Origin of the sequence: Nonomuraea sp. JJY05, assembly GCF_043496855.1 — a bacterium.
In the GTDB taxonomy this organism is placed as follows: domain Bacteria; phylum Actinomycetota; class Actinomycetes; order Streptosporangiales; family Streptosporangiaceae; genus Nonomuraea.
Map to the genome: position 1 here is coordinate 114,514 of NZ_JBIEIS010000011.1, position 55,409 is coordinate 169,922.

56 protein-coding genes and 2 riboswitches (2 of these 58 only partly in view) are annotated in these 55,409 nt (G+C 72.6%); of the genes, 22 read left to right on the forward strand and 34 right to left on the reverse strand.

Going from position 1 to position 55,409, the window contains the following annotated elements; genetic code table 11:
- A protein-coding gene (locus tag ACFKCF_RS19130; RefSeq protein WP_394495263.1) for a transposase family protein crosses the window boundary here: on the reverse strand, positions 1 to 18 show its beginning. 363 nt of this gene lie to the left of the window's left edge; 18 of the gene's 381 nt are visible here — the first part of the coding sequence; it begins with the start codon at positions 16 to 18; the stop codon falls past the left edge of the window.
- Positions 1 to 799: the 5' portion of a CPBP family intramembrane glutamic endopeptidase gene (locus tag ACFKCF_RS19135; RefSeq protein WP_394495265.1), read on the reverse strand. 68 nt of this gene lie to the left of the window's left edge; only the first 799 of its 867 coding nucleotides appear in the window; its start codon is at positions 797 to 799; its stop codon lies off the left edge, out of view. Before ACFKCF_RS19135 ends, ACFKCF_RS19130 begins: the two co-directional genes overlap by 86 nt.
- A 365-nt stretch (positions 800 to 1,164) precedes the next feature.
- Between ACFKCF_RS19135 and ACFKCF_RS19140 the strand changes: the two genes are divergently transcribed.
- Complete coding sequence (locus ACFKCF_RS19140) at positions 1,165 to 1,710, forward strand: transposase (RefSeq protein ID WP_394495267.1); 546 nt, start codon at positions 1,165 to 1,167, stop codon at positions 1,708 to 1,710.
- A 136-nt stretch (positions 1,711 to 1,846) separates the two neighbouring features.
- On the forward strand, positions 1,847 to 2,239 hold the full coding sequence (locus ACFKCF_RS19145) for a transposase (RefSeq protein ID WP_394495269.1): 393 nt from the start codon (positions 1,847 to 1,849) through the stop codon (positions 2,237 to 2,239).
- A gap of 210 nt (positions 2,240 to 2,449) precedes the next feature.
- Here ACFKCF_RS19145 and ACFKCF_RS19150 read toward each other — a convergent pair whose 3' ends face one another.
- Positions 2,450 to 2,875, reverse strand: coding sequence for a spore-associated protein A (locus ACFKCF_RS19150; RefSeq protein WP_394495271.1), 426 nt, complete (start codon positions 2,873 to 2,875; stop codon positions 2,450 to 2,452).
- 527 nt (positions 2,876 to 3,402) lie between these two features.
- Here ACFKCF_RS19150 and ACFKCF_RS19155 point away from each other — a divergent pair.
- Positions 3,403 to 3,972, forward strand: coding sequence for a dihydrofolate reductase family protein (locus ACFKCF_RS19155; protein ID WP_394495273.1), 570 nt, complete (start codon positions 3,403 to 3,405; stop codon positions 3,970 to 3,972).
- Positions 3,973 to 4,405: 433 nt separating this feature from the next.
- Positions 4,406 to 4,567, forward strand: a complete 162-nt coding sequence (locus tag ACFKCF_RS19160; protein ID WP_394495274.1) for a hypothetical protein — start codon at positions 4,406 to 4,408, stop codon at positions 4,565 to 4,567.
- Between the two features lie 121 nt (positions 4,568 to 4,688).
- On the opposite strand, the gene ACFKCF_RS19165 is transcribed toward ACFKCF_RS19160, so the two are convergent.
- The 8 genes from ACFKCF_RS19165 to ACFKCF_RS19200 all read right to left on the reverse strand — a co-directional run bounded on the left by ACFKCF_RS19165 (position 4,689) and on the right by ACFKCF_RS19200 (position 13,008).
- Positions 4,689 to 4,928: a hypothetical protein gene (locus tag ACFKCF_RS19165; protein ID WP_394495276.1), complete on the reverse strand. Its 240-nt coding sequence runs from the start codon at positions 4,926 to 4,928 to the stop codon at positions 4,689 to 4,691.
- Complete coding sequence (locus ACFKCF_RS19170; RefSeq protein ID WP_394495278.1) at positions 4,925 to 5,209, reverse strand: YrhB domain-containing protein; 285 nt, start codon at positions 5,207 to 5,209, stop codon at positions 4,925 to 4,927. The genes ACFKCF_RS19165 and ACFKCF_RS19170 overlap by 4 nt, the downstream gene beginning before the upstream one ends.
- A 19-nt stretch (positions 5,210 to 5,228) precedes the next feature.
- Positions 5,229 to 9,158, reverse strand: a complete 3,930-nt coding sequence (locus tag ACFKCF_RS19175) for a toxin glutamine deamidase domain-containing protein (protein ID WP_394495280.1) — start codon at positions 9,156 to 9,158, stop codon at positions 5,229 to 5,231.
- On the reverse strand, positions 9,155 to 9,472 hold the full coding sequence (locus tag ACFKCF_RS19180) for a hypothetical protein (RefSeq protein ID WP_394495282.1): 318 nt from the start codon (positions 9,470 to 9,472) through the stop codon (positions 9,155 to 9,157). The genes ACFKCF_RS19175 and ACFKCF_RS19180 overlap by 4 nt, the downstream gene beginning before the upstream one ends.
- Before the next feature lie 3 nt (positions 9,473 to 9,475).
- Positions 9,476 to 9,862: a YbaB/EbfC family nucleoid-associated protein gene (locus tag ACFKCF_RS19185; RefSeq protein ID WP_394495284.1), complete on the reverse strand. Its 387-nt coding sequence runs from the start codon at positions 9,860 to 9,862 to the stop codon at positions 9,476 to 9,478.
- Between the two features lie 361 nt (positions 9,863 to 10,223).
- Entirely contained in the window at positions 10,224 to 10,385 is a 162-nt protein-coding gene (locus ACFKCF_RS19190; RefSeq protein ID WP_394495285.1) for a hypothetical protein, read from the reverse strand.
- A 459-nt stretch (positions 10,386 to 10,844) separates the two neighbouring features.
- Positions 10,845 to 11,885, reverse strand: a complete 1,041-nt coding sequence (locus tag ACFKCF_RS19195) for a hypothetical protein (RefSeq protein ID WP_394495287.1) — start codon at positions 11,883 to 11,885, stop codon at positions 10,845 to 10,847.
- 22 nt (positions 11,886 to 11,907) lie between these two features.
- Complete coding sequence (locus tag ACFKCF_RS19200) at positions 11,908 to 13,008, reverse strand: YeiH family protein (protein ID WP_394495289.1); 1,101 nt, start codon at positions 13,006 to 13,008, stop codon at positions 11,908 to 11,910.
- Between the two features lie 70 nt (positions 13,009 to 13,078).
- On the opposite strand from ACFKCF_RS19200, the gene ACFKCF_RS19205 reads away from it, so the two are divergent.
- The 3 genes from ACFKCF_RS19205 to ACFKCF_RS19215 all read left to right on the forward strand — a co-directional run bounded on the left by ACFKCF_RS19205 (position 13,079) and on the right by ACFKCF_RS19215 (position 15,800).
- Positions 13,079 to 13,975, forward strand: coding sequence for a LysR family transcriptional regulator (locus tag ACFKCF_RS19205; RefSeq protein WP_394495290.1), 897 nt, complete (start codon positions 13,079 to 13,081; stop codon positions 13,973 to 13,975).
- Between the two features lie 102 nt (positions 13,976 to 14,077).
- A complete protein-coding gene (locus tag ACFKCF_RS19210) occupies positions 14,078 to 14,545 on the forward strand; it encodes a hypothetical protein (protein WP_394495292.1) in 468 nt (155 codons plus the stop codon).
- Between the two features lie 142 nt (positions 14,546 to 14,687).
- Positions 14,688 to 15,800: a hypothetical protein gene (locus ACFKCF_RS19215; protein ID WP_394495299.1), complete on the forward strand. Its 1,113-nt coding sequence runs from the start codon at positions 14,688 to 14,690 to the stop codon at positions 15,798 to 15,800.
- Between the two features lie 50 nt (positions 15,801 to 15,850).
- Here ACFKCF_RS19215 and ACFKCF_RS19220 read toward each other — a convergent pair whose 3' ends face one another.
- Positions 15,851 to 18,754, reverse strand: a complete 2,904-nt coding sequence (locus tag ACFKCF_RS19220) for a DUF6493 family protein (protein ID WP_394495301.1) — start codon at positions 18,752 to 18,754, stop codon at positions 15,851 to 15,853.
- A gap of 180 nt (positions 18,755 to 18,934) precedes the next feature.
- Between ACFKCF_RS19220 and ACFKCF_RS19225 the strand changes: the two genes are divergently transcribed.
- The 4 genes from ACFKCF_RS19225 (at position 18,935) to ACFKCF_RS19240 (ending at position 20,639) form a co-directional block, all read left to right on the forward strand.
- Positions 18,935 to 19,501 carry a GNAT family N-acetyltransferase gene (locus ACFKCF_RS19225; protein WP_394495303.1) on the forward strand — a complete coding sequence of 189 codons (567 nt, stop codon included), beginning with the start codon at positions 18,935 to 18,937 and terminating at the stop codon, positions 19,499 to 19,501.
- Positions 19,498 to 19,695: a hypothetical protein gene (locus tag ACFKCF_RS19230; protein ID WP_394495305.1), complete on the forward strand. Its 198-nt coding sequence runs from the start codon at positions 19,498 to 19,500 to the stop codon at positions 19,693 to 19,695. The genes ACFKCF_RS19225 and ACFKCF_RS19230 overlap by 4 nt, the downstream gene beginning before the upstream one ends.
- An 81-nt stretch (positions 19,696 to 19,776) precedes the next feature.
- The gene (locus ACFKCF_RS19235) at positions 19,777 to 19,989 is read left to right on the forward strand and encodes a hypothetical protein (protein WP_394495307.1); all 213 of its coding nucleotides are present in this window, start codon (positions 19,777 to 19,779) and stop codon (positions 19,987 to 19,989) included.
- 347 nt (positions 19,990 to 20,336) lie between these two features.
- Positions 20,337 to 20,639 (forward strand): single-stranded DNA-binding protein, encoded by a 303-nt coding sequence (locus ACFKCF_RS19240; RefSeq protein ID WP_394495308.1) that lies wholly within the window; start codon positions 20,337 to 20,339, stop codon positions 20,637 to 20,639.
- Positions 20,640 to 21,555: 916 nt separating this feature from the next.
- Here the strand turns inward: ACFKCF_RS19240 and ACFKCF_RS19245 are convergent.
- The gene (locus ACFKCF_RS19245) at positions 21,556 to 22,914 is read right to left on the reverse strand and encodes a hypothetical protein (protein ID WP_394495309.1); all 1,359 of its coding nucleotides are present in this window, start codon (positions 22,912 to 22,914) and stop codon (positions 21,556 to 21,558) included.
- A gap of 530 nt (positions 22,915 to 23,444) precedes the next feature.
- Here ACFKCF_RS19245 and ACFKCF_RS19250 point away from each other — a divergent pair.
- Complete coding sequence (locus tag ACFKCF_RS19250; protein ID WP_394495311.1) at positions 23,445 to 24,398, forward strand: helix-turn-helix transcriptional regulator; 954 nt, start codon at positions 23,445 to 23,447, stop codon at positions 24,396 to 24,398.
- A 174-nt stretch (positions 24,399 to 24,572) separates the two neighbouring features.
- On the opposite strand, the gene ACFKCF_RS19255 is transcribed toward ACFKCF_RS19250, so the two are convergent.
- The 3 genes from ACFKCF_RS19255 to cobF all read right to left on the reverse strand — a co-directional run bounded on the left by ACFKCF_RS19255 (position 24,573) and on the right by cobF (position 26,678).
- Positions 24,573 to 25,175: a superoxide dismutase gene (locus ACFKCF_RS19255; RefSeq protein ID WP_394495313.1), complete on the reverse strand. Its 603-nt coding sequence runs from the start codon at positions 25,173 to 25,175 to the stop codon at positions 24,573 to 24,575.
- Between the two features lie 52 nt (positions 25,176 to 25,227).
- Positions 25,228 to 25,656: a Fur family transcriptional regulator gene (locus tag ACFKCF_RS19260; RefSeq protein WP_394495314.1), complete on the reverse strand. Its 429-nt coding sequence runs from the start codon at positions 25,654 to 25,656 to the stop codon at positions 25,228 to 25,230.
- Between the two features lie 272 nt (positions 25,657 to 25,928).
- On the reverse strand, positions 25,929 to 26,678 hold the full coding sequence (gene cobF / locus ACFKCF_RS19265) for a precorrin-6A synthase (deacetylating) (protein WP_394495316.1): 750 nt from the start codon (positions 26,676 to 26,678) through the stop codon (positions 25,929 to 25,931).
- Between the two features lie 62 nt (positions 26,679 to 26,740).
- Between cobF and ACFKCF_RS19270 the strand changes: the two genes are divergently transcribed.
- Genes ACFKCF_RS19270 through ACFKCF_RS19285 form a run of 4 tightly spaced genes read left to right on the forward strand, consistent with a single transcriptional unit; the run spans position 26,741 to position 29,872 of the window.
- A complete protein-coding gene (locus tag ACFKCF_RS19270) occupies positions 26,741 to 27,127 on the forward strand; it encodes a TIGR03618 family F420-dependent PPOX class oxidoreductase (protein WP_394495317.1) in 387 nt (128 codons plus the stop codon).
- The gene (gene cbiE / locus ACFKCF_RS19275) at positions 27,124 to 28,338 is read left to right on the forward strand and encodes a precorrin-6y C5,15-methyltransferase (decarboxylating) subunit CbiE (protein WP_394495318.1); all 1,215 of its coding nucleotides are present in this window, start codon (positions 27,124 to 27,126) and stop codon (positions 28,336 to 28,338) included. The genes ACFKCF_RS19270 and cbiE overlap by 4 nt, the downstream gene beginning before the upstream one ends.
- The gene (cobM, locus tag ACFKCF_RS19280; protein ID WP_394495320.1) at positions 28,335 to 29,090 is read left to right on the forward strand and encodes a precorrin-4 C(11)-methyltransferase; all 756 of its coding nucleotides are present in this window, start codon (positions 28,335 to 28,337) and stop codon (positions 29,088 to 29,090) included. The genes cbiE and cobM overlap by 4 nt, the downstream gene beginning before the upstream one ends.
- Positions 29,075 to 29,872 carry a cobalt-precorrin-6A reductase gene (locus ACFKCF_RS19285; protein WP_394495321.1) on the forward strand — a complete coding sequence of 266 codons (798 nt, stop codon included), beginning with the start codon at positions 29,075 to 29,077 and terminating at the stop codon, positions 29,870 to 29,872. Before cobM ends, ACFKCF_RS19285 begins: the two co-directional genes overlap by 16 nt.
- Here ACFKCF_RS19285 and cobJ read toward each other — a convergent pair.
- The 3 genes from cobJ to ACFKCF_RS19300 are packed head-to-tail and all read right to left on the reverse strand — an operon-like array spanning position 29,863 to position 33,358.
- Entirely contained in the window at positions 29,863 to 31,353 is a 1,491-nt protein-coding gene (cobJ, locus tag ACFKCF_RS19290; protein WP_394495323.1) for a precorrin-3B C(17)-methyltransferase, read from the reverse strand. The two genes, ACFKCF_RS19285 and cobJ, sit on opposite strands and share 10 nt — an antisense overlap.
- 5 nt (positions 31,354 to 31,358) lie before the next feature.
- Positions 31,359 to 31,979, reverse strand: coding sequence for a precorrin-8X methylmutase (locus ACFKCF_RS19295; protein WP_394495325.1), 621 nt, complete (start codon positions 31,977 to 31,979; stop codon positions 31,359 to 31,361).
- Entirely contained in the window at positions 31,976 to 33,358 is a 1,383-nt protein-coding gene (locus ACFKCF_RS19300; protein WP_394495327.1) for a precorrin-3B synthase, read from the reverse strand. The genes ACFKCF_RS19295 and ACFKCF_RS19300 overlap by 4 nt, the downstream gene beginning before the upstream one ends.
- 70 nt (positions 33,359 to 33,428) lie before the next feature.
- Positions 33,429 to 33,554: riboswitch (cobalamin riboswitch) on the forward strand.
- 53 nt (positions 33,555 to 33,607) lie between these two features.
- Here ACFKCF_RS19300 and cobN point away from each other — a divergent pair.
- Positions 33,608 to 37,195: a cobaltochelatase subunit CobN gene (cobN, locus tag ACFKCF_RS19305; RefSeq protein WP_394495328.1), complete on the forward strand. Its 3,588-nt coding sequence runs from the start codon at positions 33,608 to 33,610 to the stop codon at positions 37,193 to 37,195.
- On the opposite strand, the gene ACFKCF_RS19310 is transcribed toward cobN, so the two are convergent.
- Genes ACFKCF_RS19310 through ACFKCF_RS19335 form a run of 6 tightly spaced genes read right to left on the reverse strand, consistent with a single transcriptional unit; the run spans position 37,150 to position 42,680 of the window.
- Positions 37,150 to 38,478: a cobyrinate a,c-diamide synthase gene (locus ACFKCF_RS19310; RefSeq protein WP_394495330.1), complete on the reverse strand. Its 1,329-nt coding sequence runs from the start codon at positions 38,476 to 38,478 to the stop codon at positions 37,150 to 37,152. The genes cobN and ACFKCF_RS19310 overlap by 46 nt on opposite strands.
- Positions 38,472 to 39,074 carry a cob(I)yrinic acid a,c-diamide adenosyltransferase gene (gene cobO, locus ACFKCF_RS19315; protein WP_394495332.1) on the reverse strand — a complete coding sequence of 201 codons (603 nt, stop codon included), beginning with the start codon at positions 39,072 to 39,074 and terminating at the stop codon, positions 38,472 to 38,474. The genes ACFKCF_RS19310 and cobO overlap by 7 nt, the downstream gene beginning before the upstream one ends.
- Before the next feature lie 2 nt (positions 39,075 to 39,076).
- Complete coding sequence (locus ACFKCF_RS19320) at positions 39,077 to 41,194, reverse strand: magnesium chelatase subunit D family protein (protein WP_394495333.1); 2,118 nt, start codon at positions 41,192 to 41,194, stop codon at positions 39,077 to 39,079.
- The gene (locus ACFKCF_RS19325; protein WP_394495335.1) at positions 41,191 to 41,805 is read right to left on the reverse strand and encodes a histidine phosphatase family protein; all 615 of its coding nucleotides are present in this window, start codon (positions 41,803 to 41,805) and stop codon (positions 41,191 to 41,193) included. The genes ACFKCF_RS19320 and ACFKCF_RS19325 overlap by 4 nt, the downstream gene beginning before the upstream one ends.
- The gene (locus ACFKCF_RS19330; RefSeq protein WP_394495337.1) at positions 41,751 to 42,482 is read right to left on the reverse strand and encodes a CbtA family protein; all 732 of its coding nucleotides are present in this window, start codon (positions 42,480 to 42,482) and stop codon (positions 41,751 to 41,753) included. Before ACFKCF_RS19330 ends, ACFKCF_RS19325 begins: the two co-directional genes overlap by 55 nt.
- Before the next feature lie 9 nt (positions 42,483 to 42,491).
- Entirely contained in the window at positions 42,492 to 42,680 is a 189-nt protein-coding gene (locus ACFKCF_RS19335; protein ID WP_192784851.1) for a CbtB-domain containing protein, read from the reverse strand.
- A 34-nt stretch (positions 42,681 to 42,714) separates the two neighbouring features.
- Positions 42,715 to 42,844: riboswitch (cobalamin riboswitch) on the reverse strand.
- A 103-nt stretch (positions 42,845 to 42,947) separates the two neighbouring features.
- Here ACFKCF_RS19335 and ACFKCF_RS19340 point away from each other — a divergent pair.
- Positions 42,948 to 43,688 (forward strand): dienelactone hydrolase family protein, encoded by a 741-nt coding sequence (locus ACFKCF_RS19340; protein ID WP_394495338.1) that lies wholly within the window; start codon positions 42,948 to 42,950, stop codon positions 43,686 to 43,688.
- A 4-nt stretch (positions 43,689 to 43,692) separates the two neighbouring features.
- Here the strand turns inward: ACFKCF_RS19340 and ACFKCF_RS19345 are convergent, their stop codons facing one another.
- Together ACFKCF_RS19345 and ACFKCF_RS19350 are read right to left on the reverse strand one after the other, a co-directional pair.
- Positions 43,693 to 44,886, reverse strand: coding sequence for a cytochrome P450 (locus ACFKCF_RS19345; RefSeq protein ID WP_394495339.1), 1,194 nt, complete (start codon positions 44,884 to 44,886; stop codon positions 43,693 to 43,695).
- 121 nt (positions 44,887 to 45,007) lie between these two features.
- Positions 45,008 to 45,529, reverse strand: coding sequence for a GbsR/MarR family transcriptional regulator (locus ACFKCF_RS19350; RefSeq protein ID WP_394495341.1), 522 nt, complete (start codon positions 45,527 to 45,529; stop codon positions 45,008 to 45,010).
- A gap of 102 nt (positions 45,530 to 45,631) precedes the next feature.
- On the opposite strand from ACFKCF_RS19350, the gene ACFKCF_RS19355 reads away from it, so the two are divergent.
- Positions 45,632 to 46,807 carry a cytochrome P450 gene (locus ACFKCF_RS19355; protein ID WP_394495343.1) on the forward strand — a complete coding sequence of 392 codons (1,176 nt, stop codon included), beginning with the start codon at positions 45,632 to 45,634 and terminating at the stop codon, positions 46,805 to 46,807.
- 21 nt (positions 46,808 to 46,828) lie between these two features.
- Here the strand turns inward: ACFKCF_RS19355 and ACFKCF_RS19360 are convergent, their stop codons facing one another.
- Both ACFKCF_RS19360 and ACFKCF_RS19365 read right to left on the reverse strand, forming a co-directional pair.
- Positions 46,829 to 47,467, reverse strand: a complete 639-nt coding sequence (locus tag ACFKCF_RS19360; RefSeq protein ID WP_394495344.1) for an NAD(P)-dependent oxidoreductase — start codon at positions 47,465 to 47,467, stop codon at positions 46,829 to 46,831.
- 1 nt (position 47,468) lies between these two features.
- The gene (locus ACFKCF_RS19365; RefSeq protein WP_394495346.1) at positions 47,469 to 48,368 is read right to left on the reverse strand and encodes an EamA family transporter; all 900 of its coding nucleotides are present in this window, start codon (positions 48,366 to 48,368) and stop codon (positions 47,469 to 47,471) included.
- Between the two features lie 77 nt (positions 48,369 to 48,445).
- Here ACFKCF_RS19365 and ACFKCF_RS19370 point away from each other — a divergent pair, with 77 nt between their 5' ends.
- Positions 48,446 to 48,949 (forward strand): MarR family winged helix-turn-helix transcriptional regulator, encoded by a 504-nt coding sequence (locus ACFKCF_RS19370; RefSeq protein ID WP_394495348.1) that lies wholly within the window; start codon positions 48,446 to 48,448, stop codon positions 48,947 to 48,949.
- 194 nt (positions 48,950 to 49,143) lie between these two features.
- Here the strand turns inward: ACFKCF_RS19370 and ACFKCF_RS19375 are convergent, their stop codons facing one another.
- The 4 genes from ACFKCF_RS19375 to ACFKCF_RS19390 are packed head-to-tail and all read right to left on the reverse strand — an operon-like array spanning position 49,144 to position 52,682.
- Positions 49,144 to 50,067 (reverse strand): pentapeptide repeat-containing protein, encoded by a 924-nt coding sequence (locus ACFKCF_RS19375; protein ID WP_394495350.1) that lies wholly within the window; start codon positions 50,065 to 50,067, stop codon positions 49,144 to 49,146.
- A 45-nt stretch (positions 50,068 to 50,112) separates the two neighbouring features.
- Entirely contained in the window at positions 50,113 to 50,865 is a 753-nt protein-coding gene (locus ACFKCF_RS19380) for a GNAT family N-acetyltransferase (RefSeq protein WP_394495352.1), read from the reverse strand.
- Position 50,866: 1 nt separating this feature from the next.
- Positions 50,867 to 51,643 (reverse strand): polyprenyl diphosphate synthase, encoded by a 777-nt coding sequence (gene uppS / locus ACFKCF_RS19385; protein WP_394495354.1) that lies wholly within the window; start codon positions 51,641 to 51,643, stop codon positions 50,867 to 50,869.
- Positions 51,630 to 52,682 (reverse strand): small ribosomal subunit Rsm22 family protein, encoded by a 1,053-nt coding sequence (locus ACFKCF_RS19390; protein WP_394495356.1) that lies wholly within the window; start codon positions 52,680 to 52,682, stop codon positions 51,630 to 51,632. The genes uppS and ACFKCF_RS19390 overlap by 14 nt, the downstream gene beginning before the upstream one ends.
- A 148-nt stretch (positions 52,683 to 52,830) precedes the next feature.
- Between ACFKCF_RS19390 and ACFKCF_RS19395 the strand changes: the two genes are divergently transcribed.
- Positions 52,831 to 53,694, forward strand: coding sequence for an alpha/beta fold hydrolase (locus tag ACFKCF_RS19395; RefSeq protein WP_394495357.1), 864 nt, complete (start codon positions 52,831 to 52,833; stop codon positions 53,692 to 53,694).
- Positions 53,695 to 53,930: 236 nt separating this feature from the next.
- Positions 53,931 to 54,521, forward strand: coding sequence for a cyanamide hydratase (locus ACFKCF_RS19400; protein ID WP_394495359.1), 591 nt, complete (start codon positions 53,931 to 53,933; stop codon positions 54,519 to 54,521).
- A 128-nt stretch (positions 54,522 to 54,649) separates the two neighbouring features.
- Here ACFKCF_RS19400 and ACFKCF_RS19405 read toward each other — a convergent pair whose 3' ends face one another.
- Positions 54,650 to 55,258, reverse strand: a complete 609-nt coding sequence (locus ACFKCF_RS19405; RefSeq protein ID WP_394495361.1) for a TetR/AcrR family transcriptional regulator — start codon at positions 55,256 to 55,258, stop codon at positions 54,650 to 54,652.
- Positions 55,259 to 55,409 lie beyond the last annotated feature (151 nt).

A 55,409-nucleotide genomic window follows, 5' to 3' on the forward strand; every position in this document is an offset into this window, starting at 1 on the left:
CCCCGAACACCCCGCCAAGCAGCGGATCGGGCAGCCGCCCCGCCGCTGAGACGACGAGGTACATGGTGGGCACGGCGGCGTTCAGCACGCCATGCCCGATCACCGCCGGCCAGACGCTGCCAGTACGGAGCCGCAGCCATCCGAGCACGGCCCCGACGACCGTGCAGAACGCGGTGAACGGCAGCACCGCCCAGGGACCGAGGCCGGGGTAGTTCCAGCCGAGCAGGGTAAGGGGCGCGTGCCACAGGCCCCAGATGAGGCCGGAGGCTAGGATGGCGCCGCCGTACCCGAGAGAAAGCAGGCGGGGCAGCAGGAAGCCGCGCCACCCCCACTCCTCGCCGAACGCCGTCACTGACGAGAACAGCGTCGTCACCACGATCCCGGTGAGGGTGCCGATGGCGGCGGTGGCATGCGTGCCCTGTGGAAAGGCCTGCCGGTAACCGGAAAGCCCGGCCAGATCGGTGGGGAAGACGCCGAGCAGCGCGCTGACCGCGATCACGGCCGCGATCAGCACGGGGATGCCGGCCCAGGTGGCGGCGACGTACCTGATGGTCCGGCGCGGGCTGTCCCCGAACGTCAGACCGGTCAGGCGCGCCCACTGCCGCGCGGCCGGAGCCCTGTGCAGCGCCGTCACCAGCCACACCGCGAGCACCCCGAGCGTGGGTGCCACCTGGAGTGCGGCCAGGGACAAGGGCAGTGGGGCGCTTTGGAGCCCCTGGTTCCACAGCGGGATCGCCGCCAGCCATGCCCCGCCGAAGGCGATGGCCAGGTAGATGATGAGATCGGCTTTGTTCCTCATACCCGCAACGGTGCGGGCCGCTGCCCGCTGGCGGCCAGTGAATAGTTCACGACCTGCGCGGGTCGCGCCCGGACGGCCGAGCGTTGCTCAAGCTCTCGCGGAAGTCGTGAATTTCTCACTGTTCCGCCGCGAACCTGTTCGAGAGTAATGGTGGTATGACAGCGACCCAGTCAACGGATCACTGGCGCCACGCGCGTTCGCGGACATGAAATTGGAAGGGAGCCTCCGCGAAATACCGCAGGACATCGCAGGCGTTTCGCCGCTGCACGACGACAAGGCCGTGGCCGCCGCTACAGAGGTTGAAAGGCTGAGGTAGTACGGCGTGGTTGCGTGCTCACGACGGGGTTCGGGAGTATGCCGGTGGGATGCGTTATCCGGATGGTGGTGGTTTGACCCCGGCGGCGCGAGCCAAGCGTGAACAGGTCCGCTTGGAGGCTGCCGGGCTGTTCGCCGCGGGCATGTCGCCACCTCAGGTGGCCAATAAGCTGCGGGTTTCCCGCAAGTCGGCCTATGTCTGGCACAAGGCCTGGCGCACGGCAAAGGCCGCAGCGCTGGAGTCGAAAGGGCCAGGTGGGCAGCGTTGCCGGCTCAGCGATGCGCAGGCGGAGCGGTTGGAGGCCGCCTTGGACGCCGGTCCTGCCGTCTGGGGGTGGACCGAGGATCAGCGCTGGACCTTAGTGCGCGTGACCACCCTGGTCGGCAGGTTGTTCCACATCTCCTACATCCCGCGCGGGGTCTCCTACCTGTTGCATCGGCTGGGCTGGAGCCCGCAGGCGCCTCAGCGTCGCGCCGCCGAGCGCGATGAAGAGGCGATCGCTATCTGGGTGAAGGACACGTGGCCGCTGGCGGAACAACGGCGCGGGATCAGGACGCGTGGCTCTGCTTCGCCGACGAAGCAGGGCAATCGCTGAGGCCGCCCAAGGGCCGCACCTGGTCCCGCCGCGGATACACCCCCATCGTCACCGTCTCGGGCAAGGGTTCCGGGCGCGTCAACCTGGCCGGGCTGATCTGCCTCAAGCCGGGGCAGCGCACTCGCCTATCTACCGCATGATGATCTACCGGCGGCGCAAGAACGAACGCAAAGGGTTCACCGAGACCGACTACGCCCGCCTGCTGGACGCCGCCCACCAGCAGCTCGGCGGGCCGATCGTGCTGGTCTGGGACAACGTCAACACTCACGTCGACGCCCTGATGCGCAGCTTGATCGACGCACGCCCCTGGCTGACGGCGTTCTACTTACCGACCTACGCGCCCGAACTCAACCCCGTGGAGGCCGTGTGGTCACACCTCAAACGCGGCCTGGGCAACCTGGCCCCCTGCACGCTCGACGACCTCGCCGCGGTCATCCGCAGCCGGCTCAAGCAGATGCAGTACCGCCCCGACCTCCTGGACGCCTTCCTGGCACACACCGGCCTGATCACGAACCCGAGATCGACGTAATACCCTGAACTTTCAGCCCCTGTACGCGACCTTCACCCTGGCAGACCTGTCCCGCGCAGCCGAACTCCCCGGGATAGAGAGGCCCATCGCGTACCAGCGCGGCGGGCCTCTCTTCATGCCCGGGAGTCAGGCATGGATGTGCTCAGCGACCTTCGCGGAGGTGCCCTCCACGCTCCCTCTGGAGGGCACCCCGGTCTGGTCACAAGAGGTTCAGCCGCAGTGCACGTTGTTGAGCTTGACGCTCGTCCATGCCGGTGAGATCCCCTCTACGTCAATACACTGGCCAGAGGCCGAGACGTACACCGGGCCAGCGTAGTACTTGTATTCTTTGGCGTCGGTGTCTTTCCCGCTGCCATCGCCTCTCGATATCGTGACGCCCTTCCAGCTCGTGGTGTTGGCGTAGGGGCCGTCGCCGTAGGTCAGGGCGCAGTTCTTGCCGGTGCTGGAGCTGTAGTACACCTCCAGAATGCCCGTGCGGTACCCGTACTTTTCGATGCCAATGCTGTAGACGCCGATCCTGGAGTAGCTGCTGCCGCAGGGTCCAGCCGCGCTGGCCGGAGCGGCGCCCGCCACCAGTGTGGTAGAGGCGGCCAGGGCGGCACCGGCCAGGAGGGTCGCCAGCTTGCGTGTGCGCACGAATATCCTTTCGACTGCCGTTGGTGTGATCATCGATATCACTGGCTCACGGCCGCGACCCACGAGTTGGGCTCAATGTGATGGTTCGCACATTGTTACCTCTGCGGTCCGTTTCGTGCGTGCCGAGATGTGCCCGGCGACCTTCGCCTGGAACGACTCCGGCCAGGCCCAGCCACCGCCACCGTGACGCCGAGCAGCTCCGCGACCCGCTCCCACGACCGGCCGTTCACCCGCGCTCGCGCGATCAGCTCCAACCCGTCCACCAGGAGCCGCCGCCGTCCGGGCAGCCGCCTCCTCCGCCTGGCTGCGCGATCACAAGCTGCCTCCAGCCGTGATCAGCCCGAGCGCATAATCGAAGCCGCTCAGCTGCTGGAGGCACGATTTCCCGATCATGCCTCCTGCCGGGTCGATACCTGTGGGCTCCGGCCGCGTCGCCTTGGCCGTGCCGGATCTGCTTGCCGCCGCATGTCGATAAGCAGCGGTCGGCTCCGACATACCTATGACCGCACAGACAAGAGAGGTAACTCATGAGCAAGATCATCTATTGGGTGCACGCGTCGGTGGACGGGTTCATCGACGGACCCGACGGGGAGTTCGACTGGCCGGTGATGGGCCCCGAGCTGTCCGCGTACTCCGAAAGTCTGGACAAGAGGGTCGACACGCTACTGTTCGGACGTCCGGTGTGGCAGATGATGGTGGGATTCTGGCCGAACGCCGAGTCGATGTCGGACGACGCGCACGTCGCCGCTTTCGCGCCGTTCTGGCGCGCCACGCCGAAGATCGTCTTCTCCCGTACGTACGGGGGTGACGAGTGGACCAGCCGCGTCATCACCGGCAACCTGGGCGAGGAGGTCGCCGCTCTCAAGGCGCGGCCGGGCGGCGGGGACCTGCTCCTCACCGGCGGCTCCGCGCTGGCGGCCGCGCTGACCGAGCTGGGGCTCATCGACGAGTACCACATCGCCGTGCACCCGGTGGTGCTCGGCGGCGGCCGGCAACTGTTCGCCGCGCCGGAGCAGCGCCACAAGCTGCGACTCGTCGACTCGCACGTCCTCGACGGCCAGGTCGTGGTGTCGCACTACCAGTTCCCCTCCAGATGAGCGATCACCAGCACGAACGCCGCCTTTGAAGTAACCGGGATGGCGATGGTCTGGCCGTCCGAGTTCTTGTCGGCCTTGGAGGCGCGGACGGTCACTCCAGGCCGTCTGCGACCTCGCGCACGTCGTCGCAGGTGAGGGCGACGAGTTCGCTGCGGCGACCCATCAGAGCCAGGTCGAGCACCAGCAGCCGGTCACGCCGTCCGGTCGGCGTGGTCAGGTCGGCGTGGTCAGGTCGGCGTGGTCAGGTCGGCGTGGTCAGGTCGGCGTGGTCAGGTCGGCGTGGTCAGGTCGCTGGCGCGGCGCGTCGATGATGCTGGGCGGTGCCTCCCGCCCGCCGTGGCCACCGGCCTCGGCTCGCTGACGCTTGCAGGTGCCTAGGGCCAGGCGGGCGGCCTCGGTGGAGGGCCGGCCAGCGTGTCCGGACAGACGGTGCATGACACGCACGGCGGCCAGGGCCTGCTCGATGCCGGCCGGAGCCTGCTCGGCGGCGCACAGGTGGGCGGTGTACTCGGCCGGCGTCTGCCCGGTGGAGGGCGAGGCCAGGCGGCCGCGCTCGGCGCACCAGGCGGTGAAGGTGGCCCGCTGGCGGGCGTAGGCGCGCCGGGTGCTGGCGGGTTCGGAGCACGTCTCTTCGACTCGACCTCACAGAAGACCCTCCCGTGGACACGGCTGGTATGTAGACCGCATCAACCACGAGCCCGGACAGCCCTCGCCTCTCACGTGCGGCGTAGCTCGAACGCCTGCACCGCCCCCTCGGCCGTCGGCCGCAGCGCGAACCGGACACCGCCGTCGCCGGGGTATTCGTACCGGTGGTCGAAGCCGCCCCCATAGATCTCCGCCGGGACGCCTTCGGAGAAGGCCTCGCAGTAGGGGACGTACCGGCCGGCCGCCTGCGGATCAACCCGTTGCCGGAGCCTGGCGCACGCGTCGCAGATCGCGGGCCGCCGCCGCGTCACAGCCCCGCCTCGTAGGCCTCGGCCGCCGCCTCGCCGGTGTACATGGAGTCGTACTCGACGAGCCCGCCGTCGGCCCGCCGCACCAGGACCGGTCCCAGCCCGGCGTACGTGGTGCCGGGATCGCCCGTCTCGACGAACTCCGCCGTGGTGATCGTGAAGAACCACCCGTACGGCCGCTCCACCGTCACCGCGTCGTGCACGACCAGCCCCTCCCCCACGGCGCTCAGTTCCTCCGCGATGTACGCGCGCACGACCTGCTCGGCCTCCTCCTTGCCGATCATGATGGTGATCCGTCCTTTCTCAGCGGGTCTGGAAGAAGTCGTACTCGCGATACTTGCCCTCCATGGGGTGCCGGTCGATGTACACCCGCTGGTGCTGGCCGTCCGCGTAGTAAATGTGGCCGTTGACGTTGAGGACGTTGCACACGTGCCCGATGCCGGAGCCGCTGTAGCCGATCACCACGCCGCGTGATCCCGGCCCCTCGTTCTGCAGAATCTTCTCCACCTTCTTGAGGTTGCTGAGCCGCAGGTGCTTCTCGATCGCCCGCCTGCCCATCGTGGTGCGGATGACCGGGACCGGCGCGGCATTCAGTGGCCCGGCCACGGCCGGCTTGCCGCGCAGGATGTCATCGATGGCCAGGCTGGTCTCCGGGCAGTTCCTGTTGTGCCCGGTCGGGTTGACCTTGTTGATGATCGCGAGCAGGTCCCCGAACCTGATCTCCCTGGAGCCGAGGTCGTCGATGAACTTCCGTAACTCCCCGTACGCCTTCCGCATGGCCTCCTTGTGCTCCTCGCTGAGCGGCTGGGCGGCCTTGTCGTAATCCTCCACCCGTTGCGGGCGCAGTCCGGCGAGGGGCACCTTGGCCCGGCGCTCGACATTGACCTTCCCGAAGTCGTCGTGGTCGGAGATCGGCGGCTCGTACCCCTTAGTCCCACTCTGACCGGCGGCACCGGTGCCCTTCAGGTCGTCCGGCTCCAGGTCGAAGTCATAGAGCAGGATCTCGCTGATGAAGCCGATGCCGGTGCTGGTGTCCTCCCTCTCGCGGAAGGCCATCCAATCGTCCATCTCCGCCGCGCCCTTGAACTTGTACCAAGGCGTCCGGTCGGCGTCGGCCAGGCCGTGACGGCGGACGAACGCCTGCGCGTCGTCGATGGCGTCCTGGAACGCGTCCGCGTCCCGGTTGCGGTCGGCGGCCGTGTACTGGTGGGCGAGATGGTCGGCCTCCCGCATGACGTCCTTCCAGTGGCGCCGGTCGGCCTGGGAGTCGTACAGGTTCTCGGCCTGGTAGGCGGCCTCCTGCGGCTGGCCGCTCTGGCCGCTCTGGCCCAGGGGCCGGGATGTCTGTGCCCTTGACTGCTGCTCGCCGGTCGGGCCGGCCAGGCCGTTCTGGCGGGCGGCCCAGACGATGCCGTCGCGCACATACGGGGAACGCGCCTGGAACGTGTCCAGCAGCCACTGGGTCCCGTCGCGGCCCCAGGTGCTGGCTATGCGCTGGAGGATCTTGCCTGCCTGGCGTTCGGCGTCCTCGTCCCGATAGCGGGATTCGCTCATCCGCCCGTCCATGGCCCGCAGCGCCCACAGGTCCGGATCCGCTTCCGGGTCGTCGGCGGGACCGCGCCTGCGGGCATAGACCTCTTCGCGGGAGCGCGTTGTCAGCGCGGTGTCCTGTGTCCGGTGTGCCTGCGTGGTGAGCAGCCGATCGATCAGCTCACCGACCGCCCTGGCCAGGGGACGCGGGGTCGCCGAGGCCCTGTACTCGGTGAACGCCTCCGCGATCAGGTCGCGGGGGGTGGTGGCGCCATACGTGGACAGGCGGGACTCGACGGCGGTCACGGTCTCTTGGTCGTGCACGCCTGTGACGTCGTACGGGCGGCCCAGCGCGGCCGAGACGGTGGCGTTCAGGGCGGTGCGAGCGTCGGGGTCGCCGATGATGCGGTCGGCGATGTGCTCGCCCACCTCGTGATACAGCACACCGCGCACCGACCCGCCGCCCGGCACCGTCCACCCGGTCGCCTCCTCCACCCGCCCGGCCTCCACCTGGTCGGCCATGGCGACGGGGTTCAGGTGGATGCCCCGCTCACCACCGTCCATGACCGCGTAGGCCACCAGGTCCGGCTGGGTGACAAAGTTCCCGTGCGGGTCCGTGGTGCTGACGGTGCCGAGGGCGCGCGTCAGGTCCGGGTAGTCATGGGCGAGCTCACGCAACGCCTGATCAATGTCACTCGCCACCTCCGGCCCGATCCCCTCAAGCCTCGGCACGGCCGGCGTGCCCGGCCCACTGAGCGCCCGAGCCAACGCCTCTTTGGACGGCACCAACTCCCCGCCCTCGACATCCGCCCCAGGCCCTGTCACGTTCGGGGCGTCAGAAGCCGTCGACACAGAGGCGGCAGCGGCCGGGGCGGTCGGGGCGGCCCCCGCCGTGGCCGCGGTGGCGGGCCCACTCGACGCGGCAGCCGGGCCGTCAGGAGTTGTCGGCATATGGCCGGCTGCGGCCGGGGCGGCCGGGGCGGCCCCCGCCGCGGCCGGGGTAGCGGGCCCACCCGTCCCGGCGGCCGGGGTGCCGGCAGCCGCGCCGATCGGGCCGGTCTGCGCCGGCGAGCCACCTGGCGCACCGCCGGCCGCCGACTGGCCGCTCGATCCCGCCCCTTGCGGTGCCGCACCCGCCTGCCCCATCCCGCCAGGCGCGGTGCCCGGTGCTGATCCTTGTGGTGTCGCGCCTGCCTGGGTGGTGCCGCTGGAGATGGCGCTTGGTGGTGTTCCGGTCGGTGCGCTTCCGGCCTGCGCCGACGCGGTGGGGGCGCCGGCCGGTGTTGGGGTGGGGGCGCCGGCCGGTGTTGGGGTGGGGGCGCCGCGCTGAGGGGTGCCTGTCGAACCGGTCCCGTGTGCGTCACCGACCGGGGTGGGTGGGGTGCTTGCCATCGGGGTGACCCCGCCGGCCCCGTGGGTGGCGGTGTTCTGAGTGCTCCCGCCCTGGCCTGAGCCTGTGGTGGGTGCCGAGGGCGAGGGGGTGGGGTCTTGGGCGACGGCGGTGGATTCCGCGCGAGCGAGGGCCGTTGACGGGTTGGCGAGGGCGGAGAGGACGTCGGTGCTGAGCGGGCTGATGGTGCCCACTCGGCCGGCGCCCGCCGCCATACTGCCCACCAGCCCCTCCATCGTGGGGAGTTGCCAGGTGCCGTACACGACGCCGTTGGAGATCATCCCGGCCGGGGCCGAGACGAGCGCGTTGGTGGCGGCCGCGCTCGCGGCCTTGGTGGGGTACCGCATGAGGACGTTCGCCAGCCCACCGGCGTCCCCGGCCGCGGCGTCGAGGTGGCGCAGGCCGGGGACTCCGGAGACGTACTTGGAGACCGCGGGCGCGATCCGGGACGCCAGCAGGGCGCCGGTCGCGTCGCCGAGGACGTTCGCGGCCGTCATGCGGGTGTCCCAGCTCTTACGCGTCCCGAGCTCCATCTGCCGCTGCTGCGCGAGCCCGTCCATGAGCAGGCCCTCGCCCACCTCCTCCGGCAGTTCGCGCAGCATATGGCTGGTGGCCGCCCTGGCCAGCAGCCCCTGGCCGAGTCGCCGCCCGCCGAACTGGGCCGTCTGGACGGCGGCGAGCTTCGGCGCGACGGCCGTGAGCCCGCGCCCGGCCCCCGCCGCCCGTTCCAGGGAGCCGAACACCTGGTTGAGGAAGGTACGCAGCCGCTGCGCGTACGCGGCGAGCAGCGGTGTGGTCGCGCCCGCGGTGAGGAAGCTCGCCATGATCCCGACGGCGGCCGCGCTGACCGTGATCCAGTAGCCGACGTTGATGGACAGCTTGCCGTACTGCGTGGCGCGCGCGAAGGAGTCCTGCTGCAGCGCATACGCCCGAGCGGCCCGCGCCATCCCCGCCAGCCCCGACTCCCCCGACGCGAGCTCGTCGGTGTGCTCGCGGAAGGCGTCGGCCGACGCGCCCGACCACCCGTCCAGCATCGTGACCCGCGAGCTCACGTCCTGCCCGGCCAGCGCCGCCCGCGACAGGTCGTCAAAGGCCACCGCCAGCTCCGCCAGGCCCTTCTCGCTGCCCTCCGGCCACATCTGCCCGGCCGCCACCAGCGAGATCAGGACGTCCACCCACTCGGGTGCGCCCTCCCCCCAGGCCGGGGTGACATCGGTCGCGTAGCCGCCGCTGCCGATCGTGTCGTCGCCACCGCCCGGCGGGCTGGTGACCGGTGTGCTGCGGTTGTGCTCCGCCCCCGCGTGGACGCTCACACCCGATCGCCCCTCGGCGCGGAGGCGGCCTCGCTCGTGGTCTCCACGGTCTGCCGTACGCCCTCGCCGGTGGCCTCGTGGTTCCTCACGAGCTGCCCGGCCCAGGCGATGAGCGTGTCGGGCCCTCCTTCGGCCGAGTACGCCCGGTAGAACTCCTGCCCGGCCGAGTCGCCACCCCAGGGGGCGGCGGCGTTCAGCCGTTCGATGCGGGCGGTGGCGTCGCGCAGAGCGTCACCGAGTCCGGCGGTGTGGCCTTGCCAGTTCTTGAGCCCGGCCTCGACCTGAGACCGCTCCATGCGTACGTGCTCGGCCATCCGCTACCCGATCTCGCGCAGCCGGTCGTCCAGGTGCCCCAGCACGCTGTCGAGGTCGCCGTCCAGATGGGCTCGCATCTGCTCCGGCGGGACGAGGGGCGCGAACATCCGCACGATCTCGTCCTGGGCCATCGCCGCGGCCTGCTGCACGGTGGCGGTGATGAGGCCGGCCAGCCTGCCGCTGTCCCGCATGCGGGAGACCCGGGGGTCGAGCTCGAGCCGGATCAGGTCACCGCGGGCGCCCACGATGGCGGTGACGAGGCCGTCGGGCGAGCTGTGGGTGACCTGCAGGGCTCGGGCGCGTTGGTGCAGTTCCAGGGATTGATCCTGCAGTCGCAAGAAATTGTCACGCAATTGGTTCGCGTATTCATGCAACTGGTCAGCGTTCATTTCTCGCACCGTAACGGGGGAAGGTCGACTCTTCGCCCCATTTCAGAATTCGTCGAAGTGACCCGGCTCGCACGGTGTCGTGCGACACGGCGCGGACTGCGGTAGAGATCGCACCAGCAACCACGCCACACACCACCAGGAGCACCACGTGGCCCGCCGACGAACCGACCCACGCCAGGTCACCTTCCAACCCCTGGCGAAGAATCCCGCTCGTCGGCGCAACCGCGAACACGACGCGTACCCGCCCGCACCAAGCCGTCAAATGGACCGACCTCGTCAACACCGGCACCCGCCTTGACGAAGACACCATCGACCGCGCCGGCCTGGGCCTCCAAGGCGTCTGGGAAGAAGCGATCACCTACTACTGCGACCGTCTCGGCATCCCCGCCGAATCGCCGGCTGCCACCAGGAAGGACTGGGCGGGCATCTCCTCCAGGGTTCGCAGGCACTCCTTCTGCGAGCCGGCTCGGCGCATGCCCCGCGGGACCGCGGCGGCGATGAGCGCCCTCGACGGCCCGGTCACGAGGTCAGATAGAACCGACGCGCCGCCGATTCGCTGCCGGGCGAGAGGCGGCATTCCTGAGCGGGTGGCTGAGCTGCCCGTGCCTGCTGGACGTCCAGCACACGGGTGCGCGGATGGGTGCGCTCTCGCTGGCTCGGCGCAACGTGCTGTGCCGAGCCGGGACTGTCCTGGGCGGCCCGCAGTAGCCGCCGTCATCACCGCGCTGCGCTCGTGTGAGAGGCAGGCGCGGGCGGCGGGATCATTCCGCGTGTATTCCGCAACCAGCGCACACAGGGGCCACCAACGGCACACGGTGGCACAGGCCAAGCGTGGACGAATTGCCGTTGCCGCAGGTCAGACGACAGTACTCTCTGGTAGGAAGCGACCCCAGCAGGATTCGAACCCGCAGCGGAACACCGCTACGAGTGGTATCCGTGACCGGCGGGCCAGGGGCCGAGCCTCCCTGGCCCCTGGCGTCGGCTATCTGAAAGCGAAGACGGCGGAGGTGGAGTCGCTCTCGCTCTGCCGCACGCTGCCCGCGGCCCAGACCTCCGTGGTGCCGGGGACGAGCGCCAGGTCCCACAGCCTGACCACTTTGCCGGCGACCTGAGGGGCGCTCACCGACCACTGCCCCGCGGCCGAGCGGGACAGTACGCGGGAGCTGGTGTCATCGGGCGGGTACGCGATCACCCGGATGCCGCCCTGGCCGTCCGCGACCGCGTCACCGAGGCGCCACCCGGGTGCCGCCGAGGCAGGCAGGGGGACCTCGACCGGCGACCAGGCGCTGCCGTCGAAATGGGCGGCGAACACCCGCTCGCCGGTGTCACCGAAGACCCAGACATCGTTCTCGGCCACCGCGAGCACGCCGCTCAGGCTGGCGGTCCCCTTGTCGCGGCCTGCGGGGAAGGCGGCCTTCTTCCAGGCCTTGCCGTCGAAGTGGGTGACCTGACAACAACTGATCGCCCAGACGTCCTTCTGCGACACGACGCTGGTCCGGCCGACGTCCCTCGGCGCTCGCCGGTGCCAGGTGCGGCCGTTCCAGAACCAGGACGCCGCATGGGAGTCCGAGCCGAAGGCCCAGACGTGGTGGCGGCCGAGCACCAGGCCGTGGCCGAGGTTGGGGTTGGGTCCCATGGCGGATCTGCCCGCGTCCGTCCAGCGACGGCCGTCGTAGCGGAGGGCGGCGGACTCGCCGGTGTCGCTCGTGGTGAAGGCCCACACGTTGTCCGGTGCGGACGCGCCCGCCGAGCCGATGGCGCCGTAGCGGCGTCCGGGCAGTTCGGCGGCCCGCCAGGCTCGGCCGTTCCAGTGCTGAGCCACCGGACGGGCGGTGCCCGCGCATTCGTCGTCGATGGGCTCGCTCTGGCCGAACGCCCAGACGTCGCTCCGGCTCAGCGGAACGACGGCCGACATCGAGTCGCAGCCGCCGAAATTGTGCATCCGGATCAGTTCCCAGCCCGGCTGACTCACCGGGGGCGGGGCCGCGACCAGACCGACCGTCAATAACATTCGTGTCAGCACGGCACCCATCATGGCGACCGCGTCACCCGAGCAGCCACACCCCCGCCAGCGAGATCGTTGAGATGAGGCCGGTGGCGATGCCGCCGAGCAGCATGACCCGTCCGCCCTTGAGCAGCTTCCGCAGGTCGATCCCCGTGCCGAGGGCGAACAGGGCGGCCGCCATCAGCGCGTTCGTGAGCGCCGGCACATTGCCGGTCACCACCGGGGGCAGCAGCCCCGTGCTCCGTACCGCCACCATCGCCAGGAACCCGGCCACGAACAACGGCACGATCGGCGGCCTCTTCCCCTGAGCGGTGGCAGGCGATGCCACCGGGCGGGTGAGGGTGGTGCCGCGCCCGCTGGGCGAAGGTGACGCCATCCGGGCGGGCCCGGCCGCCGCCGTCCGGGCAGGACCGGTCGCAGCTGTCCGGGCGGGGGCGGTGCGTGGGCGGCGCAGGGACGTGGTGATGGCGACGATGGGGGCGAGCAGCACGACCCTGGCGAGCTTGACCGTCACCGCCGTCGCGAGCACGCCCGAGGCGGCGCCGATCGCCGCCACCTGGGCGACCTCGTGCACCGCCGCTCCCGCCCACATCCCGAGCTGCTCGTACGACAGCCCCAGCCAGGACGCCAGCAGCGGCAGCACCACGATGGCCGCGCTGCCGTAGAGCACCACCACGCTCAGCGCCCCCGCGGCGTCCTCGTCCGAGCTGTCGGCGCTGTCGTGCATGGCCGCGATCGCCGCCGCCCCGCAGATCGACACGCCGGTGGCGACCAGCAGCGACGTACCGGGGGAAAGGCCGAGGCGGCGGCCGGCCGGCTGCGTAAGCACGAACGTGAGCCCCGTGGCGGCGGCGACGACCGCGAGCGCCTGCCACCCGAGCGCGAGCACCTGCGGCACCGCGATCTGCAGCCCGAGCAGCACGATCGCCACGCGCAACACCCGCCTGGAGACGAACAGCAGCCCGGGCCGAAGCGCCGCCCGGATCGCCCCGGCACTGGCGAGCGCCGCCCCCAGGGTCACCGCGGCGGTGGCGGGGCTGAGCCCCGGCACGAACCGGTTGACGACCAGGGCGGCCGCCGTCGCCAGCGCGCACGCCGCGATGCCCGGCAGGCAGGACGTCTTGGAGGGGGCGAGAAGCATGATCCCAGTCTTCGGGGCCTTCGGCAGGGCCGGTAGCCGCGCGTTGCCTGGGAGGTCATAGCCTGTGGCTATGACTGCGCTGCCCGATCTCGACTCCCTCAAGCTCCTGGTGGACGTGGGCGAGCTCGGCAGCCTCGGGCAGGCGGCCAAACTGGCGGGCATCGCGCAGCCGTCGGCGAGCAAGCGCATCGCCCAGCTGGAACGGCGGCTCGGCCTGCCGCTGCTGGAGCGGACGCCGCGCGGCTCCACGCTCACCGCCGAGGGCAAGATGGTGGCGGGCTGGGCCGCGCAGGTGCTCGCGGCGGCGCAGGAGCTCATGCGGGCCGCCGAAGCCGTCCGGCACGGCGAGGCGGCGCACCTGCGGGTGGCCTCCAGCATGACGGTGGCCGAGTACCTGGTGCCGCGCTGGCTCGGGGAGTTCCAGAGCCGCGAGCCCGGGGTCCAGATCGGCCTGGACGTGCTGAACTCCGCCGACGTGGCGGCGCTGGTGCTGTCGGGCGCAGGGGGCGTGGAGCTGGGGTTCGTGGAGGGGCCCAACGTGCCGGACGGGCTGGCCAGCCGGGTGGTGGGCACCGACAGGCTGGTCGTGGTGGTGGCGCCGGGCCACCCGTGGGCGCGCCGCCGCACGGTGCTCAGGGGTGCCGAGCTGGCCGCTACCCCGCTGGTCGTACGTGAGCGCGGCTCGGGCACCCGCGAGACCCTGGACGTCGCCTTCGCCGGGCTGCACCAGGCCAGCCCGCGCCTGGAGCTCGGGTCGAACTCGGCCGTCAAGGGCGCCGCCCAGGCGGGCGCGGCCCCGGCGGTGCTCAGCGGGTACGCGGTGGAGGCCGAGCTGGCCACCGGCCGCCTCGTCGAGGTGCCGCTGGCGGGCCTCAACCTGGTCAGGAATTTGCGCGCGGTCTGGCGCCGCGGCCGCTCCCTCACGGGCCCCGCCGCCACCCTCCTGACCATCGCCAGCCGTCCCTGATTCAGGCTCGGCCGCGACCCTCCTGCCCCTCGCCGGCCGTCCCTGATTCAGGCTCAGCCGGGGCTGCGCGTTCGCCGTGCAAACAAGGGAGAATCTTCAGCGATGAACATTACTCCCGCCCAGTTGCGCGACCTGGCCGGCCGCGCCGACGCACTCGAGGCCGAGGCCCGCGCCCTGTACGCCGGCCTGCCCGCCGATTCGCCCGAACGCGCCCATCTCCAGGCGGCGCACCATGCCGCCGAATGGCTGAAGAGAGCAGGCGAGGACCTGCTGCGCGCGGCCGGGGACCTGGCCCAGTATCGGGCCCTGGCCGAGTCGACGTGCGGCTTCCCGTGGGGCGTCTGCCCCGAGCACGGCAACACGCTCTCCTCCATGGCCAACCTGTCCACCTGCCGGGTGTGCCGCCGTACCTGGGACTACGACCGGCGCGGCCAGAAGTGCGGCGAGCCGGTGACGTGGAAGGTGACCGACCGGGTGGGGACGGAGTCGCTGATGTGCGACGGGCATGTCCTCGGCGCTCGCGCGGCCATGCAAGGCGCCACCTTCATGCGCGTCGACGAAGGGATGTAGCCAAGCGCTCCCCAGGAAATTACTGCTGATCTCGCCACAAAAGCGCTGATCAGCGACCTGCAACAGCCGCAAACAGCCCCCAGATCAGCGGTGCATCCTGCATCCTGGGCATGCATTCGCGTTTCCCCTTCAAGGAGCTGCCGTGACCCGGTATGCCGTGGACCACGCCCGCAACGCGCTCGTCGCCCACTGGAGCACCGGCATAGGGGATGTCGCGGTCACCGTGGCCGCTCTTCCCCCGGCCCTCCTCTCGGACGCCCTGCGCCTGGCCGCCCGCCTGACCGAGCTGTCGCAGGCCTGCTGGCGCTGCTACACCCACCCGGCCAGCATCTCCGACCAGCACGGACCGGGCAGTCTCGGCTGGCACCGGCAGCGCGAACGCGACGCCTTCACCGCCGTCGTCCCGATCCTGACCGCCTCCGCGGACACCCCCCTCTCCGCCAAGGTCGGGGAGATCGCACAGCGCACCGGCCGCGCCCTGATCGCCCTCGACAGCCCGGAGCTCACCGCGCAGGTCGTCGCCGACGTCGCGGCCGAGCTGTCGGCCGTCGAGCAGGCCGAGCGCGACGACCTGTCCGGACGCGCCCAGCAGGCCGTCACCCTCAGCCGCGAGGACGCCTCGCCCCTCCAGGTCGCCCAGGCGGACGCCTTCCTCAACCGCCAGCCCTTCGGCTCCGAGGAGCTGATCACCCAGATCGACCCCGCCGCGGCCGCCATCGCCGCCGCCCACTGGCTGCACGCGGCGGCCGCCACGACCGGCCGCCACGTCCGGCAGCATCCGGCGCAGGTCGTGGCCGAGGGCGACCACCTCAGGCCCCTCGCCGTCGAGAGCCTCGTCGAGATCGTGAGCGCCATCAGCTTCGGCGCCACACCGCGCCAGACGGTCATGCCGCTCATCCGCCATACCCTGCACGTCGCCGAGGGCCACCTCTGCGGCGTGACCGACGCCAAACGGCGCATCGCCGCCGCCGAACGCCTCGTGGCCAGGACCCGCATCGACCACCCCCACGCCGGGCGCGACTCCGTCTGCCTGCCCATCACCTCTCTCGACCCCGCCCGCCCGGCCCTCGACCTGCTCGACAAACTCATGGCCGGCATCCACGGCTGCTGGCTGCAGTACGCCGGCCACGCGCGCACGCGGCACGCCGTCGCCTGGTACGACCCGGACGGCGACCGGCGGCAGGAGCGCCACGTCGAGCTGTTCCTGACCGAAGTCCGGCAGGAAGCGGCCACCCGCCGCCGACATCTGCTCTGAGGCATGGCCGCGCCGCTCACCCCGCTGCCGGCCCATCGAGTCGTGAGGCCTCACGCCCGGCCGAGGTGCTCGTCCAACCGGCGGGCCGCGCGGATGAGCCCGCTCGACCCGTCACGCGCGGCGATCCCGGCGACCTCAGGAATCGTGCCGCGCGCCCCGGCCCAGCCGGCCACTTCGGCGGCGAACTCCAGCGCCCGGGTGTGGGCGGCGTTGGCCCGCTCCCCCGGCCGCGGCAGGAAGACCTGCAGCAGGCCGCTCATGATCTGCCAGACCTCCCGGTGCGCGCCCCGCCGCGCGCACTCCTCGAGCGCCCGCAGCACCGGGCTGAGCTTGACGTCGAGCAGGCGCAGGCACTGCCCCAGCTGCCGTCCGCACTCCGCGGCGGGCAGGGCCTTCGTGGCGACCGCCCGCAGCAGCAGCTCCCGGCAGTGCTCCGCGTACCAGCCGCGCTCGCCCAGCAGTATCCCTAGAAGCAGCGCCATACCTTCGCCCGCGGGCCCGTCCTGGTGGCAGAGCCTGACCACGTGCTGGTGCAGGCGGCCTGGCCCCTCCCAGCCGCTGTACAGGTGCGGGATGAGGTGCGTGGCCACGACCTCGCGGTCCGAAGGCAGCACGAGCCACCACGACGACTCGTAGCAGCTGCCGTGGGCAGGCTGGTGGCGGGGCGGGTCGCAGAACAGCGCGTCCACGAAAGCGATCCCCGTCGGCTCCTGCCGGATGCGCGCGCGTGGCCGGCCCCCGGGCGCGGCGGGCCATTCGACGCTCGTCACGGGTTCCGGTCGTGCCTTGAGCCAGCGCACCAGCGTGGCTCCCGCCTCGGAGGTCAGCCGGCCGGCGCGGGCCACCACGCCGGAGTCCGCCTCGCGCGGCAGTCTCAGCAGCGCCTGCCCCAGGTCGGCGGGCAGGGGCCGGACGCCGTCCCGCTCATAGCCTTCCAGCCTGGCGACGAGCTCGGCGGGGTCAAGGTGACCGGAGGTGAGGGTGGGCGTGGCCAGCAGGTACGGCGGCAGCGTCCCCTCCTTCAGCGCAGCGTGGATCTCGGCGCAGCGCTGCAGCATGGCCCAGTGGGGCGGTGAGACCAGCGCCGGGCTGGGCAGCCGTCCTGCGGGGGCGATCGGCGGCTTCTCCTCCTGCCTCTTCCGCACCGCAGCGAGAAAGACCCGCTCCCCTTCCTGCGGCTCCCGCGCGTCGAGCCGTTCCGCGCCGAGGACCAGGCCCAGCTCGGCCAGGTTCGCCGCGATACCACGGCGCACGCCGGGGGTCAGGACCCCGGGGCGCTCCCGGCCCTCGGGTTCACGAGGATTCGGCGGCACCTGGCCGAGGCCCAGGACACGGGGGCGCTTGCGGCCCTCGGGTCCTCGAGGATTCGGCGGCTCCAGGCCGGGGCCGGCGGCCTCGCGCAGCAGCGCCTCCGTCCACTGCTGGAGATCCGTCCAATCACCCGCCCCGTAGAGATCCGTCGTCCGCGCCGGAGGCCGCCGGGCGCCGGGGTGGCGGACGAAGCCGTCGAGCCAGCGTTCGAAGGCGAACTCGTGGTGCAACTCGCGGAAGGTGCCGGCCAGGTGCTCCATCGCCGGGCGGACCGGACGACGGCCGGGCGACTCGAACGCCGGCAGCGTGCCCGGCTCGAAGGCGTCGGCCGGCGCCGCGTCGGGCTCAACCTGGCCGTAGGCGGGGGTCAGGCGGGCCGCCAGCTCCGCGGGCAGGACGGCCGCCGCCTGGCGCACCGTCTCCGCGCCCACGGGCGAGAACCGCCGCGCGTGCTTGCCCGCCCAGCGCACCGCGCGCTCCCTGACCTCGTATGACTCACACAGGAACGCCGAGGCCAGCGCGGGCGCCAGGTGGTCGAGGTCGTCGCCGGCGTCGCGGGCGGCCTGGTCGAGCAGAGTCAGGCCGGCGCGCACGAGCTTGCTCTCGGACCGGAACAGCAACGCCGCCACCGCCTCGTTGACCTCCTCACCGCTCAACGCGACACCGGGGCCGCGCAGCATCCGCAGGGCCAGCTCGGCCACCGGACCAGGGGCGGCGGGCAGCAGCCGCAGGTAGTCAGCGACGCGTTCCCGGCTGGGAGCCGGGTCGAGCAGGTCGTGCAGGCGTACGAAGAAGCGCAGGTCGGTGGCGCTGCCGCCACGCAGGAACCGGCGGGCGCACCCCTCTACAAGCACCTCGCGCTCCACCGGCGCCGCCGCGGTGAGGGCGCGCAGCCAGGACCAGCCGGAAGGGGCGTCGATCCGGTCGTCGCGCAGCACCCGGCCCACGCCTTCGGCCTCGAACAGCCGCGGGACCAGGTGCCGGGCCAGCGGATCACGGGCAAGATCGGGCTCCATGGACGCCCAGGCGACGACGAGCGGTTCATGGCCGGGCGGCTCGGCACCGGTGCGGCGCAGCAGCTCCAGCGCCAGCTCGACGGTGCCGTTCTCGAGCTGGCGCCGCGTGGCGCGCAGGCGCCCGGCCAGGTGTACGGCGAGATCGGCCTGCCACTGCGCCGGCCGCGCGGCGATGACCCTCAGCAGCGGCTCGAGCGGCATTTTCCCGCCCCACTCGGAGAAGTCCCGCCGCAGGAGCCAGTCGGCGACCGCGGCCGCCCCGCCCAGCGTGCCCGCGCCCGCGACGCGGAGGGGCCCGATCCAGTTGTCCCGCGTCCCCCAGTCGACGTCACGCCGGTGGCGGTAGTGCTCCCTCTCCCACCACCACCCCCGCGCGACCTCCTCGGCCACGCCCTCGTCCATCCGCTCCCGGACGTACTCCCCCATGGCCTGCTGCTCCTCGGCCTCCGCCTGCTGCACCGCCGCGTGAAAACGCTCGTGAGCGGCCTGCCGCGCCTCGCTGATGTACGGGCGCAACCGGCGGGCCACCTCGCGGCGCGCCTCCGCACCGAGCCGCAACACCTCGTCGGCCACCAGAGACGCGTCAGCGCTGCCGACCGCCCGCTGGACGTCGTCCCACCCGCTCACGCTCGTGCCTCCCCGTCGTCGAGGCGGTGCGCGGAAATCTTCCCGGGGGGTGGGCAGGCGCGGCTGTGCGCCCGCTCGGCAGTCATCATGCGGCGAACAGTAGAGATCACCACCGACAACCGCGCGGCCGCTATCTTGGGCCAGGCACTTTGAACGCTCACCGGACGAACGAGGACCCTCATGTCGTATACGGTCCGGCCCCTGGACGCCGCCAGCTGGGCCACCTTCGCGGAGCTCGTCGAGCGCAACAACGGGATCTTCGGCGGGTGCTGGTGCGTCGGGTTCCATCCGGAGGGCGCCCAGAGGGGGCCCGGCCGCCGCGCGGTCAAGGAGGACCGGGTCCGTACGAGTCGCGCTCATGCCGCGCTCGTCCTCGACGAGCACGGCGCCGCGCAGGGATGGTGCCAGTACGGCAGCCCCGATGAGCTCCCCAGCATCAAGCACCGGCGCGCGTACGACAAGGACGCGCCGCCGCGCCCGGACTGGCGGATCACCTGCTTCTACGTCGACAAGCGGCATCGCGGCCAAGGCGTCGCGCGGATGGCCCTGGAAGGCGCGCTCGACCAGATCGCCCGGGCCGGGGGCGGCCTCGTCGAGGCCATCTCCGAGGTGACCACCGGCCGCGAGAGGCCGGGCCGTTTCCTGTTCAGCGCGACCGTCGAACTCTTCGAACAGTACGGATTCACCCGCGGCCGGCAGGTCGGCAAGCAGGCGTGGATCGTGAGCAGGGTGGTCGATCCGGCGTGAGCTGTGCGGTCGCCGGGCCGTTCCTGCCGGAGGTGGCCGGCCAGGTCGATCCGGGCCGGGCGGCGGCCTGCTCGATCCACCACCAAGAAGACTCCAGGCCGGCTGACTTTCCGGACGTCCATGAGTTGCGTGCCGACGACACCGTCGGCGGGCGCGGCGCCCGTTCGGACGGCGAGCCGGGAACGGCGGTGTAGCTCACAGCCCGCCGCCACTGGCCGTTTCGGGGGTGGACGGGCGGGGATCCGGTGCCGATGCTGGGATGGAGTGCTGTCGTCGTGATCATCGGCCGACTGGAGAGCCGCATGCAGATCCGTACCTGGACTCGCCGTACCGCCGCCTCGGCCGCCGCACTGGTTGCCGTGCTGGCGCTGTGCACCACCCCGGCCAGCGCGAATGCCGGGTCGTCCGCCAACACGAACGTGGTCCGCCCGCCGCAGTGCGCCATGGTGCTGGCCGACGGCGAATCGGGTACCAAGCGCCCGGTGTGAGTCCGCCTGCCGGCCGCAGCCAGGCTGGGGCCGGCAGGCACGTGAGCCGGACGGCCGCCACGGTGCTGATCCGGACGACCATGGCGGCCCGGCCTTCGCCGACGTCGATCACGTGCACGGTCAGGGCATACGCCATGCCGGGGCGGCCTCGACCTGCGCGGTGAGCACGTTGTCGCCGTACAGGGCGTGGTGGAAGTCGCCGGAGACGATCGGGCGGACCTCATCGCGGTCGCCGAGCTGGGCCGCTCCGCCGAGTGCTGAACGAGAGTTCGGGCGCGTGCCACGTCTGCGTGCAGCACCTCGACGGCGCGGAGCGCCCGGTCCACGGCTCTGGTGTCCTCCGGCCCATGCTCGATATCGAGGTGGCGGACGTCCACCTGGGACGACAACTCTTACGATCGCCGCTCATCAGCTCACCTGCGTCTTATCCCGAGAGTGGCAGTGTCATGGTCAACGACATCACCACCTGCCAGCCCAACGAGCGGAAGGACCGCAATCCCGTCTTCATGACCTGCGACATCTGGCACCAGCAGGCCGAGCACATCGCTGGGAGTCTTCGGCGCGGCACGCGCGTCATGGTCGAAGGCCGCCTACCACGTGCGCGGACACCCGCTCCCAACACCACACCGTTGATGGCCCACCAGCGCTGAACAGCATGTACGAAAGGACCAAGCCACATGCATCCCGACGTGTTATCTCGCCGGGCACGCCAAAACGGATGGGACGTACAGCCGACCCCCGCACCGTCAGGCCTGAGGATCACCCTGTTGCGGGGTGTCTGGCGCCTGGACGTCGCGTTCGCCGATCGCGTTCCCCAGGCCGCGGCCATCGCCGGGCCTGATTGCCGGGAAGGCCGCCCGGTCAACCTCCGTTCGATCAACGGCCTCCTACGGGCCACGCCGAGAGAGATCGGCGAACGGGCTCGTAAGGCCATCGCGGGGAGGCCGCCGGCACCAGCCCGCACCCGCGCGTACGGATCCAGCGTGGCTCCACCGCCCCGCCACCGCACGGAAGGTGAGCGCGGCCTCTGAGGTCTCCTCCCAGAACGGGCGACGAAGCCGGCATCCACGTCGACCGCACCCTCGACGCCCCACCAGCCCGACGCCGACCCCGAGCGGCGGCGGGCACATCGTCAACAGCAGATGCGCGACCGCGGCCGACAGCGCGATCGCGACTGGCACTTGGCCCTGCTCGCCGGATTCTGGAGGGCGCGCAGTCGCTCACCGAACTGGCCGACCCGCGAGCGGCCGACGTGTGGGCCGCACCGGTGAGCGACCCCACACTGGCTGGGGACAGACGCACCACGGCCGCGCGGGAACTGGCTGAACTGGATGACGGGCGAGCTGTCGGCCTGCTCGCCGCGCCGGCCGCCGACCCGGGCCTGCACGGTCTCTACCGCGTGGCTGCGGCAGCAGTGCTGGCCGAGCTGGATGACGTACAGGGCTGTGCCCACCTGGCCGCGCCGGCCACCAACTCCGCCCTTGACGACCCTTATGGCATGGCAGCGGCACTGCGAGTGAAGGCGGACGCGGGGGTGCTTCCCCGGCCCGCCCTACCGACTCCCTCCTATGACGTCAGCCGGGTGAACTGGCTGATCGCCCCCCGCGCGTGGACACCCAAGCTGTAGACGACCTGCGAACTGGCGGGAGCGAGCACCGGGCCGGCGTGGTTCATCACCCCCGTCGGCCCGATCGGGCGGCACCATTGCGGCAGGCCCTCTCCGATGCATCCGGCGTACGTCAGGTCCCCTTGAGGAGAACGGCGCAGGTGGGTGACCGCTCCCCACGCGAAGGCCGGGCCCTGGGTGCTCCCGTAGACGCTCGTGCCGTCGGCGGTGACCGCCACGTCGACGTACTGGCCCTGGGGACCGGTGGCACGGCACCCTGCGGCGTAACCGATGCAGCCCCAGTAGGCGATGTTCCCGGTGGTGGTGTCGCGGTGCAGATGCGTGACGCCACCCGGTCCCGACACGTAAAGACTGTCGCCGGCCTGGGTGATCGCGCCCTGGGTGACGCCGAGCAGGCCGTCGGTGACGGGGATCGCGCAGCCGCCGGCCCCGGACTCGCCCACACATCCCGCCTCCGCGAGCGAGCCCGTGGTGAGGTCTCGCCGGAAGTGCGTCACCGAGCCGGGCCGCTGGGCGACGACGTAGAGGCTGCGCCCGTCGGCGCTGACGACGACGTCGCCCGAGGATGTCATGACGCCGGTACGGCCGATCGGGGTGCAGCCCGGCATCGCCTCCCCGATGCAGCCGCTGTACGCCAGGCGACCGGTGCCGCCGTCACGCCGCAGGTGGTAAACCGCGCCCTTGCCGCCACCTGCCGCGTACAGGTACAGGTCGCGGCCGTCCGCGGTCGCCGTCAGCGCATTCTGCGACGTCGCCCAGGCGGCGAGTCCGGGCAGGGCCGCCACGCTGCCGCATGACGGATCCCACACGCAGAAATCCGTCGCGAGGTCGCCGTTGGCCTCCGTGGTGAAGCCGACCACGGCGGCGGGAGTGGACACGTACACGTGGCCGCCCGCGCTCACCACGGCGCCGGCGGCGTACAGGCGGCCCGGGATCTCCTGGCCGTCCACCTTCGTCGGCCGGCACCCCGGAAGACCCCCCATGCAGCCGGTGAGGGACAGCGTGTCGTTGGCGGCCCGGCGGAACGTGGAAATCGCCGGCTGCGCCGTGCCTGATCCGCCGTCGCCGCCGGCCACGACGTAGACGGTGCTCCCGTTGCCCGGCAGCGTCGCCGCCGACGCCCAGTCCAGCGGATTGACCGGGCCGATGTCCACGGCACCGGGCACGTTCCGGGCGATCGTCCGGACGAAGACGAGGTCACCCACCGCTGCCTGCGCGCTGGTGGGAAACCCCACGATCAATGCCAGTGCCGCGGCGATCCCCGCGGCCCACCGTCTTGTACGGCCAAGTGCCAGCACGTTTGTGCTCCTTTCGTCAGATCGACGATCGGAGATGGCCTTGCCGTAGGGAACGCTCCCCGAATTATCCGTACAAGCCCGTACAGACAGCGGCCCCTCTCGCGCCCTCCCGGCTGCCGCCCGCCGATGATGCGGGGCGTTCGCCCACGCTTGCCGGCACGGCCGGCTCCCAGCCGTACGCCGGTGCAACGGCCACCGCGAGAAATGTCATATCTCAGGACATAATAAGCACATCAACAAATGTCCTTACACAAGAGGCCGAGCGTTCTTGACTTTCGACATCTAGCCACCTTTTCATGAGCGACCTAAAATAAAGAGTCCGGCGGGCAGAAAAAGGGCTGCGGCTTGCCACAAAATCACAGGAAGTCCCGACGAAAGGGAAACGCGATGGTCGAGACTCGCACCACCAGAACCGAGGCCGGGTGACAGACGGTGAGGGGCGGCTCGCTCGTGAACTGTGCGCGGCGCTCGGGCCGCCCGCCACCCCGGCCGACGTCGGCGCGGCGATCTCGCAGATCGTCAGACGCCAGGTGGCGCACGACGCGCTCCGGCTGGTCGGCCTGAACCCGGCGATCGGCATCGGCCTGGGCGCGTTCAGCTTCTGGCACGAATATCAGCCCGCGCTGATCAGCGCCTTGGTGCTCAACCGCTATCTGCACGGCGACCCATGCCCACTGCCGGCCCTCGCCCGGCAGAGCGTGCCGGTGTGCGTGGTCGGCGCGGGCGCCGGAGACTGCCGGCGCAACACGCTGATCCGGCGGGTCCTGGCCTCCCACGGGGCGGGCAGCGAGCTGCGCCTGCTGATACGGGACCGCCATGGGGTGTGGGGTCTGCTCGGCCTGCTTCGCGCCGAGGGCGCCAGACCCTTCGGCGAGAGGGACTTCCACCGGATCCAGCAGCTCGCCCCTGCTCTGCTCACGGCGTTGCGCGGATATGTGACGACCGGCCCGCTGACACCCACCGTTCCGGCGCTGCCGACGGGCGTCATCACGATCAGCCCTGACCACACGGTCCGATCGATCTCGCCTCAGGCGCGCGCATGGGTGCGGCAGATGTGGCCGGCCGCCGGCAGCGGGGTGCCGGATTGGATCGCCAACGCGTTCTGGGTCGGCCTGTCGCTGCACGTACGCGCGCATACTCGCGATCCGCACGCCTGGACGCCGCTGATCTGTGCGCCGGCGGCGAATTTCGGGCGCTGGATATTGATCCACGGCCAGCCACTGGACGAGAACGGCGACAGCGACGTGGCCATTCTCATCCAGGCGGCCGGCGGCAAACTGCTGCTGCCGTCATTTTGCGATTGGTACGGCATCACAACCGGCGAACGCCGCGTCATCGAATATCTGTACGCCGGGGCCTCGGCGAAACAGATCGCCCGAACCCTGGATCTTTCCACCTACACCGTCAACGACCATGTGAAATCGGTGTACCGGAAGACCCGGGCACAGAGCCGGGACGAACTCATCGCGGCGATCGCCGGCTGACCGCCGCTCCCCGATCGGCCGACCGAGCCGGGCAACCGACTTCGACCGGCACTCCCACCTCGGAACGCACCTCACGGCCAGCCCGCCCCGGGCACCTCGACCTCGACCGTGAGCACCCACCGGCCCCGCGGACCAAGCTCGGGCCGATGGGCGGGCGTCGCCGGCATCGGGACGTCAGGCGCCGCGGGCGGCGTCGTAGCGGGCGATGACGTCGTTCCAGTTGATCAGGCCCCAGAGCTTCTCGACGTAGTCCGGGCGCACGTTGCGGTACTGCAGGTAGTAGGCGTGCTCCCAGGCGTCGAACACCAGCAGCGGGGTGGTGTTCATGCCGACGTTGCCGTGGTGGTCGTAGACCTGCTCGACCACCAGGCGGCCGCCGAGCGGCTCCCAGGCCAGCACGCCCCAGCCCGAGCCCTGCACGGTGGCGGTGGCGGTGGTGAGCTGCTTCTTGAACGCGTCGAACGAGCCGAAGTGCTCGGTGATCGCCTCGCCCAGCTCGCCGTCGGGGCGGTCGCCGCCGTCCGGGGACAGGTTCTGCCAGAAGATCGTGTGCAGGACGTGCCCGGACAGGTTGAACGCGAACGTCTTCTCCAGCCCGACCAGGCCGCCGAACTCGCCCTTGTCACGCGCCTCGGCCAGCCGCTCCAGGGTGTCGTTGGCGCCCTTGACGTAGGCGGCATGGTGCTTGGCGTGGTGCAGCTCCAGGATCTCCCCAGTGATCGCGGGCTCCAGGGCCGCGTAGTCGTACGGCATGTCCGGAAGGGTGTACTCGCCCATGGGCGCCTCTCCTCGAAAGGTGTTACTTGCAAATATCTTGCAATAACAATAATCATGCAAGTAACTGGCGTCGACATCGACGGCAGTAACCGTGCAGCACCTGGCCGACGGGATCCATCGCGAAGCCGGTGCTCTCCATGACCGCCGCCTCCGCCGCGGCGAGGCGGTCCGCGGGGAGCTCGACGAGTACGTCGCAGCGGCGGCAGATCAGGTGGTGGTGAGGCGTCGCCGCGAGGCCGAAGAGCGTCTCACCGGCGTGGTCGATGCTGTGCAGGACGCCGTGGGCGGTCATCACCGTCACGTTCCGGTAGACGGTGGACACGCTGATCATCTCGTACGTGGAGATCACCAGCCGGTGCAGGCGCGGCACGCTGAGGTGGGTCGCCGCCTCGCGCAGGGCGGTCAGGATCGTCAGCCTCGGCACGGTCTTGCGCAGGCCGAGACGGGTCAGCGTCTCCCCCAGCTCCTCCTCTCCGCTCATGCCGGCCACGGCCGGAAGGGGAACGCCTCACGGAGCACCGACGGCATGGCCCGTGAGGGCACGAGCCACCCGGCCGCGGACACGTCCCGCCCCGGTGCACCCGACGGCGCGTTCGCCGTCGACAGCGCCCAGGGCCCGTACGCGCCACCCCCCGAACCTCCGAACGCGGGCACCTCGATGTGCGACCACCTCCCCGGTCCGCTTCAGATGATCAGTTTGCATTGAATATGCTCTTGCAAACAACAGGCGATTAAGCGAACCAGGGCGGGCCGTCAGGACTTCAGGCGACGCAGGAGGTACGTGTCCATGATCCAGCCCTTGCGGGCCCGCGCCTCCGCGCGCAGTTCGCGGATGCGCTCGCCCACCTCGGCCACCGGCCCCGAGACCAGGATCTCGTCGGGCGTGCCCAGGTAGGCGCCCCAGTGGATGTGGAAGTCGTCGAGGCCGGCGAAGGAGCAGTGGGCGTCGAGCATGACGACCACGTCGTCGGCCGTGGGGCCGTGCTCGGCCAGGCGCCGCCCGGTGGTCAGGTGCACGGGCCGCCCGACCTGGGTGAGGCCGGTGCGGTGGCGGGCGGTGAGCGCGGCCACGCTGCTGATGCCAGGGATGACCTCGTACTCGAACGTCACGTTGCCGCGCTGGAGGATCTCCTCGACGATGGCAAGCGTGCTGTCGTACACGCCCGGGTCGCCCCACACCAGGAACGCCCCGGTCTGGCCGTCGCGCAGCTCGTCGCGGATGAGCGCCTCGCAGGCGAGCGCGCGGCGCGAGCGCCAGTCCTCGACGGCGGCGGTGTACGCCGGGGTGGTCCGGTCGCGCTCGGGGTCGCGGGCCTCGGCGATCCGGTACGGCGCGCGGCCGTGCTCGGCGATGAGATCGAGCCGGAGCTGGACCAGTTCGTGCTTGACCTCACCCTTGTCCACGATGAGGAACACGTCCGTGGCGCCGATGGCCTTGACCGCCTGCAGGGTGAGATGGTCGGGATCGCCGGCGCCGATGCCGATGACGAGTAGCCGCTTCACTCGCAAGAGTCTGCCAGAACGGCGGATATACGATATGCCTCGCAAATCACCCAAGGAGGGCCGTGAATCTCGTCGAACAGGGCGACGCCTTCGCCGCGTTCTGGCAGGAGCGGCACCTGTGCACGCTCTCCACCGCGCGTCCCGACGGCCCGCCGCACGTGGTGCCGGTGGGCGCGACGCTGGACCTGGCCACCGGCATCGCCCGGGTGATCACCTCGGGCACCTCGGTCAAGGCCCGGCTCATCGGCGCCGACGGCGCGCCGGTGGCGCTCTGCCAGGTGGACGGCCGCCGCTGGTCCACCCTGGAGGGCCGGGCGATGCTGCGTACGGAGCCTGAGCAGGTGGCCGACGCCGAGCACCGCTATGCCGCCCGCTACAAGCCGCCCCGCCCCAACCCGTCGCGGGTGGTCGTGGAGATCCACGTGACGCGCGTCCTGGGCAACGTGTGATCACGGTCGTCGGCGTCGGCGCGGACGGCTGGGACGGGTTGTCCCCGGACGCGCGGCGGGCGCTGGAGGCCGCCGAGGTGCTCATGGGCGGGCACCGGCAACTCGGCCTCGTGCCCGCGCCGGCGGTCGAGCGCGTGGCCTGGCCCTCACCGCTGCTGCCCGCGTTGCCCTCGCTCATGGAAGCGTACGCCGGGCGCGAGGTGTGCGTGCTGGCCAGCGGCGATCCCCTGTTCTACGGCATCGGCTCCACGCTGGTGCGGCTGCTGGGCGCGGCGAACATCCGCGTGGTGCCGCACGTGTCGTCGCTGTCGCTGGCATGCGCCCGGCTCGGCTGGCCGGTGGAGCAGGTGGACGTGGTCAGCCTCGTGGGCCGTCCCCCGGCCGCGCTGAACGCCGCGATCCTGCCGGGGCGGCGGCTCGTCGTCCTCGGCGCCGGCCGCGACTCCCCCTCCGTCGTGGCCGGGCTGGCGACCGGGCTCGGGTACGGCCCCAGCCCCATGACCGTCCTGTCGGACCTGGGCGCGGACTCGGAGAGCGTCCTGACGGGAACGGCGGAGACCTGGGAAGCGCAAGCACCCGAGCCGTCCCCGCTGAACGTGATCGCCCTCGACTGCGTCCCCGCGCCCGGCGCCGAACCCCTCCCCCGTGTCCCCGGCCTGCCCGATGCCGCGTTCGAGCACGACGGGCAGCTCACCAAGCGGGAGGTCCGCGCCGTCAGCCTGTCGCGGCTCGCCCCGCTGCCCGGGGAGAGGCTGTGGGACGTGGGCGCGGGGGCGGGCAGCATCGCCATCGAGTGGATGCGCAGCCACCCGGCGTGCGCGGCCGTGGCGATCGAGAGCAGGGCCGACCGCGCCGCCGCCATCGCGCGCAACGCCGACCGGCTCGGCGTCCCGTCGCTGCGGATCGTCGAAGGCCGGGCGCCCGCCGCGCTGGCGGGCCTGCCGGCGCCGGACGCGGTGTTCGTCGGCGGCGGCGCGACCGTGCCCGGGCTGCTGGAGAGCTGCTGGGCGGCGCTGCGGCCCGGCGGCAGGCTGGTGGCCAACGCCGTCACCCTGGAGTCGGAGTCCGTCATCGCCCGGTGGTACGCCCGGCTGGGCGGCGACCTGGTGCGTATGTCCGTGCAACGGGCCTCGCCCGTCGGCTCCTTCACGGGCTGGCGGGCCGCGATGCCGGTGACCGTGTGGTCGGTCACCAGGAAGGACGTGCCGTGACCGTGTACTTCATCGGGGCGGGCCCCGGCGCCGCCGACCTGATCACGCTGCGCGGCCTGCGGCGGCTGCAGTCGTCGCCGGTCTGCCTGTACGCGGGCTCGCTCGTGCCCCGCGAGCTCCTGGACGCCTGCCCCCTGGGAACGAGGCTCGTCGACACCGCGAACCTGACCCTCGACGAGATCGTGGTCGAGCTGCTCACCGCCCACCGCGCGGGCCTGGACGTGGCGCGGCTGCACTCCGGCGACCCGTCGGTGTTCAGCGCGGTGGCCGAGCAGATGCGCAGGCTGGACGAGCTCGGCGTGCCGTACGAGGTGGTCCCCGGGGTGCCGGCGTTCGCGGCGGCGGCGGCCTCGCTGGGCAGGGAGCTGACCGTGCCCGGCGTCGGCCAGACCGTCATCCTGACCCGCACCTCGGCGCGGGCCACGCCGATGCCCGAAGGGGAGGACCTGAAGACCCTGGGCGCGAGCGGCGCCACGATCGTGCTGCACCTGGCCGTGCAGCGGATCGACGCGGTCGTGGCGGAGCTGCTGCCCTCCTACGGGCCGGACTGCCCGGTGGCGGTGGTGGCGCGGGCCAGCAGGCCCGACGAGGTGATCCTGCGCGGCACGCTGGCGGACATCGCCGGGCGGGTCCACGAGGCCGGGATCCGGCGTACGGCGGTGATCGTCGTCGGCCGGGTGCTGTCGGCCACGCAGTTCCCCGACAGCCACCTCTACAGCTCGGAGCGGGCACGGCCGTGCGACGGGTCCTGATCCTGGGCGGCACGGCCGAGGCGCGGGCGCTGGCCGCCGATCTGGCCGGCCGTGGCGTTCACGTGGTGTCGTCGCTGGCCGGGCGGGTGAGCAACCCGCGGTTGCCGGTCGGGGAGGTGCGCGAGGGCGGGTTCGGCGGGCCGGACGGGCTGGCCGCCTGGCTGGCGGCCGAGCGGATCGACGCCCTGGTGGACGCCACGCACCCGTTCGCCGCGCGGATGACGGCCTCGGCGGCCGAGGCGGCGGCGAGGACGGGGGTGCCGCTGCTGGTCCTGCGCCGTCCGGGCTGGCGGGAGGGGCCGGGCGACGCCTGGCGGCGCGTGCCCTCCCTGCACGAGGCCGCCGCACGACTTGCCGAGGTCGCCGCACGACCGTCCGAGGACGCGACACGACCGTCCGAAGCCTCCGCACGGCCGGGCGGCGGCGGCACGGTGCGGGTGTTCCTGACCACCGGCCGCCGGAGCCTGCCGGTCTTCACCGGCCTGCCCGGGGTGTGGCTGCTGGCCAGGTCCGTCGAGCCGCCCGAGCCGCCGGTCCCGGACAACGTGCGCGTCCTGCTGGACCGCGGCCCGTACACGGTCGAGGGCGAACGTGCCCTCATCCGCGATCATCGGCTGGACGTGCTGGTCACCAAGGACAGCGGCGGGCCGATGACCACCGCCAAGCTGGTCGCGGCCCGCGAGCTCGGCCTGCCGGTGATCATGGTGGACCGGCCGCCGCTGCCCGCCGGCGTCCGGCTGGTGGAGAGCGCCGCTGAGGCGGCCGCCTGGGCTCAGGGGTAGCGGCGCGGCGTGTAGACCACGCCGCGCTCGGTGACCCGGGTCGTCGAGGAGCCGACGATCAGCAGGCAGCGCATGTCCACCTGTGCGGGATCGAGCTCGCCGAGCGTGGTGACGGTGACGCTCTCCCGCTCGCCGCCGACGTTGCGGCCGATCACCACCGGGGTGGCGGCGTCGCGGTGCTCCAGCAGCAGGTCACGGGCGGCGGCGACCTGCCACGTACGGCTGCGCGAGGCCGGGTTGTAGATCGCCAGCACCAGGTCCGCCTTCGCGGCGGCGCTCAGCCGGTCGGCCACCACCTCCCACGGCTTGAGCAGGTCCGACAGCGACAGCACGCAGTAGTCGTGGCCCAGGGGCGCGCCGACCCGGCTGGCCACGGCCTGGGCCGCGGTCAGCCCGGGGACGATCCGCACCGGTACGTCCGGGAAGTCCGCCGCGATCTCCAGCACGGCGCCGGCCATGGCGAACACGCCCGGATCGCCGGAGGACACCACGGCCACCCGCGCGCCTTCGCGGGCCAGCTCCAGCGCGTGCCGGGCGCGCTCGGCCTCGAACCGGTTGTCGGTGCGGTGGCGGCGCTGGCGCGGGTTCGGGGCGACCCGGTCCACGTACGGGCCGTACCCGACGAGGTCGGTCGCCGCCGCCAACGCCTCCTGCGCCTCGGGCGTGAGCCACGGCCGCCCGGCGGGCCCGAGGCCCACCACGACCACCTCGCCCCCGGGCTCGGCCCGGCTCCCGGCCGCGGGCCGTTCGGGGACGAAGGTCCGCTCGGCGGGGCTGGCGAGCAGGGCCAGGGAGAAGTACGGCACGCCGTCGGCGTCCACGTCCTTGAGCGGCGCGACGCGTTCGGCTCCCATGGTGGCGCGCTCGACGTACCAGGCGTCGTCCAGCCGTCCGGCCTCCGCCAGCGCGTCGCGGACCTTCTCGAACGTCCGGCCCAGCTTGAGCACCGCCGCCGAGTCGGTGCCGCGCAGCTTGTCCGCCAGCACCTCGGCGGGCAGCGTGCCGGGCAGCACGGTCAGCACCTCGTCCCGCTCGACCAGCGGCCGGCCCAGCACGGCCGAGGCGGCGCTGACGGAGGTGACGCCGGGCACCACCTCGGTCGGGTAGCGGTGGGCGAGCCGCTTGTGCATGTGCATGTACGAGCCGTAGAACAGCGGATCGCCCTCGGACAGCACGACCACGGTCCGGCCCGCGTCCAGGTGGGCGGCCAGCCGCTCGGCGCAGTCGGCGTAGAAGTCGTCGAGCGCGCCCTGGTAGCCGCCGGGGTGGTCGGTGGTCTCCGTGGTCAGCGGGTAGAGCAGCAGCTCCTCGATCTGCCCTTCCTTCATGTACGGCAGCGCGATCGAGCGGGCGATGCTGCGGCCGTGCCTGGCGGCGTGGTAGGCGATCACGTCGGCCTCGCCGATCAGCCGGGCCGTCTTGACCGTGACCAGCTCGGGATCCCCCGGGCCGAGCCCGACCCCGTACAGCCGTCCCGTCATCGCCATCACTCCGTCTCGTTCGCGATGGCGTTGACCGCCGCCGCCGTCATCGCACTGCCGCCGCGACGGCCGTGCACCACCAGATGTTCCAGGTCGCTGTCCGCCAGCGCCCGCTTGGACTCGGCCGCGCCGATGAACCCCACCGGGATGCCGAGCACGGCGGCGGGCCTGCCGGCGCCCTCGGCGACCAGTTCGAGCAGCCGGAACAGCGCGGTCGGGGCGTTGCCGATCGCCACCACCGCGCCGTCGAGGCGGTCGCGCCACAGCTCCAGGGCGGCGGCGCTGCGCGTGGTGCCGAGCCGTTCGGCCAGCTCCGGAACGCCGGGGTCGCCCAGCGTGCACACCACGGCGTTGTCCGCGGGCAGCCGCCGCCTGGTCACGCCGGAGGCGACCATCTGCGCGTCGCACAGCACGGGCGCGCCCCGGCGCAGCGCCTCGCGGGCCCGGACGACCACGGCGGGCGACCAGCCGAGGTCGGCCACGAGGTCGGTCATGCCGCAGGCGTGGATCATCCGCACCGCCACCTGCGCGACCTCGGGCGGCAGCCCGGTGAGGTCGGTCTCGGCACGGATGGTCGCGAACGAGCGCCGGTAGATCTCGGCCCCGTCGCGGATGTAGTCGCTCACTGATGCCTTTCCTGGTATCCGTCGCCGGTGGCGACCATCTGGACGACCCGGCCGCGCGGCAGCCCGCAGCGCCGCTCGCAACCGGCCCAATGCACGGGCGCCGCCGGAGGGCCGTCCAGGGTCGCCACCCAGCGCCGCGCGTCCTCCTGGACGTCGGCCAGGGACTTGGCGCAGCCCGGACGGCCGGTGCAGGCACTCACGCCGGCCCACGGCGACGCCGGATCCGTCACCAGCCCGGCCGCCTCCAGCGTTCGCGCCGCCCGGCCGGCGGCGGCGGGCGGCAGGTCGAGGAGCACGACGGTCCGCCACGGCGTGAACCGGACGGACACGTCTTCGCCGGCCGCGCTCTTCGGACCGGCCGCGCCCTCCGGACCGGCCGCGCCCTCCGGACCGGCCGCGCCGGTGATGCCCTCCGGACCGGCGGCTTCGGGCACCTCGGCCGCTTCAGCGATGGCGCGTGCCTGGGCGGCGGACAGCCGTCCGAGCGGCACCACGACCTCCAGCGCCACCCGCCCGTCCCGCTGCTCGACCCGCCCGGCACGCGACGCCGTCGGCCGCGGCGGCGGGGTGGCGGTGGCGCGGTCGGGGGTGCCGGAGCCGTGGAGGGAGGTGCCGGGGGCGCGATCGGTGGCGCCGGTGACGTCGAGAGGGGTGCCGGCGCGGTCGGGGGTGGCGGTGACGTCGAGAGGGGTGCCGGCGCGGTCGGGGGTGGCGGAGGTGCGGAGGCGGGTGGCGATGCGGGCCGGGCCGTGGTCCAGCTCCGCGATCCGCCACGCGCCCCGCTCCCCTCCCGGCCGTTCGTCGAGGAACGCCTCGGCGGCGGCGATCATGCGCTCGGCAGCGACGTCCGCCGCCACGGCGAACCCGGCGTCCACCCCCGCCAGCAGCAGCCGCCCGTCGAAGAACGTGACGTCGGCCTCCAGCGCGAGCATGTCGCCGCTGCCCTCGTCCACCGCGAACAGGAACCGCCCCGGCAGCTCCGCCAGGCGGGGCCGCGAGCACAGCGCCCGGTCCAGCGCCTCCACCAGGGGCTGCGGGTCCAGCAGGCCGGGGCCGGTGCGACCGCCGAGCGGCGAGGCCACGATGTTGCGTACGCGCTCGTGCGCCTGCGACGGCAGCAGGCCGGCGGCGGCGATCCGCTCGGCGAAGGCGGCGGGTGAGCGCAGGCCGCGCACCTGGACGTTCGCCCGGGAGGTCAGCTCGATCAGGCCCGAGCCGAGGTCGGCCGCGCAGGCGGCCAGCTCGCGCAGCCGGCCGGAGGAGATCGCGCCGCCGGGCAGGCGGACCCGGGCCAGCGGGCCGTCGGCGGCCTCGTGCACCTGTAGCGCCCCCGGACACGCGTCGGGACGCAAACGTCCGGAAAAGTCGGCTATGGACACGATCAGGATGGTAACGCCACTTCTGGCGGAGGCCGCTCCTGTCGTAGGCTCCCTGTAGGCGATGGCTAGGGAGGAAGCCGGTGCGAATCCGGCGCGGTCCCGCCACTGTGACCGGGGAGCGAACCCCACCGCAGGCCACTGCCCGGCGACGGGTGGGAAGGCCGGGGTGAGCGCTGATCCGGGAGCCAGGAGACTCCGGCCGTCGCGACACCCGCGACCGGGGCGAGGACCCCGAGGGAGGATTGCGCCGTGCCTGGCGACAGCCGTACCGTCCTGCTGCTCTCGACCTCCGACACCGACCTGCTGAGCGCTCGCGCGAGCGGTGCCGCCTACCGGTGGGGCAACCCGGCCCGGCTGGCGGCCGGGGACCTGCCCGCCCTGCTGGAGGGCGTCGACGTGGTCGTGGTGCGCCTGCTCGGCGGGCGGCGCGCCTGGGAGGAGGGCCTGGACGCGCTGCTGGCCGGCCCTCGTCCGGTGGTGGTGCTGGGCGGCGAGCAGGCGCCGGACGCCGAGCTGATGGAGCTGTCCACGGTCAGCGGCGGCGTCTGCGCCGAGGCTCACGCGTACCTGGCCCACGGCGGGCCGCCGAACCTGGCCGAGCTGCACGCGTTCCTGTCGGACACGGTGCTGCTGACGGGGCGCGGGTTCGCGCCGCCGGAGGCCACGCCCTCCTGGGGGGTGCTGGAGCGCGACGCGCGGCCCGGGGAGGGGCCCGTGATCGGCGTGCTCTACTACCGGGCGCATCACCTGGCGGGCAACACCGCGTTCGTGGAGACGCTCTGCGCGGCCGTCGAGGACGCGGGCGGGCAGGCGCTGCCGGTGTTCTGCTCCTCGCTGCGCACTGCCGAGCCCGAGCTGCTCGACACGCTGCGCGCCGCCGACGCGCTGGTGGTGACCGTGCTGGCGGCGGGCGGCTCGCGCCCCGCGACGGCGGGCGCGGGCGGCGACGACGAGGCGTGGGACGTGGGCGCGCTGGCCGCGCTCGACGTGCCGATCCTGCAGGGGCTCTGCCTGACCACCGGCAGGCGGGCGTGGGAGGAGAACGACGACGGGCTGTCGCCGCTGGACGCCGCCTCGCAGGTGGCCATCCCGGAGTTCGACGGGCGGATCATCACGGTGCCGTTCTCGTTCAAGGAGATCGACCCCGAGGGGCTGACCGTCTACGTCGCCGACCCCGAGCGGGCCGCCCGGGTGGCGGGCATCGCGGTACGGCACGGGCTCCTCCGGCACACCCCGCCAGCCGAGCGCCGCCTGGTCGTGATGCTGTCGGCGTACCCGACCAAGCACTCCCGGGTGGGCAACGCGGTCGGCCTGGACACCCCGGCCAGCACGGTCCGGCTGCTGGCCCGGCTCGCCGAGGCCGGCTACGACCTGGGCGAGGGCTTCCCGGGCGTGGCCGAGCAGGACGGCGACGCGCTCATCCACGCGCTGATCGCCGCCGGCGGCCAGGACCAGGACTGGCTGACCGAGGAGCACCTGGCGGGCAATCCCGTACGCATCTCCGCCGCGTCCTACGAGCGCTGGTACCGCACCCTGCCCGAAGAGCTGCGGACGGAGATGGAGCGGCACTGGGGGCCGCCGCCGGGTGAGTTGTTCACGCACGAGGGCGACATCGTGCTGGCGGCGCTGCGGGCCGGGAACCTGGTGGTGATGGTGCAGCCGCCGCGCGGCTTCGGCGAGAACCCGATCGCCATCTACCACGACCCCGACCTGCCGCCCAGCCACCACTACCTGGCCGCCTACCGCTGGCTGTCGGCAGAGTTCGGCGCGCACGCGATGGTGCACGTGGGCAAGCACGGCAACCTGGAGTGGCTGCCGGGCAAGTCGGCCGGCATGTCCGCCGCGTGCGGCACCGACGCGGCCATCGGCGACCTGCCGCTGGTCTACCCGTTCCTGGTGAACGACCCGGGCGAGGGCACGCAGGCCAAGCGGCGGGCGCACGCCGTGCTGGTGGACCATCTGGTGCCGCCGATGGCGCGGGCGGAGACGTACGGCGACATCGCCCGGCTGGAGCAGCTGCTGGACGAGCACGCCACGATCGCGGCCATGGACCCGGCCAAGCTGCCCACCATCCGGGCGCAGATCTGGACGCTCATCCAGGCCGCCCGGCTCGACCACGATCTGGGGCTGGCGGACCGGCCGCACGACAGCGAGTTCGACGACTTCATCCTGCACGTGGACGGCTGGCTGTGCGAGGTCAAGGACGCGCAGATCCGCGACGGCCTGCACGTGCTCGGGCAGGCGCCGGTCGGCAAGGTGCGCGTGGACCTGGTCCTGGCGATGCTGCGCGCCCGGCAGATGTGGTCGGGCCGCGAGACGCTGCCGGGCCTGCGCGAGGCGCTCGGCCTGGCCGAGGACGGCACGGAGGGGCTCGGCAGCGTGGACCGGGCCGAGGCGGCCGCCCGGGCGCTGGTGGAGGCCATGGAGGAACGCGGCTGGGCGCCGGACGCAGTGGCGGAGGTCGCGCGCGAGGTGCCGGACGACCGGCGCGACCTCGTGACGCGGGTCCTGACCTTCGCCGCCACCGAGATGGTGCCGCGCCTGGCCCGCACCACCGACGAGCTCGACCACGTCCTGCACGCTCTGGACGGCGGCTACGTTCCCGCCGGGCCGAGCGGCTCGCCGCTGCGCGGCCTGGTCAACGTGCTGCCGACCGGCCGCAACTTCTACTCCGTCGATCCCCGCGCGGTCCCGAGCCGGCTCGCGTGGGAGACCGGCCAGGCGATGGCCGAGTCGCTGCTGGAGCGCTACCGGGCCGACACCGGCGAGTGGCCGCGTTCGGTGGGGCTGTCGGTCTGGGGCACCAGCGCCATGCGGACGGCGGGCGACGACGTGGCCGAGGTGCTGGCCCTGCTCGGCATCCGCCCCGAATGGGACGAGGCCTCGCGCCGGGTCACGTCCCTGGAGCCGATCCCGCTCGCCGAGCTGGGCCGGCCCAGGATCGACGTGACGGTGCGCATCAGCGGCTTCTTCCGCGACGCGTTCCCGCACGTGGTGGCCATGCTCGACGACGCCGTACGGCTGGCCGCCGGGCTGGAGGAGCCGTACGAGGACAACTACGTGCGCGCCCACGTAGCCGCGACCGGCGGCGACGAGCGCCGGGCGACCATGCGCGTCTTCGGGTCGGCGCCGGGCGCGTACGGGGCCGGGCTGCTGCCCCTGATCGACAGCCGCAACTGGCGCGACGACGCCGACCTGGCCGAGGTGTACGCGGTGTGGGGCGGCTTCGCCTACGGCCGCGACCTCGACGGCGTGGCGGCCCGCCCGCAGATGGAGGACGCCTACCGCAGGATCGCGGTGGCCGCCAAGAACGTCGACACCCGCGAGCACGACATCGCCGACTCCGACGACTACTTCCAGTACCACGGCGGGATGATCGCCACCGTCCGCGCGCTGACCGGCCGGGCCCCGGCCGCGTACGTCGGCGACAGCACCCGCCCCGACGCGGTGCGCACCCGTACCCTGTCGGAGGAGACCGCGCGCGTCTTCCGGGCCAGGGTCGTCAACCCGCGCTGGCTGGCCGCGATGCGCCGCCACGGCTACAAGGGGGCCTTCGAGCTGGCCGCCACGGTCGACTACCTGTTCGGCTACGACGCCACGACCGGGGTGGTCGCCGACTGGATGTACGACAAGCTCGCCGAGACGTACGTGCTCGACCCGGAGAACCAGGCGTTCATGGCGCAGTCCAACCCCTGGGCCCTGCACGGCATCGCCGAACGCCTGCTGGAGGCCGCCGAGCGGGGCATGTGGCAGCACCCCGACCCGGAGGTCCTGCGCGGCCTGCAGGAGGTCTACCTCAAGACCGAGGGCGACCTGGAGGACGACACCAGCCGCTGAGCCGTCATCGGCTGCCCGGCCCAGTGCAGGTGCAGGTAGGACGCGGTCACCAGGGCATCGCCGAACCCGTCGGCGCCACCCTCCCACCGCAACAGCGGCTCGCCCGCGTACTCGACGGCGGTGCGGTGGAACTCGTGCCCCCGGAAGCGCTCGCCCGGCTCCGTCAGCGGCGAACGCCTGAGCGCGACCGCGTCCCGGTAGCCGAGCGTCAGCCTCGACGTCATGCGCGCCCGGCCCGGCACCCGCCCGCACATCCGCCGCCCGTCCAGCTCCTCGCACAGGTAGAGCAGCCCGGCGCACTCGGCGGCGATCGGGCCGTGGAAGGCCGCGACCTGCTCGCGCAGCGGTTCGTTGGCGGCCAGCTCGGCGGCGTACACCTCGGGGAAGCCGCCGCCGATCACGAGCGCCGCGGTCCCGTCCGGCAGCCGCTCGTCCCCCAGCGGGTCGAACACCGCGACGTCCGCCCCGGCCGCCCGCAGCAGCTCGACGTGCTCGGCGTAGCCGAACGTGAACGCCGGCCCGCCCGCCACCGCCACCACCGGCCGGTCCTTCCGCTCCCCCCGCGCGGGCTCCCAGGGGACCGCGTCCAGCCGCGGAGCCGACGCCGCCAGCCGGAGCAGCGCGTCGAGGTCGCACGAGCGGGTCACCAGCGCGGCCAGCCGGTCCACCGAGGCCAGCGCCTCGGCCTCGCGTTCGGCGGCGGGCACCAGCCCCAGATGCCGCGACGGCGTGGAGACGGCGTCGTCGCGGCGGATCGCCCCCAGCACCGGCACCCCCGACGCGGCCAGCGCGGACCGGCACAGCTGCTCGTGGCGGTCCGAGCCCACCCGGTTCAGCACCACCCCGCCCACCCGCACCCGGGGGTCGAACGTGGCGAACCCGTGCACCACCGCCGCCACCGACCTGCTCTGCCGCGCCGCGTCCACCACCAGCACGACCGGCGCGTCCAGCAGCCGGGCCACGTGCGCCGTCGAGGCGAAGTCGGTGTCCCCCTTGCCGTCGAACAGCCCCATCACGCCCTCGACCACCGCCACGTCGCACCCCGCCGCCCCGTGCAGGAACAGCGGCCGCACGCGCTCCTCACCCACCAGCCACGGATCCAGGTTGCGGCCGGGACGCCCGGTGGCCAGCGCGTGATAGCCGGGGTCGATGTAGTCCGGGCCCACCTTGTGCGGCGAGACCCGCAGCCCCCGCGCCCGCAGCGCCGCCATCAGCCCCGTGGCCACCGTCGTCTTGCCGCTGCCCGACGACGGCGCGGCGATGACGAGCCGGGGAACTACCACTCGATACCCTTCTGTCCCTTCTGCCCTGCATCCATGGGGTGGCGAACCTTGCCCATCTCCGTCACCAGGTCCGCCACCTCGATCAGCCGCTCGGGCGCGTCCCTGCCGGTGATCACCACGTGCTGGTTTCCGGGCCGCCCGGCGAGCGCGGCCACCACGTCGTCCAGCTCCAGCCAGCCCCACTTCAGCGGGTACGTGAACTCGTCCAGCACGTAGAACCGGTACGTCTCGGCCGCCAGATCCCGCTTGATCTGCTCCCAGCCCTCACGGGCGTCGGCCGCGTGGTCCTCCTCGGAGCCCGGCCGCTGGATCCACGACCAGCCCTCGCCCATCTTGTGCCAGGTCACCGAGCCGCCCTCGCCCGTCTCCCCGAGCACCTTCAACGCCCGTTCCTCGCCGATGCGCCACTTGGCCGACTTCACGAACTGGAACACCCCGACCGGCCACCCCTGGTTCCAGGCCCGCAACGCCATCCCGAACGCCGCCGTCGACTTGCCCTTGCCGGGACCGGTGTGCACGATCAGCAGCGGCCGGTTGCGGCGCTGCCGGGTGGTGAGGCCGTCGTCGGGCACGACGGCGGGCTTTCCCTGCGGCATGGTCAGACCGCCTTCCTGTGGTCACGCACGACCGACCCGAGATCGGCCAGGGAGTCGAGGGGGACGAGCCGGGCCCGCAACCGGGCCGCCAGCCGGACCGCGAGGCCCAGCCGCACCGGGCCGCTCTCGCAGTCCACGACCACCGCCGCCGTGCCCTCCAGCAGCGCCGCCGCCCGGTCCACGTCGCCGCCCGCCGTGGCGCGCCCGTCCGTCACCAGCACCAGCAGCGGCCGCCGCGCCGGGTCGCGCAGCCGCTCCACGCGCAGCACCTCGGCGGCCCGCGCCAGCCCGGCCGCCAGCGGGGTGCGCCCGCCGGTCGGCAGCGAACGCAACCGCGCCGCGCCCGCCTCCACCGACGAGGTCGGCGGCAGCGCGACCGCCGCGTCCCGGCCGCGGAAGGTGACCAGGCCGACCTTGTCGCGCCGCTGGTAGGCGTCGAGCAGCAGGCTGAGCACCGCCGTCTTGACCGCGGTCATCCGCCTGCGCGCCGCCATCGAGCCGCTCGCGTCCACCACGAACAGCACGAGGTTGCCCTCCCTGCCCTCCCGCACCACCTCGCGCAGGTCGTCCTCGCGCAGCACCAACCCGGGGCCGCGGCGTCCGCGCCGCAGCTGGTGGGGCGCCGCGGCCAGCAGGGTCGCCGTCACGTGCAGGTCGCGCACGCGTCCGGCGGGGCGGCGCGAGCCGGTGGCGCGGCCTTGCGGGTTGCGCGAGCGCGACCGCCGCCCCGCCGCGCCCTCGCCGACGCCGGGCACCTCCAGCAACGGCACCCGGTACGGCACCGCCACCCCGGCCACGTCCCCGCCCTGTTCCTTCGACGCGCCTTGGCCGGTCACCGACGACGCCGTGCCCTCGGCGTCCTCAGCCGACGATGGGTGCCCGCCGTCAAACGGACGTCCCCGCGACCGCCCGCCATCCGCCCCGAACCCGTCGCCGTCAGGGCCGTCTTCGAGATCGCCTCGGGGACCGCTGCCCTCGGGCCGGCCATCGTCAGATCCGCCGGGTGGCGGGGTGCCGTCTCCGGTCGACGGGGGCGAGCCGTCCGGACCGCCAGGTCCGGAAATATCAGGACCTCCGCCGTCGGGATCGTCCGGATCCTCCTCATCCCCCGACGTCCTCGCCAGCAGCTCGTCCAGCAGGGCCTCGTCCAGCCCGGGCGCGTCGAACGGATCGCGCCGCCGCCGGTGCGGCAGCGACAGCCGGGCCGCGGCGCGCACGTCCTCAGTGGTCACCACGTCCCTGCCCTGCCAGGCGGCGTGGGCGATGGCGGTGCTCGCCGTCACCAGGTCGGCCCGCAGGCCGTCCACCTCGAACGCCGCGCACACGGTCGCGATCTGCCGCAGCCGCGCGTCGGGCAGCCGCACGCCCGGCACGCGGGCGCGGGCCCGGGCGATCCGGCTCGCCAGCGCCGCTTCCTCGGCCGCCCACCGGCCCGCGAACGCGCCCGGGTCAGCGTCGAAGGCGAGCCTCCTGCGCACCACCTCGGCGCGTTCCTCCGGGTTCCTGGACGCCTTGACCTCGACGGTCAGCCCGAACCTGTCCAGCAACTGCGGCCGGAGCTCACCCTCCTCCGGGTTCATGGTCCCGACCAGCAGGAACCTGGCGGCATGCCGTACCGACACCGACTCGCGTTCCACGTAGCACGTGCCCAGGGCCGCCGCGTCGAGCAGCAGGTCGACGAGGTGGTCGTGGAGGAGGTTCACCTCGTCCACGTAGAGGACGCCGCGGTGGGCGGCGGCCAGCAGGCCGGGCTCGAACGCCTTCACCCCTTCCGTCAGCGCCCGCTCCACGTCGAGCGAGCCGACCAGCCGGTCCTCCGAGGCGCCGACCGGCAGCTCCACCAGCGCGGCCGGGCGATCCAGCCCCTGGCTCCCGGGTTCGTGCGGCCCGTCCGGGCATCCGGCGTCGGGGGCGGCCGGGTCGCAGGCGAACCGGCAGCCGGGCACCACGTTCACGGCGGGCAGCTGGGCGGCCAGCGCGCGCACGATGGTCGACTTGGCGGTGCCCTTCTCGCCGCGTACGAGCACGCCGCCCGCCCGCGGGGAGACCGCGTTGAGCACCAGCGCCAGCTTCAGGTCGTCGAGCCCGACGACGGCGCTGAACGGATACGTGACGATCAAATCAGAACCTTCCGGTTGACATGCGCGACCCGCCAGCCGGTGCGCGTGACGGTCAGCTCGGTGACGGACAGCGGCGCGAGATCGAAACGGGCGGCGCTCAGCGGGTCCAGCCCGAGCGCGTGGCCGAGCGCCGCCCGGATGGTGCCCGCGTCGCAGACGGCGACTCCGCCGGGCTCGGCGCGTACCGACTCGAGCCAGGCGGCGACCCGCCGGGCGTGCGCGACCAGGCTCTCACCGCCGTGCGGGACCGCGTGCGGGCCGGCCAGCCAGCTCGCCAGCGCGTCCGGCTCCTCCCGCGCGACCCGCTCGTACGGCAGGCCACGCCACCGGCCGCAATCCACCTCCGCCAGCGCCGGCACCACCCGCACCTCCAGCCCGAGGGCGGCACCGGTCTGACGAGCGGCAGCGCTGGGCGCCACCCACCCCGCCCCAGCCACCGTCCGGGTCAAGGCGGTGGCTCTGGCCAGGCTCGCCGCGTCGGCGTCCTCGTCGGGCGCGGGGAAGCAGGCGGCCCGCATCCCCGGTGTGCTCGCGTGCCGTACGAACAGCACCCCGCTCAGCCCGGTGAGGCGGCGATCGCCGTACGGCGGGCCGCGCGGTCGGCGACCCACCCGAACAGCACGCCGAAGGCCGCCCAGAAGACGAGCTGCGTCCCCAGCGACGCCAGCCTGAACTGCCACAACAGCGTGGCGGGGAAACCTTCGGGCACCTCGTCCACGGTCGGCAGCAGGGCCCACGCCGCGACCACCGGAACCAGGAACGCCGCCACCGCCGCACCCCACCGCGCCCACGGCCCGGCGGTGACCCGGCGCGCGGTGGCCACCGCGATCGCCGTCGCGGCCAGCCCGACGAGGATCGTGACCACGTAGAGGAGGGTGCGGCTGTTGATCGTCTCCGGATCCCCCACGGCAGGCGGGTTGGCCGGATATTTCACGAACGGCACAAGGATCACCGCCACGAACGCCGTCCCGGCGGCGGCGAGGGCCAGCCCGCCGTCCGACCGGGGGCCGACCCGTCCGCGCAGGCCCGCGTACACGAGGGCGAAGATCCCTCCCACGGCCAGCCCGTACAGGCCCGTGGCCAGGAAGAGCCCGGCCTTCTGTCCCGGCCTGCTGACGAGTGCCTCCTCGCCGTGGTCATGGCCGGGCGCTTCCTGGGCGGCGTGGCCCTCCTCCAGCGCGATGGCGCTGTCCACCCCCGGTTCCCCGAAGGCGAAGGCGAAGCCGCCCGCGATCAGTCCGGCCAGCAGGCCCAGAAGCAGGCCCCTGACCAGCAGGGTGCGTACCATGCGCGTGCCTCAGTGGCAGGGGACGCCGAGCAGGTGGCGCCCGTCGTGCATGAGTTCGTGCAGGTAGGCACCGGTTTGCGAGATGGCCCCGTTGTCCATCAGCACCAGGTAGGCGACCAGCAGCAGCACCGGAACGGCGAGCAGCCACAGCCGCAGACGGGGGAAGGGGATTGCCGAAGGAGTGGACAGACCACTCATACATGCCTCCTCAGGGATGACGCGTCCCAACCAACGAGGTCACGAAAGTCCAAGCGACCTGGCTCCCGGGATCTACGTCCCGGATACAGTGGCGCGTCCGCACCGGCATCTCACCGGATTTCCCTTGGACAACCGTGAAATCTACCGGAATTTATCCCTTCCTCCCGTTCGCGTCAATGCCGCCTATCCCCTTTCCGTCCCTCGCCAGGCGGGACAAGTGAGGTGTTACGTTACGTTCCTTGCCCTTGGGTCGGTTAAGGACTGCTGATGAGACAGGACGTACGCATCCCGCTGCCGAACGGCGGCTCGCTGGCCGCGACGGTGGCGCTGCCGCAGGGAACGGCGCCCGGGGCCGGGTGGCCGGGCGTGGTGGTCCTGCACGAGATCTACGGCATCGAACCGGACATGCTGGACGTGGTGGACCTGTTCGCCGAGCACGGGTACGCGGCCGTCCTACCGGATCTCTACAGCCACGGCACCAGGGTCGCGTGCCTGGCGCGGGCCATGCACCAGTTCGTGACCGAGAAGCCGGGTCAGCCGGCCGCCGACATCGACGCCACCCGGCAGTGGCTGGCCGGCCGCGACGACGTCGACGGCGACCGGCTCGGCGTGATCGGCTTCTGCATGGGCGGCGGGTTCGCCCTCGCGTACGCGGCGAGCGCGCCGCCCGGCGTGCGGGCCGCGTCGGTCAATTACGGCGCGGTCCCCCGCGACCAGGAGCGGCTGCGGCCGGTGTGCCCGGTCGTGGGCTCCTACGGCGGCCGCGACCAGGGGTTCCGGCCGCACGGCGCGCGGCTGCGGGAGCACATGCGGGCGCTCGGCATCGAGCACGACGTCGAGATCTATCCGGACGCCGGGCACTCCTTCATGACCGACGGCCATCACCCCGTGGCCAAGCTCGCGCTGTTCCCGCTGCGTCACGGCCTCGTCCGCGCGGCGGCGGACGAGGCGTGGCGGCGCACGTTCGCCTTCTTCGACAGGTACGTGGCAGGCCGCGAGCAGGGGTGAGGCGTCAGACCAGGGGCAGGCGCCGCACACCGGTCATGGTCGGCATGGGCATGAACACCACGGGGTCATCCGGATCGGTGCGCAGGTGGTCGAACCGGTCGAGCAGGATGTTCAGGGCGACCCGGCCCTCCAGCCGGGCCAAGGGGGCGCCCAGGCAGAAGTGGATGCCGCGGCCGAAGGCGAGATGCGGGTTGGGGTCGCGGCGGGGGTCGAAGACGTCGGGGTCGGTGAACTGCCGGGGATCCCGGTTGGCCGCCCCGAGCCAGGCCAAAACGGTCTGGTCGGCCGGGATCGTCACGCCGCCGAGCTCGGTCTCGCGGGTGGTGGCGCGGGCAAGCAGGGCGAACGGGGTGAAGAAGCGCAGGGACTCCTCGATGATCGCCGGGATCGCGGCGCGGTCGGCCCGTGCCCTCTCCTGGTGCTCGGGGAAGGCGTCCAGGGCCAGCACCGTGTTGCCGAGCAGCATCGTCGTGGTGACGTGCCCGGCCAGCAGCAGGACGATCGCGAAGTTGACCACCTGCTCGTCGGGCAGGTGGTCGCCGTCCACCTCGGCCTCGACCAGCTTCGTGAGCAGGTCGGCGCGCGGCTGCCGCCGGCGTTCGGCGGCGTGGCCGCCGAGATAGGCGGACATCTCCCACCACGACTTCATCGTGGTCTCCGTGTCCTGCTCCCGCCGTTCGAAGAGATCGTCGAACGAGACCTTGGTGTCCTGCCGGAACAGCGTGTCGGCCCACTGCTTGAACAGGGCGCGATCGCTGCTGGGCACGCCCAGCAGCTCGGCGATGACGATGACCGGGAGCGGGTAGGCCAGGTCGCGCACCAGCTCGAACCCGCCGCGCTCGCGCGCCGCGTCGAGCAGTTCGTGGGTGACGGCGGCGATCCTCGGCTCGAGGTCCGCGACGACCTTGCGGGTGAAGGCGCTGCTGACGAGCTTGCGCAGCTTGCCGTGCGCCGGCGGGTCGATCTGGGTGATGAAGCCCTCCAGCGACAGCCCTTCCGGCTTCTGCTCCTGGGGGGTCACGCGAAGGACGTCGGAGGAGAACGTCGCTGGGTCGCCGAAGATCTCGTGCACTTCGGGGTAGCCGTAGACGTTCCACATTCCGGCGGCGGCGTGGTGCTCGACCGGCCCGCCCGGCCGCGGGCCGTGCAGCCAGAAGTGTTGTTCGGGGATGTTGTACCGCTCGACGATGTCAGACATCGTCACTCCCTTGGTCGTTGGATGAATTCCCGGTTGAGCGGATCGCACGACCCGGCAGGGGACGCGGTGGCGTCGTGCCGGGGTCCTGCGGTGAACGGCACGTGCTCCTCGACGATCGTGTTCATCCGGAGCCCTGATCGTCGTCTTTCAGCCGCTTGCGATACTCCTCCCAGCGCTGGAGCGACTCGTCCGCGTCGCGCACGAGGAAGGCGAAGAACTCCCTGGTCTCCTCCAGCAGCGCCCGCTGCTCGGCGCGCTCGTCGCCGAGGGTCGACAGGCCGAGGCCCAGCACCTCCGCGATCGGATCGAGGATGGCCAGCCGGACCCGCAGGATGTGGGCCCATCCCCCGCGAACGACCTGGTAGCGGTGCTCACGACCTGACGTGGGGACGCGCTCGACCATCCCGCCGGCCTCCAGCTGCCTGGCGACCGTGCTGACCATGGTCTTGCTGACGCCGAGCTCTTCGGCCAGATCGGTGAGCGACTGGTCCGGCGGGTCGCAGATCAGCAGCCACGCGTACAGGCGGCCCATCGTCCGGCCTCCGGCGAGGCGCTCCATGAGGAGCCCCATCCGGTCGACGAACTCGCTCTCCTTCTGATCCACCTTGGCAACTCCGTGAGCGTCGTAAAGCACGTACTTCACGAAGTCTACGTCGCCGCCTCGCCGGCGCGCGTTGCCGAGCGGTCGCAGATCAAGATACCTTCATCATTCAGATGATGTAATCATTCGAATTTGAGGAGTGGCATGGCCGACGTGCCCGAGATCGACCTGACCGACCCCGCCGTGCTGGCGGACCCGTTCACCGCGTACACGAGCGCCAGGGAGCAGTCGCCGGTGGCGCGGCTGGTGGCGCCGGGGTTCGGCCCGTTCTGGGCGGTGACCCGGCACGCTGAGGCCAGGGCGATGCTGAACGACCCCAGGCTGGCGACGAACGAGCACAGCTACCAGCGGCCCGACGTGCCGGAGCACTGCCTGCCGTACCTGCGGACCATGTCGGAGATGAACGGCGCCGAGCACGCCCGCCTGCGCCGGCTGGTCGCGCCCGCGTTCACGCCGCGCAGGGCGGCCGAGTTCGGACCGCGCATCGAGGCGATCGTGGAGCGGCTGCTCGACGAGCTGCCTACCGAGCTGCCCGACGGGCCGGATCTGCTGGCGCACTTCGCGGGCCCGCTGCCGATCGAGGTGATCTGCGAGCTGGTCGGCATCCCCGTCGCCGACCGTCCCCGCTGGCGCGAGTACGGCGCCGCCGTCGCGGCCGGGCACGGGGAGAGCTTCGGGGACGCCATCCCGCGGATCCTCGAAGGCGCTACCGCCGCGGTCGCCAAGGCCCGCGCGGAGCCGGGCGAGGACCTGATCTCCGACCTGGCCCGCGTCATGGAGGAGGACGGCGACCGGCTCTCCGAGACCGAGCTGATCACCATGATCTGGACGCTCGTCCTGGCCGGCCAGACGCCCACGAACCTCATCGCCAACTCCGTCGCCGCCCTGCTGTCCCACCCCGCCCAGCTCGCCGCGCTGCGGGCCGACCCCGCCCTCATGCCGCGGGCGGTGGAGGAGCTGATGCGCTGGTGCGGGCCGCAGCTGCTGACCATCCCCCGCTTCACCACGGAGGACATCGAGATCGGCGGCGTGGCCGTCCCCAAGGGCGTGCCGGTCACGGCCTCGATCGCCTCGGCGAACCGCGACCCGCGCGTCTTCGACGAACCGGACCGCTTCGACCTGCGGCGCGAGCCGTCGGGGCATCTCGGGTTCGCGCACGGGCCGCACTTCTGCGTCGGCGCCTCGCTGGCCCGCGCGCAGACCGGGATCGCGCTCGGCGCCCTGCTGCGCCGCTTCCCCGGCCTGGCGCTCGCCGGCGAGGTGCGGCACCTGCCCGACCCCGGCACCTGGCGCCTGACGTCGCTGCCCGTGACCCTGTGAGGTGGACGGCGCGCGGAGCGGTCAGTAGCCGACGGTGAACCTGGCGCGGTGGTGCCGGGGGTGCTCGGCCTCGTCGAGCAGCGCGACGGCGAAATCCTCCATGGAGATCGCCGACCTGCCCGCGGCGTCGGCCAGCAGCTCGTCGCCCCCGAGCCGGTAACGGCCGGTACGCTCCCCCGGCTCCAGCAGCGCGGGCGGGCTCAGGTACGCCCAGTCGACGCCCGGCGCGGCCCGGCAGACCTCCAGCTGAGCGTTGCAGGCCAGCGCGATGGGCCGCCACGAGGGCGGGAAGCCGGGGGTCTCGACGACGGTGAGGCCGCCGGTGCCGGGCACGGTCAGCCCGGCCGCGCCGCCGACGAGCAGCAGCCGCACACCGGTCCTCGCCACCCCCGCCAGCAGCGCCTTCGCGGTCGTGACCAGGTCGGCCTCGTGGCCGGGCGCGGGCCGGGTGGCGCTGATGACGAGGTCCTGCCCGGCGCTGAGCGCGGCCACGTCCTCGACCTCCGAGGCGTCGCCGGCGCGGGCGTACGCGGCGGCAGGCAACAGGGGGAAGCGGGCGGGGTCGCGGACGACGGCGGTGACCTCGTGGCCGCGCGTCAGCGCCTCGGCCACGACTCTGCTACCCACGGCTCCGGCGGCTCCGAAGACGGTGATGCGCATGTCAGGACTCCTTTCCGACCAGGACGCGGGGCGTCGCGGTCAACGTGCGGGCGGGCCGGCGCTGGGCCGCGACCAGGGCGGCCAGGACGACGAGCGCGCCGAGCGCCTGGGCCGCGGTCAGCTCCTGGCCGAGGACGAGCCAGCCGAGCGCGGTCGCGACCACGGGGCTGAGCAGGCCCAGGAACGTGACCTTGGTCGCCGACAGCAGCCGCAGGCCCCGGAACCACAGGACGTAGGCGAGCGCGGATCCGATGATCGTGAGGTAGGCGTACCCGGCGAGGTTCGCGCCGGTCAGGGCGGCCGGCGGCGGGCCCTCGACGAGGAGCGCCACCGGGAGCAGCAGCACGCCGCCGGCCACGAGCTGCCAGCCGGTGGTGGCCAGCAGCGGCGCGGGCGACTGCCACCGCTTGCTCAGCACCACGCCCAGGGCCATGACGACGGCGCCGCCGAGCGCCGCGGCCACCCCGAGCGCGTCCAGCCGGGCGTCGGCCCGCAGCACGAGCAGGCTCACCCCGGCCACGCCCGCCACGGCGGCCAGCAGCGTACGCGGGGACAGGCGTTCGCCCAGGAGCCCGGCCGACAGCAGCGCGACCAGCAGGGGCTGGATGGCCCCCACGGTGGCGGCCACCCCGCCGGGCAGCCGGTAGGCCCCCACGAACAGCAGCGCGAAGAACACTCCGATGTTCAGCGCGCCGAGCACCAGGGCGCGCCACCACCAGATGCCCGTAGGCAGGCGGCGGGTGAGGGCGACCAGGAAAAGCCCGGCCGGCAGCGCGCGGATCACGGCGGCCAGCAGGGGGCGGCCGGGTGGCAGCAGCTCGGTGGTGACGAGGTACGTGGTCCCCCAGATGGCGGGGGTCAGCGCGGTCAGCAGGACGGTTCCCGATTGATTTCTTAGCACTAAGACAAAGTATCTCAGCGCTAAGGTACTTGGCGAGGTGATTTACCTCACCGCTAAGGCATCGTTAGGCTGGGGTGGTGGCTGATCACGTCGACCTGATACTCAAGCAATGGGACGCCCAGCGCCCTGACCTGGACGTCTCGCCGATGGCGGTGATCGGGCGGCTGTCGCGGCTGACCCGGCTGATCGACGCGGAGCTGGGCCGTACGTTCGCCGCGCACGGCCTCGACCGGGCCTCCTTCGACGTGCTGGCCACCTTGCGCCGCAGCGACCCGCCGCACCGGCTGACGCCGGCCGAGCTGATGCGGGCCTCCATGGTCACGTCGGGGGCGATCACGCAGCGGCTCGACCGCCTGGAGTCCAGGGGCCTGGTGACCCGCACGCCCAGCGAGGCCGACGGGCGGGTGGTCTACGTGACGCTCACCGACGACGGGTACGCCCTGATCGACCGGGCTCTGCCGGACCACGTCGCGACAGAGGACCGCGTGCTCTCGGCCCTGCCGAAGGAGCGCCGGGACGAGCTCGCCCACACCCTGCGCGACCTGCTGGAGTCTCTGGGGGACACCACCACTCTCACCTGACCAGGCACCTCATGACAGCGCCTTCGGCATGGCTCCCTCGCGCCAGACCGGTCCTTGACGTCGACGCCCGCCACGGTCAGCCCGTCGCGCGGCAAGATGGCGGACGGGACGCGGGTCGCGCCTGCGAGGAAGTCGAGGGGGCGCCTGCTTTCCCGGCCTTGTCACTCCGGCCGGGCGCGCTGTTCAAGGGGAGTTCAGCCGCGGCGCCGGCGGCCGGAGCCGCGGCCCGAGCCGGTCCCGCGTGTGGAGCCCGGATCGCGGCGGGGGCCGGAGCCGGTGCTGCGGGACGGTCGTTCGTAGCGGGTGGCCGGCCAGTGGGCGGGACGGGTGAGGGCAGCCGGCAGGCGGGTCGCGGCGTCGCCGGTGGCGGCGTTGAGCTGGGGCTGGGTGAGGAAGATCGCACCCGACAGGTCCGCCCCCGCCAGGTCGGCCCCCCGCAGGTCGGCCCCGATCAAGTCGGCCTCCCGAAGGTCCGCGCCCCGAAGGTCCGCGCCGATCAGGTACGCCCCGCGAAGGTTGGCGGCACGCAGGTCGGCGCCCGCCAGCTTGGCCCCGATCAGATCCGCGCCCCTGCGCTCCTTGCCCTTGCGCCCGGCCCGGACCAGCTCACTCGTGCGCAGCAGCAGCACGTTGACCTCGGCCCGGTACGCCGGCACGTCCAGCTTCTTCAGCCCGTCCACGCTCTCCCGGCTGAGCCGCTCCGTCGCGTCGAGCGCGTCCCGCAGCTCGGCGTGGAGGGGCCCGGCGGCCTCCAGCGTCAGCGCCTCCGCCAGATACCACAGCAGCTCGTGCAGCTGCCGCACGACGGGGAAGACCGCGTACATCTGCCCCGCCGTGCCGGGCGCCTGCCGCCAGCTCGTGCCCTGGAAGGTGACCTGCGAGACCTTCTGGCCCGCCCCGAAGCAGTCGTACACGGTGCAGCCGGGGAAGCCGCGCTCCCTGAGCTGCGCGTGGATGGAGCAGCGGAAGTCGTCACCCAGGTTGCGGCAGGGCTCCCCGGCCTTCTTGTCCACGGCGAAGTCGGCCGACGCCGAGAACGGCAGCGCGACGCAGCACAGCCCGAAGCAGCTCTCGCAGTCGGCCAGCAGGCCGAGCTCGCGCGGGTTCGTTCCGGGCAACGTGCGGGCCTCCTCGGACGGATACGGTCAGGTCATCAAGGGTACTCACTCGTGGACGTACGGCGTCGTCGTGGTGATCGCCTCGAACCCCAGCCGCAGCAGGATCGGACGGCTCTGATCGGAGGCGTCCACCTGCAGATGGTCGTAGCCGCGGGCGACCGCCTCGCGGGCCCGGTAGTCGATCAGCGCCCGGTAGATGCCCCGCCCGCGCCATTCCGGCACGGTGCCGCCGCCCCACAGGCTCGCGAACCGGGTGCCCGGGTGCAGCTCCATGCGGGCCGCGCTCACCGGCACGTCACCGGCCATCGCGAGGACGGCGACGACCTCGCCGTCGGCGAGCTGGTCGAGCAGCCGTTCCCTGAAGTGCGTGCCGGGAGTGCCGAAGGCGCTGTCGTGCACGCCGGCCATCAGCTCCACGCCGTCGGGGCCGGTCACCGGGACCAGCCGCACCCCCTCGGGCGGCTCCCCGCCGAGGGGCAGCCGCCCGATCTCGGCGATCATCAGCGTCTCGGCGGGCTCGGGGGTGAATCCGGCGGCCAGCAGGCGCCGGTCGAGGTCGCCGGGCCGGTCGTAGCCGTACAGCTTCCACTCGAAGGGCCGCCCCAGCTCCCCGAAGTAGCGCACCTGCTCGGCGATCTCCGCGTCCGCGTCGCGCTCGTCGAGGCCGGACCAGAGCACGCCGTTCCAGCCGTGCTCGGGCGCGACGTGCCGCACCACGTTGCCGACGCGCTCCACCCTGGCCTCCGGCCCGTCGGGGCGGGCCTCCTGGCGCAGCTGCCGGTCGAACAGCTCCAGCATCTCAGCCGCCGAAGCGTCGCTGCCGGGCGGCGAAGCTGCGCAGCGCCCGCAGGAAGTCGATCTCGCGGAAGGCCGGCCAGTAGGCCTCGCAGAAGTACAGCTCGGAGTAGGCGGACTGCCAGAGCAGGAAGTTGGACAGCCGCTGCTCGCCGCTGGTGCGGATCACCAGGTCGGGGTCGGGCTGGCCGGCCGTGTAGAGGTGCGGCGCGATGTCGTCCACGCTCAGCGTCGAGGCCAGCTCCACCATGGACTGCCCGGCCTCGGCCCGCTCGTACAGCAGCTCACGCAGGGCGTCGATCACCTCCTGGCGGCCGCCGTACCCGATGGCCAGCGTGAGGTGGAAACCGGTGGCACACGTACGGGTGGCCTCGACGGCGCTCTTGAGCGCGCGGGCCGTGGTGTCGGGCAACATGTCGAGCAGGCCCGCGACGTGGACGCGCCAGCGGGCGTCCGGCCGGTCCAGCCGCTCGGCGACCATCTGCTCGATCACCCGCAACAGGTAGGCGACCTCCTCGTCACCACGGCGCTGGAGGTTCTCCGTCGAGCACAGGAACACCGTCACATGCTCGATGCCCAGCCCCTCACACCACGACAGCACGTGCGCGATGTGCTCGGCGCCGTACTTGTGGCCGATGCTCGGGCTGGCCAGACCCTGCTGTCTGGCCCAGCGCCGGTTGCCGTCCATGATCAAGCCGACGTGGCGGGGCAGCGGACCCGCCGTGGCCTGACGGCGCAGCCGCCGGGCATAGAGGGAATGAAGAAGATCAGTCGTCCACATCCTCCAAGGATGGCCCACCCGCCGAACCGGAACCGCCCCCTTCCCCATTTCCGTGACCGAGCCGCAAGCCGTCGTCACCCCAGCCGTCGCCCCATTCGACGTCCCTGGCCGCGCGGTAGAGGTCGCCCTGCCGCTTGGACACGATCACGTCCCGGATCCCCTCCTCCCCGGCGCACAGCCGCAGGGACACCACGCCCTTGCGTTTGACCGGGTGGCGCAGGACCCGGGCGTCGGCCCGCTCCCCCGGGACCGCCGTGGCGGCCACGTAGGAGAACTTCTCGTCCTCGAAGCTGAGCGTGCCCGCCTTGATCCGGCGGTGCAGGGACGTCCTGGGGAGCCTGACGGAGAAGTGGCACCAGTCGCGTCCCTGCTCGATCGGGCAGCGGCCGTCGTGGGGGCAGGGGGCGGCGACGCTCAACCCCTGGGCGAGCAGGACCTCTCTGGCCTCGGCGACGGTGGCGTAGCCCGCCGGCGTGCCGGGCTCGATGACGATCACCATGGCCGCGTCCGCGGCCAGCCAGCGGACGATCTCCCGGCGCTTGTCCCGGGGGAGCTCGCCCAGGGCGTACGACATGGTCACCAGGTCGGCCGCGGGCCGGTCGAGCCCGGGGCGCACCGACGCCTGCCGCCAGGTGACCCCGCGCAGGGCCTCGGACGTACGGGCCAGGCGCTTGCCCAGGTCGATGATCTGCGCGTCGTGCTCGATGACCGTGACCCGCTCGATGGACGACCAGGTCTGGTCCGCCGCCCAGATCGCCGCCCCGGTGCCGCCGCCGACGTCGAGGTGGCTCCCGGGCCGGAAGCCCGGGGTCATGGCGGCGGCCTGGCGCATGGCGGTGGCCGCGGCGGCGTAGGTGGCGGGCATCCGGTACGCGGCGTAGGCCGCCACGTCGGCCCGGGACCTGATGTGGGTGCCTCCGCCGGTGGCGGCGTTCGTACGGTAGCGCTCGGTGAGCCGCGCCACGGACTCGGACAGCTCCTGCGGCGAGTAGCCGGACAGGGCCTTGTCCAGGGCGGTTCTGAGTTCTTCTGGAAGCATGGATGGGTTCACCTGTGGTCCGTACGTGGCTTGCCTGCGTCAATCATGCTCGCGGTTCGACGGTGCTCGGAACTCATCCGCCCCGCACGGCTGCGCCCCTGGCGAACGGGCCGATCCCCCGGCCTCGCGCGGCGGTAACGTGCCGAGCGTGCTGATCATCGACGACATCAAGATCGCGTACGAGGAGGCCGGTCCCGCGACTCCCCTGGGCACCGTCGTGCTCGTGCACGGCGGGACGAGCGACCTGCGCCTCTGGGAGCACCAGTTCCGTGCCCTCTCGCAGCGCTACCGCGTGATCCGCTACGACTGGCGCGGCCACGGCCGGTCCGGCGACGCCGAGGGAGAGGTGTGCCATCACGAGGACCTGCTCGCCGTCATGGACGCGCTCGGGGTCGAGCGGGCGGCGCTGGTCGGCAACTCGATGGGCGGCGCGTACGCGATCGAGGTCGCCCTGGCCGCCCCCTCCCGGGTGGCCGCGCTCGCCTTGATCAGCTCGGGCCTGTCCGGCCACCAGTGGCCGCAGGAGATGCTGGAGCAGGCCCGCGAGCGCGTCCACAGCTCGGTGCCGGCCGACCGCCTGGCCCGCTACCGCGCCGGCGCCGCCGGCCACGTGGATCCCGCCGACGTACGCGCGATGGCGGAGGCCCACACGCTCTGGCAGACCGCCGGCCCCGACCGCGGCCGCGACGCGCTCTCCGACGAGGTGTGGGAGTCGGCGGTGGAGATGTGCCACCTGGTGTTCGAGCGCTCCTGGACCGGCCCCCGATCCACCGAACGCCACCTGATCCCGCCCGCGGTGACGCGCCTGCCCGAGATCGCCGCCCCCACCCTGGTGATCAACGGCCTGTCGGACGTGCCCGGCATCCAGCAGGTGTCCGACCTGCTCACGGCCGGCATCCCCGCCGCCCGCCGCATCGACCTTCCCGAGACGGGCCACCTGCCGCCCCTCGAACGCCCCGCCGAGGTGACCGACGCCCTGACAGCGTTCCTGCCGACCGCCTTCGCCTCCTGACCCACACCCCGGCCCGGCCACCGCCCCCTCCACGCCCGCTGCTTCCCATCCGACCGGCGCCGTCCTCAACACCCCCATCTCCCCACACCACAAGGGAGCCGCTCCCCGTATTGGCCGCACCGGGAGCGTGGGCCGGGCCCTGGGCGGACCGGTTGCCCGGTACGGGGTTGCGGGCTACTGGCCGACACTCGCCCAGAACCGAGGTCGCGGCCTGGGTGTAAGGGGAGACTGGGCTCATGTTTCCGGAGACTCCCGCTGCCGCGGCGGCGCTGACGGTGGCCAGGCGTTTCTACTCACCCGCGCTGCTCAACCACTGCGTCCGGTCCTACCTGTGGGGAGCGATGTACGGCGCGGCGCACCGCATCGCCTACGACGACGAGTTGTACTACGTCTCGGCACTGCTCCACGACCTCGGCCTGACGGAGGCGTTCGACAGCCACGCAGTGCCGTTCGAGGAGGCCGGAGGCCAGTTGGCCTGGGTCTTCGGTACGGTGGCCGGCTGGCCGACGGAGCGAGCCGCCAGGGCCGAGAAGATCATCATGCGGCACATGCGCGACGATGTGCCCGCGGCCACCGACCCCGAGGCACACCTGCTGCAGGTCGCCTCCAGCTGGGAGGTCGTCGGGAGGCATGCCGAGCAATTCTCGGCGGACGCACGAGCGGAGATGCTCGCCCACTATCCCCGGCTGGGATTCGGCAGGGATTTCCTGGCGTCCTTCGAGGACCAGGCGAGGCGCAAGCCGGGCAGCGCCGCCGCCGGCTCGGTCCGCAACGACCTCGCCAGGCGAATGGCCGCCAACCCCCTCGAAGACCCCTCACCCTCCTGACCGAGTCCGACGTGGGGATGCGAGGGGGCCTGACCGAAGCACTCGTGTGCGGGAAATACCGCCGCCGCGCCGTGGGATCCGGCCGACCGGGGCTCGACCGCTTCATGCCTGAGCGCAGGTCTGCGGCTTCAGGCGCCCGCCGGTCCGCTGTAGTCGGTGGCAGCATATACCTGCAGCAGCCTCTCGACTCCGTGCAGGAAGGTCTCGCAGATCAGCACCGGGTCGAACAGGCAGCCGGCGGCCATGGCGCCGTCGCGCATCATCACGAAGTGGCGCGCGGCGGGCTCGGCGCCGGTGTCCTGGATCTTGGCCAGCAGCTCCGTGACGGTTTCCAGGAACCATTGGCGGTGGCCGAGTACGGCTTGGTGCACCGGGGACCCGGGGTCGGGATACTCGGCGGCGGCGTTGAGGAAGGCGCATCCCCGGAAGCCGGGGGACTGGATGCTCCGGGCGATGGACTCGCTGAGGGCCCGGATGGTGTCGGCGGCCGGTAGTCCGGCGGCGACGGCCTCGTCCGCCTGACCCCGCATGGCCCGGTCGACCTCGTTCAGGTAGGCGAGGACCAGCTCTTCCTTGCCGGGGAAGTGCCGGTAGAGGGTGGCCCGCGTCACCTGCGCCTCGGCGACGATGCGATCGATGCCGACGGCGTGGATGCCCTCCGCGTAGAAGAGCCGGGTGGCCGTGCTGAGCAGCCGGGACCGCGCTTCGGACGGCCGGCCTTCGGATTGGCTGGGCATACCGGCATCCTAGCGGATAGAACGTTCGGTCTTGACAGCCTGCGCCGCACGTTGCCATGCTGTGCCGCGACAGAACGTTCGGTCTACCTGAACGAGATCCGGCAGAGCACCCCGTCCTGCCATCTGGTCAGCAGGCAGCACCAGGCCCTCG

Bases quoted from the DNA above. Each gene is read 5' to 3' on its own strand.
- ACFKCF_RS19140 (WP_394495267.1), top strand. From the start codon at position 1,165: ATGCGTTATCCGGATGGTGGTGGTTTGACCCCGGCGGCGCGAGCCAAG.
- ACFKCF_RS19145 (WP_394495269.1), top strand. From the start codon at position 1,847: ATGATGATCTACCGGCGGCGCAAGAACGAACGCAAAGGGTTCACCGAG.
- ACFKCF_RS19155 (WP_394495273.1), top strand. From the start codon at position 3,403: ATGAGCAAGATCATCTATTGGGTGCACGCGTCGGTGGACGGGTTCATC.
- ACFKCF_RS19160 (WP_394495274.1), top strand. From the start codon at position 4,406: ATGACACGCACGGCGGCCAGGGCCTGCTCGATGCCGGCCGGAGCCTGC.
- ACFKCF_RS19170 (WP_394495278.1), bottom strand. From the start codon at position 5,209: ATGATCGGCAAGGAGGAGGCCGAGCAGGTCGTGCGCGCGTACATCGCG.
- ACFKCF_RS19180 (WP_394495282.1), bottom strand. From the start codon at position 9,472: ATGGCCGAGCACGTACGCATGGAGCGGTCTCAGGTCGAGGCCGGGCTC.
- ACFKCF_RS19185 (WP_394495284.1), bottom strand. From the start codon at position 9,862: ATGAACGCTGACCAGTTGCATGAATACGCGAACCAATTGCGTGACAAT.
- ACFKCF_RS19200 (WP_394495289.1), bottom strand. From the start codon at position 13,008: ATGCTTCTCGCCCCCTCCAAGACGTCCTGCCTGCCGGGCATCGCGGCG.
- ACFKCF_RS19205 (WP_394495290.1), top strand. From the start codon at position 13,079: ATGACTGCGCTGCCCGATCTCGACTCCCTCAAGCTCCTGGTGGACGTG.
- ACFKCF_RS19210 (WP_394495292.1), top strand. From the start codon at position 14,078: ATGAACATTACTCCCGCCCAGTTGCGCGACCTGGCCGGCCGCGCCGAC.
- ACFKCF_RS19225 (WP_394495303.1), top strand. From the start codon at position 18,935: ATGTCGTATACGGTCCGGCCCCTGGACGCCGCCAGCTGGGCCACCTTC.
- ACFKCF_RS19240 (WP_394495308.1), top strand. From the start codon at position 20,337: ATGCTCGATATCGAGGTGGCGGACGTCCACCTGGGACGACAACTCTTA.
- ACFKCF_RS19255 (WP_394495313.1), bottom strand. From the start codon at position 25,175: ATGGGCGAGTACACCCTTCCGGACATGCCGTACGACTACGCGGCCCTG.
- ACFKCF_RS19260 (WP_394495314.1), bottom strand. From the start codon at position 25,656: ATGAGCGGAGAGGAGGAGCTGGGGGAGACGCTGACCCGTCTCGGCCTG.
- cobJ (WP_394495323.1), bottom strand. From the start codon at position 31,353: ATGACGGGACGGCTGTACGGGGTCGGGCTCGGCCCGGGGGATCCCGAG.
- cobO (WP_394495332.1), bottom strand. From the start codon at position 39,074: ATGCCGCAGGGAAAGCCCGCCGTCGTGCCCGACGACGGCCTCACCACC.
- ACFKCF_RS19330 (WP_394495337.1), bottom strand. From the start codon at position 42,482: ATGGTACGCACCCTGCTGGTCAGGGGCCTGCTTCTGGGCCTGCTGGCC.
- ACFKCF_RS19335 (WP_192784851.1), bottom strand. From the start codon at position 42,680: ATGAGTGGTCTGTCCACTCCTTCGGCAATCCCCTTCCCCCGTCTGCGG.
- ACFKCF_RS19340 (WP_394495338.1), top strand. From the start codon at position 42,948: ATGAGACAGGACGTACGCATCCCGCTGCCGAACGGCGGCTCGCTGGCC.
- ACFKCF_RS19345 (WP_394495339.1), bottom strand. From the start codon at position 44,886: ATGTCTGACATCGTCGAGCGGTACAACATCCCCGAACAACACTTCTGG.
- ACFKCF_RS19355 (WP_394495343.1), top strand. From the start codon at position 45,632: ATGGCCGACGTGCCCGAGATCGACCTGACCGACCCCGCCGTGCTGGCG.
- ACFKCF_RS19360 (WP_394495344.1), bottom strand. From the start codon at position 47,467: ATGCGCATCACCGTCTTCGGAGCCGCCGGAGCCGTGGGTAGCAGAGTC.
- ACFKCF_RS19380 (WP_394495352.1), bottom strand. From the start codon at position 50,865: ATGCTGGAGCTGTTCGACCGGCAGCTGCGCCAGGAGGCCCGCCCCGAC.
- uppS (WP_394495354.1), bottom strand. From the start codon at position 51,643: ATGTGGACGACTGATCTTCTTCATTCCCTCTATGCCCGGCGGCTGCGC.
- ACFKCF_RS19390 (WP_394495356.1), bottom strand. From the start codon at position 52,682: ATGCTTCCAGAAGAACTCAGAACCGCCCTGGACAAGGCCCTGTCCGGC.
- ACFKCF_RS19400 (WP_394495359.1), top strand. From the start codon at position 53,931: ATGTTTCCGGAGACTCCCGCTGCCGCGGCGGCGCTGACGGTGGCCAGG.
- ACFKCF_RS19405 (WP_394495361.1), bottom strand. From the start codon at position 55,258: ATGCCCAGCCAATCCGAAGGCCGGCCGTCCGAAGCGCGGTCCCGGCTG.